General features: G+C 69.1%; 53 protein-coding genes (1 of these 53 running past the window's edge). 19 read left to right on the forward strand and 34 right to left on the reverse strand.

Going from position 1 to position 55670, the window contains the following annotated elements:
- Positions 1-619: 619 nt before the first annotated feature.
- Both I7S92_RS09505 and ubiG read right to left on the reverse strand, forming a co-directional pair.
- The gene (locus I7S92_RS09505; protein ID WP_197643323.1) at positions 620-1738 is read right to left on the reverse strand and encodes an AfsR/SARP family transcriptional regulator; all 1119 of its coding nucleotides are present in this window, start codon (positions 1736-1738) and stop codon (positions 620-622) included.
- Between the two features lie 206 nt (positions 1739-1944).
- The gene (ubiG, locus tag I7S92_RS09510; protein ID WP_197643325.1) at positions 1945-2691 is read right to left on the reverse strand and encodes a bifunctional 2-polyprenyl-6-hydroxyphenol methylase/3-demethylubiquinol 3-O-methyltransferase UbiG; all 747 of its coding nucleotides are present in this window, start codon (positions 2689-2691) and stop codon (positions 1945-1947) included.
- Positions 2692-2748: 57 nt separating this feature from the next.
- Here ubiG and pip point away from each other — a divergent pair, with 57 nt between their 5' ends.
- Positions 2749-3720: a prolyl aminopeptidase gene (pip, locus tag I7S92_RS09515; protein WP_197643327.1), complete on the forward strand. Its 972-nt coding sequence runs from the start codon at positions 2749-2751 to the stop codon at positions 3718-3720.
- A 3-nt stretch (positions 3721-3723) separates the two neighbouring features.
- On the opposite strand, the gene I7S92_RS09520 is transcribed toward pip, so the two are convergent.
- Positions 3724-4074 carry a hypothetical protein gene (locus tag I7S92_RS09520; protein WP_197643329.1) on the reverse strand — a complete coding sequence of 117 codons (351 nt, stop codon included), beginning with the start codon at positions 4072-4074 and terminating at the stop codon, positions 3724-3726.
- 79 nt (positions 4075-4153) lie between these two features.
- Here I7S92_RS09520 and I7S92_RS09525 point away from each other — a divergent pair, with 79 nt between their 5' ends.
- Entirely contained in the window at positions 4154-4885 is a 732-nt protein-coding gene (locus I7S92_RS09525) for a Crp/Fnr family transcriptional regulator (protein WP_197643331.1), read from the forward strand.
- A 12-nt stretch (positions 4886-4897) separates the two neighbouring features.
- On the opposite strand, the gene dxs is transcribed toward I7S92_RS09525, so the two are convergent.
- The 6 genes from dxs to I7S92_RS09555 all read right to left on the reverse strand — a co-directional run bounded on the left by dxs (position 4898) and on the right by I7S92_RS09555 (position 10107).
- The gene (gene dxs / locus I7S92_RS09530) at positions 4898-6811 is read right to left on the reverse strand and encodes a 1-deoxy-D-xylulose-5-phosphate synthase (protein ID WP_197643332.1); all 1914 of its coding nucleotides are present in this window, start codon (positions 6809-6811) and stop codon (positions 4898-4900) included.
- 20 nt (positions 6812-6831) lie between these two features.
- The gene (locus I7S92_RS09535; RefSeq protein WP_197643668.1) at positions 6832-7698 is read right to left on the reverse strand and encodes a polyprenyl synthetase family protein; all 867 of its coding nucleotides are present in this window, start codon (positions 7696-7698) and stop codon (positions 6832-6834) included.
- Positions 7698-7937: an exodeoxyribonuclease VII small subunit gene (locus tag I7S92_RS09540; protein WP_197643333.1), complete on the reverse strand. Its 240-nt coding sequence runs from the start codon at positions 7935-7937 to the stop codon at positions 7698-7700. The genes I7S92_RS09535 and I7S92_RS09540 overlap by 1 nt, the downstream gene beginning before the upstream one ends.
- Complete coding sequence (locus I7S92_RS09545) at positions 7934-8848, reverse strand: histone deacetylase family protein (protein WP_197643334.1); 915 nt, start codon at positions 8846-8848, stop codon at positions 7934-7936. The genes I7S92_RS09540 and I7S92_RS09545 overlap by 4 nt, the downstream gene beginning before the upstream one ends.
- A gap of 66 nt (positions 8849-8914) precedes the next feature.
- Complete coding sequence (locus tag I7S92_RS09550; protein WP_197643335.1) at positions 8915-9613, reverse strand: response regulator; 699 nt, start codon at positions 9611-9613, stop codon at positions 8915-8917.
- Complete coding sequence (locus I7S92_RS09555) at positions 9613-10107, reverse strand: MarR family winged helix-turn-helix transcriptional regulator (protein WP_197643336.1); 495 nt, start codon at positions 10105-10107, stop codon at positions 9613-9615. The genes I7S92_RS09550 and I7S92_RS09555 overlap by 1 nt, the downstream gene beginning before the upstream one ends.
- A 141-nt stretch (positions 10108-10248) precedes the next feature.
- Here I7S92_RS09555 and I7S92_RS09560 point away from each other — a divergent pair, with 141 nt between their 5' ends.
- Positions 10249-11115, forward strand: a complete 867-nt coding sequence (locus tag I7S92_RS09560) for a branched-chain amino acid aminotransferase (protein WP_197643337.1) — start codon at positions 10249-10251, stop codon at positions 11113-11115.
- A 71-nt stretch (positions 11116-11186) separates the two neighbouring features.
- On the opposite strand, the gene hisC is transcribed toward I7S92_RS09560, so the two are convergent.
- From hisC to I7S92_RS09575, 3 genes are all read right to left on the reverse strand, one after another.
- Positions 11187-12299: a histidinol-phosphate transaminase gene (hisC, locus tag I7S92_RS09565; RefSeq protein ID WP_197643338.1), complete on the reverse strand. Its 1113-nt coding sequence runs from the start codon at positions 12297-12299 to the stop codon at positions 11187-11189.
- Between the two features lie 16 nt (positions 12300-12315).
- The gene (locus tag I7S92_RS09570) at positions 12316-13710 is read right to left on the reverse strand and encodes an FAD-binding oxidoreductase (protein ID WP_197643340.1); all 1395 of its coding nucleotides are present in this window, start codon (positions 13708-13710) and stop codon (positions 12316-12318) included.
- 62 nt (positions 13711-13772) lie between these two features.
- Positions 13773-15329, reverse strand: a complete 1557-nt coding sequence (locus tag I7S92_RS09575; RefSeq protein ID WP_197643342.1) for an ABC transporter substrate-binding protein — start codon at positions 15327-15329, stop codon at positions 13773-13775.
- A 158-nt stretch (positions 15330-15487) separates the two neighbouring features.
- Between I7S92_RS09575 and I7S92_RS09580 the strand changes: the two genes are divergently transcribed.
- The 3 genes from I7S92_RS09580 to I7S92_RS09590 all read left to right on the forward strand — a co-directional run bounded on the left by I7S92_RS09580 (position 15488) and on the right by I7S92_RS09590 (position 18710).
- Positions 15488-16411: a LysR substrate-binding domain-containing protein gene (locus I7S92_RS09580; protein ID WP_197643345.1), complete on the forward strand. Its 924-nt coding sequence runs from the start codon at positions 15488-15490 to the stop codon at positions 16409-16411.
- Between the two features lie 91 nt (positions 16412-16502).
- A complete protein-coding gene (locus I7S92_RS09585; RefSeq protein WP_197643347.1) occupies positions 16503-17543 on the forward strand; it encodes an aromatic ring-hydroxylating dioxygenase subunit alpha in 1041 nt (346 codons plus the stop codon).
- Positions 17544-17546: 3 nt separating this feature from the next.
- Positions 17547-18710: a 2Fe-2S iron-sulfur cluster-binding protein gene (locus I7S92_RS09590; RefSeq protein ID WP_197643349.1), complete on the forward strand. Its 1164-nt coding sequence runs from the start codon at positions 17547-17549 to the stop codon at positions 18708-18710.
- A gap of 3 nt (positions 18711-18713) precedes the next feature.
- Here I7S92_RS09590 and I7S92_RS09595 read toward each other — a convergent pair whose 3' ends face one another.
- The 4 genes from I7S92_RS09595 to I7S92_RS09610 are packed head-to-tail and all read right to left on the reverse strand — an operon-like array spanning position 18714 to position 23219.
- Positions 18714-19769 (reverse strand): succinylglutamate desuccinylase/aspartoacylase family protein, encoded by a 1056-nt coding sequence (locus I7S92_RS09595; RefSeq protein ID WP_197643351.1) that lies wholly within the window; start codon positions 19767-19769, stop codon positions 18714-18716.
- Positions 19769-21400: an ABC transporter ATP-binding protein gene (locus I7S92_RS09600; protein WP_197643353.1), complete on the reverse strand. Its 1632-nt coding sequence runs from the start codon at positions 21398-21400 to the stop codon at positions 19769-19771. The genes I7S92_RS09595 and I7S92_RS09600 overlap by 1 nt, the downstream gene beginning before the upstream one ends.
- A gap of 3 nt (positions 21401-21403) precedes the next feature.
- Positions 21404-22258, reverse strand: a complete 855-nt coding sequence (locus I7S92_RS09605) for an ABC transporter permease (RefSeq protein WP_197643355.1) — start codon at positions 22256-22258, stop codon at positions 21404-21406.
- A gap of 4 nt (positions 22259-22262) precedes the next feature.
- Complete coding sequence (locus I7S92_RS09610) at positions 22263-23219, reverse strand: ABC transporter permease (protein WP_197643357.1); 957 nt, start codon at positions 23217-23219, stop codon at positions 22263-22265.
- A gap of 156 nt (positions 23220-23375) precedes the next feature.
- Here I7S92_RS09610 and hutC point away from each other — a divergent pair, with 156 nt between their 5' ends.
- Entirely contained in the window at positions 23376-24065 is a 690-nt protein-coding gene (gene hutC / locus I7S92_RS09615; RefSeq protein WP_354001319.1) for a histidine utilization transcriptional repressor HutC, read from the forward strand.
- A 3-nt stretch (positions 24066-24068) separates the two neighbouring features.
- Here the strand turns inward: hutC and I7S92_RS09620 are convergent, their stop codons facing one another.
- The 5 genes from I7S92_RS09620 to I7S92_RS09640 all read right to left on the reverse strand — a co-directional run bounded on the left by I7S92_RS09620 (position 24069) and on the right by I7S92_RS09640 (position 31415).
- Complete coding sequence (locus I7S92_RS09620) at positions 24069-26501, reverse strand: GcvT family protein (protein WP_197643361.1); 2433 nt, start codon at positions 26499-26501, stop codon at positions 24069-24071.
- Positions 26498-27379 carry a choline/ethanolamine kinase family protein gene (locus I7S92_RS09625; RefSeq protein WP_197643363.1) on the reverse strand — a complete coding sequence of 294 codons (882 nt, stop codon included), beginning with the start codon at positions 27377-27379 and terminating at the stop codon, positions 26498-26500. Before I7S92_RS09625 ends, I7S92_RS09620 begins: the two co-directional genes overlap by 4 nt.
- The gene (locus I7S92_RS09630) at positions 27376-29358 is read right to left on the reverse strand and encodes an ABC transporter permease (RefSeq protein ID WP_197643365.1); all 1983 of its coding nucleotides are present in this window, start codon (positions 29356-29358) and stop codon (positions 27376-27378) included. Before I7S92_RS09630 ends, I7S92_RS09625 begins: the two co-directional genes overlap by 4 nt.
- The gene (locus I7S92_RS09635; protein WP_197643367.1) at positions 29355-30374 is read right to left on the reverse strand and encodes a quaternary amine ABC transporter ATP-binding protein; all 1020 of its coding nucleotides are present in this window, start codon (positions 30372-30374) and stop codon (positions 29355-29357) included. Before I7S92_RS09635 ends, I7S92_RS09630 begins: the two co-directional genes overlap by 4 nt.
- A gap of 72 nt (positions 30375-30446) precedes the next feature.
- Positions 30447-31415, reverse strand: a complete 969-nt coding sequence (locus I7S92_RS09640; protein WP_197643369.1) for an ABC transporter substrate-binding protein — start codon at positions 31413-31415, stop codon at positions 30447-30449.
- 163 nt (positions 31416-31578) lie between these two features.
- On the opposite strand from I7S92_RS09640, the gene I7S92_RS09645 reads away from it, so the two are divergent.
- The 10 genes from I7S92_RS09645 (at position 31579) to I7S92_RS09690 (ending at position 41973) form a co-directional block, all read left to right on the forward strand.
- Positions 31579-32334: a DeoR/GlpR family DNA-binding transcription regulator gene (locus I7S92_RS09645; protein ID WP_197643371.1), complete on the forward strand. Its 756-nt coding sequence runs from the start codon at positions 31579-31581 to the stop codon at positions 32332-32334.
- A gap of 140 nt (positions 32335-32474) precedes the next feature.
- Positions 32475-33356 carry an FAD binding domain-containing protein gene (locus I7S92_RS09650; protein ID WP_197643373.1) on the forward strand — a complete coding sequence of 294 codons (882 nt, stop codon included), beginning with the start codon at positions 32475-32477 and terminating at the stop codon, positions 33354-33356.
- Complete coding sequence (locus I7S92_RS09655) at positions 33346-36087, forward strand: molybdopterin-dependent oxidoreductase (RefSeq protein WP_197643375.1); 2742 nt, start codon at positions 33346-33348, stop codon at positions 36085-36087. Before I7S92_RS09650 ends, I7S92_RS09655 begins: the two co-directional genes overlap by 11 nt.
- Position 36088: 1 nt before the next feature.
- On the forward strand, positions 36089-37597 hold the full coding sequence (locus tag I7S92_RS09660) for a 6-hydroxynicotinate reductase (protein ID WP_197643377.1): 1509 nt from the start codon (positions 36089-36091) through the stop codon (positions 37595-37597).
- Positions 37594-38490, forward strand: a complete 897-nt coding sequence (locus I7S92_RS09665) for a UPF0280 family protein (RefSeq protein WP_197643379.1) — start codon at positions 37594-37596, stop codon at positions 38488-38490. The genes I7S92_RS09660 and I7S92_RS09665 overlap by 4 nt, the downstream gene beginning before the upstream one ends.
- Positions 38450-39031 carry an amino acid synthesis family protein gene (locus I7S92_RS09670; RefSeq protein WP_197643381.1) on the forward strand — a complete coding sequence of 194 codons (582 nt, stop codon included), beginning with the start codon at positions 38450-38452 and terminating at the stop codon, positions 39029-39031. The genes I7S92_RS09665 and I7S92_RS09670 overlap by 41 nt, the downstream gene beginning before the upstream one ends.
- Positions 39028-39612 (forward strand): amino acid synthesis family protein, encoded by a 585-nt coding sequence (locus tag I7S92_RS09675; RefSeq protein WP_197643383.1) that lies wholly within the window; start codon positions 39028-39030, stop codon positions 39610-39612. Before I7S92_RS09670 ends, I7S92_RS09675 begins: the two co-directional genes overlap by 4 nt.
- A gap of 160 nt (positions 39613-39772) precedes the next feature.
- Complete coding sequence (gene fdxA, locus I7S92_RS09680; RefSeq protein ID WP_197643385.1) at positions 39773-40108, forward strand: ferredoxin FdxA; 336 nt, start codon at positions 39773-39775, stop codon at positions 40106-40108.
- A complete protein-coding gene (locus tag I7S92_RS09685; protein WP_386003756.1) occupies positions 40105-40938 on the forward strand; it encodes a ferredoxin--NADP reductase in 834 nt (277 codons plus the stop codon). Before fdxA ends, I7S92_RS09685 begins: the two co-directional genes overlap by 4 nt.
- A gap of 12 nt (positions 40939-40950) precedes the next feature.
- Entirely contained in the window at positions 40951-41973 is a 1023-nt protein-coding gene (locus I7S92_RS09690; RefSeq protein WP_197643387.1) for a GlxA family transcriptional regulator, read from the forward strand.
- A 4-nt stretch (positions 41974-41977) separates the two neighbouring features.
- On the opposite strand, the gene I7S92_RS09695 is transcribed toward I7S92_RS09690, so the two are convergent.
- From I7S92_RS09695 to I7S92_RS09715, 5 genes are all read right to left on the reverse strand, one after another.
- Positions 41978-43042: an ABC transporter ATP-binding protein gene (locus tag I7S92_RS09695; protein ID WP_197643390.1), complete on the reverse strand. Its 1065-nt coding sequence runs from the start codon at positions 43040-43042 to the stop codon at positions 41978-41980.
- Positions 43039-43839 carry an ABC transporter permease gene (locus I7S92_RS09700; protein WP_197643392.1) on the reverse strand — a complete coding sequence of 267 codons (801 nt, stop codon included), beginning with the start codon at positions 43837-43839 and terminating at the stop codon, positions 43039-43041. The genes I7S92_RS09695 and I7S92_RS09700 overlap by 4 nt, the downstream gene beginning before the upstream one ends.
- A gap of 1 nt (position 43840) precedes the next feature.
- Positions 43841-44677: an ABC transporter permease gene (locus I7S92_RS09705; RefSeq protein ID WP_197643394.1), complete on the reverse strand. Its 837-nt coding sequence runs from the start codon at positions 44675-44677 to the stop codon at positions 43841-43843.
- Positions 44678-44740: 63 nt separating this feature from the next.
- A complete protein-coding gene (locus tag I7S92_RS09710; protein ID WP_197643396.1) occupies positions 44741-45748 on the reverse strand; it encodes an ABC transporter substrate-binding protein in 1008 nt (335 codons plus the stop codon).
- Positions 45749-45899: 151 nt separating this feature from the next.
- Positions 45900-47072: an amidohydrolase family protein gene (locus I7S92_RS09715; RefSeq protein WP_197643398.1), complete on the reverse strand. Its 1173-nt coding sequence runs from the start codon at positions 47070-47072 to the stop codon at positions 45900-45902.
- 167 nt (positions 47073-47239) lie between these two features.
- Here I7S92_RS09715 and I7S92_RS09720 point away from each other — a divergent pair, with 167 nt between their 5' ends.
- Entirely contained in the window at positions 47240-47698 is a 459-nt protein-coding gene (locus I7S92_RS09720; RefSeq protein ID WP_197643400.1) for a MarR family winged helix-turn-helix transcriptional regulator, read from the forward strand.
- 30 nt (positions 47699-47728) lie between these two features.
- Here I7S92_RS09720 and I7S92_RS09725 read toward each other — a convergent pair whose 3' ends face one another.
- The 3 genes from I7S92_RS09725 to I7S92_RS09735 all read right to left on the reverse strand — a co-directional run bounded on the left by I7S92_RS09725 (position 47729) and on the right by I7S92_RS09735 (position 51339).
- Positions 47729-49285, reverse strand: coding sequence for a trimethylamine methyltransferase family protein (locus I7S92_RS09725; RefSeq protein WP_197643402.1), 1557 nt, complete (start codon positions 49283-49285; stop codon positions 47729-47731).
- Between the two features lie 147 nt (positions 49286-49432).
- Complete coding sequence (locus I7S92_RS09730; protein WP_197643404.1) at positions 49433-49834, reverse strand: response regulator; 402 nt, start codon at positions 49832-49834, stop codon at positions 49433-49435.
- Positions 49834-51339: a sensor histidine kinase gene (locus I7S92_RS09735; RefSeq protein ID WP_197643406.1), complete on the reverse strand. Its 1506-nt coding sequence runs from the start codon at positions 51337-51339 to the stop codon at positions 49834-49836. Before I7S92_RS09735 ends, I7S92_RS09730 begins: the two co-directional genes overlap by 1 nt.
- 166 nt (positions 51340-51505) lie before the next feature.
- Between I7S92_RS09735 and I7S92_RS09740 the strand changes: the two genes are divergently transcribed.
- Positions 51506-51937, forward strand: a complete 432-nt coding sequence (locus I7S92_RS09740) for a MarR family winged helix-turn-helix transcriptional regulator (protein ID WP_197643408.1) — start codon at positions 51506-51508, stop codon at positions 51935-51937.
- Positions 51938-52008: 71 nt separating this feature from the next.
- Here the strand turns inward: I7S92_RS09740 and I7S92_RS09745 are convergent, their stop codons facing one another.
- From I7S92_RS09745 to gltB, 5 genes are all read right to left on the reverse strand, one after another.
- Entirely contained in the window at positions 52009-52176 is a 168-nt protein-coding gene (locus I7S92_RS09745; RefSeq protein ID WP_197643410.1) for a hypothetical protein, read from the reverse strand.
- A gap of 29 nt (positions 52177-52205) precedes the next feature.
- Positions 52206-53288, reverse strand: coding sequence for a tRNA epoxyqueuosine(34) reductase QueG (queG, locus tag I7S92_RS09750; RefSeq protein WP_197643412.1), 1083 nt, complete (start codon positions 53286-53288; stop codon positions 52206-52208).
- A gap of 48 nt (positions 53289-53336) precedes the next feature.
- Positions 53337-54014 carry an FtsZ-binding protein FzlA gene (fzlA, locus tag I7S92_RS09755; protein ID WP_197643414.1) on the reverse strand — a complete coding sequence of 226 codons (678 nt, stop codon included), beginning with the start codon at positions 54012-54014 and terminating at the stop codon, positions 53337-53339.
- Positions 54015-54077: 63 nt separating this feature from the next.
- Positions 54078-54836, reverse strand: a complete 759-nt coding sequence (mtgA, locus tag I7S92_RS09760; protein WP_197643416.1) for a monofunctional biosynthetic peptidoglycan transglycosylase — start codon at positions 54834-54836, stop codon at positions 54078-54080.
- A gap of 51 nt (positions 54837-54887) precedes the next feature.
- Positions 54888-55670 carry the 3' portion of a glutamate synthase large subunit gene (gene gltB / locus I7S92_RS09765; protein WP_197643418.1) on the reverse strand. 3756 nt of this gene lie beyond the right edge of the window, so 783 of the gene's 4539 nt are visible here — the last part of the coding sequence; its start codon lies off the right edge, out of view; the stop codon is at positions 54888-54890.

The raw sequence follows: 55670 nt of genomic DNA on the forward strand, positions 1-55670 counted from the left end.
TGCTCTCGACTGTAGACGGTAAGGCGGGCACCTTGGTGCGGGTTGTTCATCCTGCGGGGTCCTCGGCTGGAGTTTGGCGATTGCAGCCTAACCCCGCCTCGGGTGAACAACCTCCTGAGAATTCACATCTAGAGGTCGGCCAGGTCCGGCCCGAACTCCTCCAGCAGCCCGCTGTGCCGCAGGGTCGCGGCGGGATAGGCGGGCTCAAGGCGGATGCGGTCCAGGGTGAAATCCGGCTCGGCGCGCAAGAGGTCGCGATAGACCCGCGCCGCCTTCTCGCGTTCGCCCACCGCAAGATAGAGGAACAGCAGATGCCGCATCGCCGCGCGGAAGCCGGGGGCGCGGTAATGCGCCGCCTCGTAATGCGCGATGGCGGCCCGGTAGTGCCGGCCGCGCAGCGCCACCAGGCCCGCGACCGCTTCCCACCAATGGACATGCACGGTCCGCGCCGCGATCTCGGCCCCGCGCCGGGCGGCCTCGAGCGCGCCATGGTCGTCGCCCTGCCGGCTCAGCGCCACCGCCTGCGCCAGACGGGAATAGGCGTTGTAGGGGCTCAGCGCCAGCGCGTCCCGCGCCAGGCTGCCGCCCGCGCCGGGCTTGTCGTCGATCATCAGCCGGGTCAGCCCGACCAGCGCCAGAACCAGCGGATTGCCCTTCGACCGCTCCAGCGCCTTGCGGGCAAGGCCGTCGATCTCGGCCAGAAGCCGGGCCGGTTCGGGCTCGGTCCGCTCGACCAGCATGTCTGCCGCAAGAGCATCCGCCAGGCATGGACCCGCGCCGAGACGGCAATGCCCTCGGCCTCGACCAGCAGGCGGTCGGCCTCGCGCAGGCGGGCGCGGTCATAGCTGAACATCTCGCCCACCGCCCTGGCGATCAGCGCATTCGCCCGGCGCGGGCCGTTCTGGCACTCGGGCAGCTGCGGGAAATGCGCCAGGGCCGCGTCGGCTGCCTGGAACACCAGCGGCGGCAGGTCGCCCGCGCCGGTGAAATCCGCCTCGGCCGCCGGCAGCGCCGCGCGCTGGTTCCAGATGATCCGGCCCGAGGCGATGGACGACAGGCTGACCAGCACATGCACCCGGTCCTGGATCTGCACCCCCTCGACATGCAGCGCCATCCCCTCGCGCGGCAGGTCCGCGGGAACCGGCGTCCCGCCCGCGCCATAGACGCTGACATGCGCGAATTCCGACAGCAGGGAGCCCACCGCATCGCCCAGCGCGCGGCCCGCGAAAGAGCCCACGCCGTCGGACAAACCGCCCAGCCGGATCACGAAGGGCAGCCGCGCCGTCGCCGAGACCTGGTCGGGACGGCGGATCCCGAGCTGCGCCTCGACCCGCGCGCGCTCGTCGCGCAGCCAGTCCTCGAAGGCCGGGTCGAGAATGTCGATGCCTTCCAGGAACTCGCGCCCCGAGGCCAGCGCCTGCGCCGCTGCCGCCCGGTCCCGCTCGAGATCCGTCTCCACCCCGGTCAGCCGCACCATGTCGCGGTCGCTTTCCAGCCGGAAGGAGGTGGCGCCAAGCGCCTTGCGGATCTCCCTCAGCGCCTGGCGCAGGCTGCCCGAGGCCTGCTCCGCCCCCCGGTCCGACCAGAGCCGCGCCTCAAGCCAGCGGCGTGCCCGGCGGCGGTCGGGAGCCTGGCAGAGCATCGCCAGGATGGCCCGCGCCTTGGCCCCGCGCGGCGTGCAGAGGCTGCCTTCGTCATCACGCACTTCGAGGACGCCAACCAGGCGAATGAACATCATGTACCCCGAACAATTGCCGCAAGGCTAAGCGGTCGCTCAACTGCGTGCAATGCACCGTGCATTCTGCCTGGAACCGGCAGTTGCAAGCCTTTGCGGCCTTTGCCCGGAAAGGTTTAGGGCGCAGCGTTGCGGAATTGTTGCAGAAACCGCCGGTTGCCGCGGGGCGCGCGCCCGGAAATCGAAGATTTCCGCCCCGGAATTCTTCTTCAGAATTCCGGCCGCTTCACCGAGGCGGTGACATAGTTGCAGCTCAGGTCGCGCTCCGACAGGCTCCAGCGCCAGGCCACCGGGTTGAACACCATCCCCTTGCGGTCCACCGGCCGCAGCCCGGCCTTGCCGATCAGTGCATAAAGCTCATCCGGCGTGATGAACTTCGCCCAGTCATGCGTCCCCTTCGGCAGCCAGCGCATCACCCATTCCGCGCCCAGGATCGCCATGGCGAAGCTCTTCGCCGTCCGGTTCAGCGTCGAGCAGACCATCAGCCCGCCGGGCTTCAGCAATTCCTGGCAGGCCACGAGATAGGCCTGCGGGTCGGCAACATGCTCGACCACCTCCATGTTCAGCACCACGTCGAACCGCTCGCCCGCCGCGGCCAGATCCTCGGCCGTGGTGTGGCGATAGTCGATCGCCAGCCCCGACTGCCGGGCATGGGCCTGGGCCACCGGGATGTTGCGCGCCGCCGCATCGGCGCCGGTCACCTCCGCCCCCAGCCGCGCCATCGGTTCCGAGAGAAGCCCGCCGCCGCAGCCGATGTCCAGGATACGCAGCCCTTCGAACGGCGCCGGACCCGCCAGGTCGCGCCCGAACTCCGCCGCCACCTGGGCGCAGATATAGTCCAGCCGGCAGGGGTTCAGCATGTGCAAGGGCTTGAACTTGCCGTTCGGGTCCCACCACTCGGCCGCCATCGCCTCGAACTTGGCCACTTCCGCCGGATCGACCGTATCCACCGCCATCGCCGCCTCCTCTTTGCCCTTCGACTCCGGGTCTGCCCGGCGCTATATAGGTCAATGATGGATCAGAGATCAGGTCAAAAGCGCGCAGTCGAATACCTTTACCCGCCGATCGAGCCTTTCGATCAGCGGATGATCGACATGGGCGACGGCCACCGCATCTATGTCGAGCAATGCGGCCATCCCCAAGGCCGCCCGGTCGTCGTCTTCCACGGCGGGCCCGGCGGCGGCTGTTCGCCCGCCATGCGGCGCTATTTCGATCCCGGCTTCTACCGCATCGTGCTGTTCGACCAGCGCGGCTGCGGCCGCTCGCGGCCCCATGCCAGCGTCATCGCCAATACCACCTGGCACCTGGTCGAGGATGTCGAGACCATCCGCAAGGCGCTGGGGATCGACCGCTTCATCGGCTTCGGCGGCAGCTGGGGCGCGACGCTCGCGCTCATCTACGCCCTCACCCACCCGGCGCGGGTGACCAGCCTGGTCCTGCGCGGCGTCTTCCTGATGACAAGGGCCGAGCTGCAGTGGTTCTACGGCGGCGGCGCCGGGGCCTTCTTTCCCGACCTCTGGGCCCGCTTCGCCGAGGCCATCCCCGAGGCCGAGCGCGGCGACCTCATCGCCGCCTACCATCGCCGCCTGTTCTCGGGCAACCTGATCGAGGAAACCCGCTTCGGCCGGATCTGGGCCAATTGGGAGAACGCGCTCGCCTCGATCCAGAACGACGGTCTCATGGGCGAAAGCCCCTCGGACTATGCCCGCGCCTTCGCCCGGCTGGAGAACCACTATTTCCAGAACGCCGGCTTCCTAGACGGCGACGGCTGGATCCTGCGTGAGCGCAGGCGGATCGAGCATATCCCGGCCAGCATCATCCAGGGCCGATACGACATGATCTGCCCGCCCCTGGCCGCCTGGCGGCTTGCCGATGGCTGGGACCGATGCCGGCTGGACATGGTGCCCCTCGCCGGTCACGCCCTGTCCGAACCGGGGATCAGCGAGGCGCTGGTCCGGGTGATGGACAATCTCCGCCGCGGCTGAACCTCAGGCCCTTGCGCGCCGGGCCCGCTCCAGCTCGGCCGCCACCGCCTCCTCCGCGAAGGGCAGTTCCAGGAAACGCTGCGCCTCGGCGCGGGCCTCGGCCTCATAGCCCAGGAAGACCACGGGCACCTGCGCGCCCTCCAGCACCTTGCCCAGCAGGGATGCGCGCAACCGGGCCGGGGGCAGGTCGGCGAAGGCGATGCCGATCCGCACCGGATCGCCCAGTGCCGCCAGGGCCTCCTCGGGCGAGGCCGCCAGGATCACGCGGGCATCCGGGGCGATGTCTCCGATCAGGGCGGCAAGATCCTCGGCGATCAGGCCGACCGGCTCGAGGACAAGGCAGACGAATCCCATTGGCACCTCCTGACCACCCCGGATGCAACCATTCCGCGGTCGCCCGCATTAACCTGCATCAAGTTCGGAGGAGGTCCGCATGCAATTCACCGACTGCGCCGCCTGCCCGCTTCGTCCCCGGCCGATGTTCCTGCCCTTCACCCCGGAGGAGCTTGCCTTCATGCGCGGCTTCAAGACCGGCGAGCGGCTGGTTCCGCGCGGCGGTATCGTGCTGGCGCAGGGCGAGACCTCGCCGCATCTCTATACCGCGCTCGACGGCTTCGGCACCCGCTCGATCCTGCTCGAGGACGGGCGCAGGCAGGTGATCAACTTCGTCTTTCCGGGCGATTTCATCGGCTTGCAGGCCGGACTCATGGGCGAGATGCGCCATACGATCCAGGCCAGCACGCCGATGCGCCTGTGCACCTTCCGGCGCGAAGAGCTGTGGACCCTGTTCCGAGACCGCCCGGACCGGGCCTATGACCTGACCTGGATCGCGGCGGTCGAGGAGCATTTCCTGGGCGAGACCATCACCACCCTCGGGCAGCGCGACGCGACGGAGAAGGTGGCCTGGGCCCTGGCGCGGATCTGGCAAAGGCTGGTGGCCCTGGGGCTTGGCGACGGCAGCGCCGTGCCCCTGCCCTTCCGCCAGCACGAGCTTGCCGACGCCCTCGGCCTGTCGCCGGTCCACACCAACCGCACGGTCACGGTGCTGCGGGGGCTGGGCATCCTCCGATGGACGCGGGGCAGGCTGGAGATCCTCGCCCCCGCCCGGCTCTTCGCCCTCGCCGGCCTGCCGCAGGCCCACGAGGAGCGACGCCCCCTCATGTAGCGCGGGCGTAGGTCACGCCCGCTTGCCCACCACCGCGACGCCCAGCGCCTCCAGCACACGTTCCTCGATATGGGCCGCGTCCAGCCCGGCGACGCGGTACATCGCCTCGGGCGAGGCCTGGTCGATGAAGATGTCGGGCAGGACCAGCGAGCGGAACTTCAGCCCCCGGTCGAACACCCCCTCCTCGGCCAGCAGCTGCGCGACATGGCTGCCGAAGCCGCCGACCGCGCCTTCCTCGACCGTCACCAGCGCCTCGTGCCCGCGCGCCAGGCCCAGGATCAGCGCGCGGTCCAGGGGCTTGGCGAAACGCGCGTCCGCGACCGTCACCGGGACGCCGCGCGCCGCCAGCGCCTCGGCCGCCTTCAGGCTTTCCGCCAGCCGGGTGCCGAAGGACAGGATCGCGACCCGAGATCCCTCGCGCACGATCCGGCCGCGCCCGATCTCCAGCGGAACCCCTTGCGCCGGCATCTCCACCCCGACGCCCTCGCCGCGCGGATAGCGGAAGGCGATCGGCCCCGCGTCATGCGCCGCCGCCGTCGCCACCATATGCACCAGCTCGGCCTCGTCCGCCGCGGCCATCACTACCATCCCCGGCAGGTTCGCGAGGAAGGCGATGTCGAAGGCCCCGGCATGGGTCGCGCCATCGGCCCCGACCAGCCCGGCCCGGTCGATGGCAAAGCGCACCGGCAGGCACTGGATCGCCACATCGTGCACGACCTGATCGTACCCGCGCTGCAAAAAGGTCGAATAAATCGCGCAGAACGGCTTCAGACCCCCCGCCGCCAGCCCCGCGCTGAACGTCACCGCATGCTGTTCCGCGATCCCCACGTCGAAGCAGCGTTTCGGGAAGCGTCCGGCAAAGAGGTCAAGCCCGGTCCCGTCCGGCATCGCCGCCGTCACCGCGACGATACCCGCGTCCCGCTCCGCCTCGGCGATCAGGCTTTGCGCGAAGACCTTGGTATAGGACGGCGCATTCGACGCCGCCTTCACCTGCACCCCGGTCAGCACGTCGAACTTGCCCGTGGCATGGCCCTTGTCGCGCGCCGCCTCGGCCGGGGCATAGCCCTTGCCCTTCTTGGTCAGCACATGGATCAGCACCGGCCCCGTCGCCCGCGCCTTCACCGTCCGCAGCACCGGCAGGAGCTGGTCCAGGTCATGCCCGTCGATGGGGCCGACATATTCGAACCCCAGCGATTCAAACAGCGTCCCGCCCACGGCCATGCCCTTCAGCATGTCCTTGGCCCGCTTCGCCCCGTCCTGCAGCGGCTGCGGCAGGAGGCCGACGATCCCCTTCGCCACCTGCTTCAGGTCCTGGATCGGCGCTTCGGCATAAAGCCGCGACAGATAGGAGGACAGCGCGCCGACAGGCGGGGCGATCGACATCTCGTTGTCGTTCAGCACCACGAACAGCCGCTTCTTCAGGTGGCCCGCGTTGTTCATCGCCTCGAAGGCCATGCCGGCGCTCATCGCCCCGTCGCCGATCACCGCGATGGCATCGCCGGGGTCGCCGCCCAGCTCCGCCGCCATCGCAAAGCCCAGCGCCGCCGAGATCGAGGTCGAGCTGTGCGCCGCGCCGAACGGGTCATAGGGGGATTCGGACCGCTTGGTGAAACCCGACAGCCCGCCCTCCATCCGCAAGCTGCGGATCCGGTCGCGCCGCCCGGTCAGGATCTTGTGCGGATAGCACTGGTGGCCGACATCCCAGATCAGCTTGTCGCGCGGCATGTCGAAGACCGCATGCAGCGCCACGGTCAGTTCCACCACGCCGAGGCCGGCGCCGAGATGCCCGCCCGTCACCGAGACGGCCGAGATCGTCTCGGCCCGCAGTTCTCCGGCAAGCTGGTGCAGCTCGCGGTCGGAGAGTGCCTTCAGGTCCGAAGGCAGCTTCACCCGGTCGAGCAGCGGGGTCTGGGGTCGGTCGGTCATGCCTTGCCCTCCCGGGCCGTTCAGTTGTCGCGCGCAATAACGAAGCGCGCCGCGGCGATCAAGTTCCCCGCCCGCGCAGCATAACCCGCCAGCGCCGTCTCGGCCTCGCCGATCAGCGCGTCGGCCCGCGCCCGCGCGCCCTCCAGCCCCAGCAGCGAGACGAAGGTCGCCTTCCCCGCCCCGGCATCCTTGCCGACACGCTTGCCGGTCCGGGCCTCGTCCCCGGTCACGTCCAGGATATCGTCGGCGATCTGGAAGGCCAGCCCCAGCGCCGCCGCATAGCGCCGCAAGGGCGCAGGGTCCGCCCCGGCGATCACCGCCCCGGCCTCGGCCGCGAAGCCGATCAGCGCCCCGGTCTTGCCCGCCTGCAGCGCCGTGATCTCCTCCAGCGTCAGGCTCCGCCCCGCCGTCTCGGCCGCGATGTCCAGCGCCTGCCCCAGCACCATCCCGTTGATGCCCGAGGCCCGCGCGAGACCTGCGACCAGCTCCATCCGCACCTCGGCAGACCCCAGCGCCGGGTCGCACAAAAGCTCGAAGGCCAGCGTCTGCAAGGCGTCCCCCGCCAGCACCGCCGTGGCCTCGTCCCATTTGCGATGCACCGTCGGCTGGCCGCGCCGCAGGTCGTCGTCGTCCATGCAGGGGAGGTCATCGTGAACGAGGCTATAGGCGTGCAACGCCTCGACCGCCGCCGCCGCGCCGAGCGCCCGGTCCTCGGCCAGGCCATGCATCCGCGCGCCCTCCAGCACCAGAAAGCCGCGCAGCCGCTTGCCGCCCCTCACGGCATAGCGCATCGCCTGCGTCACCGGCTGGTCCGCGCGGCCCTCCAGCGCGGCAAGCAACCGCGCCTCGACCAGCGCCGCATCCGCCGCCAACCGCTCCTGAAAGATCACATCCCCTCCGCCGGAGTCGTGCCCACCGCCCGGCCTTCCTGCGCCCGGATCAGTTCCACCTTCTCCTCGGCCTCGGCCAGCTTCCTGGCGCAATGCGCCTTCAGCGTGGCCCCGCGCTCATAAAGCGCGATCGACTGCTCCAGCGGCACCTCGCCACGTTCCAGCGCATCCACCACCTGCTCCAGCGCGGCCATCGCCTCCTCGAAGCTCATCGTCTCCACCGGCTTGTCCGTCATCGGCCCCGCTCCTCCAGCACTGCGACATGCGCCGCGACCGAGGCCGCCAGCGCCTCCAGATCATAGCCACCCTCCAGCGAGGACACCACCCGCCCCCCGGCGAAATCGCAGAGGCGGCCGGTCAGCCAGCGGTAGTCCTCCGCCTGCCACTCCAGCCCGGCCAGGGGATCGTCGGCATGGGCGTCGAACCCGGCCGAGACCAGCAGGAGCTCGGGCTTCCATTCCGCCAGCGCCGGGAACACCAGCCGCTCATAGGCCTCGCGCAACGCCCTGCCGCCAGAGCCCGAGCGCAAGGGCACGTTCACCACCTGCCCATGCGCGCCCCGCTCCTCCACCCGCCCGGTGCCGGGATAGAGCGGCATCTGGTGGCTGGAGACGAACAGGCAGCGCCCCTCGTCCCACATCAGATCCTGCGTCCCGTTGCCGTGATGCACGTCGAAATCCACAATGGCGACGCGGCCCAGCCCATGATGATCCAGCGCCCGCTTCGCCCCGATGGCCACCGTCCCGAAGAGACAGAACCCCATCGCCGTCTCGCGCTCGGCATGGTGCCCCGGCGGCCGCCCGGCCACGAACGCCGTCTTCGCCTCCCCCGCCACCACCGCGTCCACCGCCGCGCAGATGCCGCCGACCGCGCGCATCGCCGCCTCGAACGACCCCGGCGCGAGATAGGTATCCCCGTCCAGCTGCGCCCAGCCCTCGCGCGGCACCGACGCCTTCACCCGCGCCAGATAGCCCGAAGGATGGCAGCGCAGCACCTCCGCCTCCTCCCCCGGCGGGCACTCCCGCCGCTCAACGGGGATCCCGGCAAGCCCCTGCTCCACCGCCGCCAGCCGTTCCACCCGCTCGGGATGGCCCGGCGGCGTCACATGGCCGCGAAACGCCTCATGCGTGAAAACCAGCACCTGCATCTTCCTCTTGGCGAAAATACTCCGGGGGTCCGGGGGCTGGCCCCCGGTCCGCCGCCGGCCGCAAGCTCAATCCGGCTGCAGCATATAGCCCTCGCCCCGCACCGTCTGCAGGTAGCGCGGGCTTTTCGGGTCGTCCTCGATCTTCCGGCGCAGGCGGGTGATCTGCACATCCACCGCCCGCTCCTGCGCCGCATCCGCGCCGCCCGCCTCGCCCGCCAGCCGGTCGCGGCTGATCGGCACGCCCGGCTGCGCCGCAAAGACCCGCATCAGCTGCGCCTCGGTCGCGGTCAGGCGGACGGGGGCCTCGCCGCGCCACATCTCGCCCCGGTCCAGGTCATAGCGCACCGGCCCGAGATGGATCACCTGCCGCACCGGCTCGGCCGGGCGGACCGCGGGCACCCGGCGCAGGATGGCGTTGATCCGCAGAAGCAGCTCCTTCGGCTCGAAGGGCTTGACCAGATAGTCGTCCGCCCCGGCCTCCAGACCCTCGATCCGGTTCGCCGTCTCGCCCCGCGCGGTCAGAAGCAGGATCGGAGTCGCCAGCCGCTTGTTGCGCAGATCGCGGGTCAGGCTGACCCCGTCCTCGCCCGGCATCATCACGTCCATGACGATCAGGTCGAACTCCAGCCCGGCCAGCACCCGCCTGGCCTGCGCCGCATCCTTCGCGACGGACACAAGGAAACCGTTTCGGATCAGGAACTTCTGCAGAAGCCCCCGGATGCGCTCGTCATCGTCGACGATCAGAAGATGCGTGTCGGGACCCATCAGCCGCCCTCCCTCAGCCGGTTGTACTGCCGCCGCATCTCGGGGTCCATCATCGCCTCCAGCACCTGCCGGAACCCGGCCACCGCCGCCGGCCCCGCCGCCCGGTAGGCCGCCCGCATCCGCGCCCGCTGCGCATCCGAAAGCTCGCGCTCCAGCACCAGGCCCTTTTCGGTCAGGTGCAGGTGCCGCTCGCGCGCGTCGGCCTTGCCCTTCTCGCTGCGCACCAGACCATCCTCGATCAGGGTCCGCAGCACCCGGTTCAGCGACTGCTTGGTCACCCCCAGGATCGACAGGAGGTTCGAGACCGTCGTCCCCGGTGCGCGATGGATGAAATGCAGCGCCCGATGATGCGCGCGGCCATAGTCCATCCCCTCCAGGATCCGGTCGGGATCGGCCGTGAAACCGCGATAGGCGAAGAACATCGCCTCGATCCCCTTGCGCAACTGCTCGTCCGTCAGGAAAAGCAGGCTTTCGCCACCCGGTCTTTCCACCATGCGCGCCTCCATCTCGCGCCGAATTTACGTCAGCCTTGTTGACTTTCCAAGTCCGAACCCGTAATTCCAAGGCGATTTCGCGCAAGAATCTGTCCGATGCGGACCTTTCAGGCGCAACATTCGCAAAAGCTGGAGGCGAGGATGGCAGGCTACGACGATCGCGACGGGTTCATCTGGATGGATGGCAAGCTGGTGGAATGGCGGCAGGCGAACGTCCACATCCTGACCCATGCCCTGCACTACGCCTCCTCGGTCTTCGAGGGCGAGCGTTGCTACAACGGCAAGATCTTCAAGGGCCACGAACATTCGCTGCGCCTCCTCGAATCCGGTCGTCTGCTCGACATGCCGATCCCCTATACCGCCGAGGAAATCGACGCCGCCAAGGAAGCGGTGCTGAAAGCCAACGGGTTGACCGACGCCTATGTCCGCGCCGTCGCCTTCCGTGGCGCGGGCGACGAGATGGGGGTCGCCTCGCTCGGCAACCCGGTGCGGCTGGCCATCGCCTGCTGGAGCTGGGGCGCCTATTACGGCGACGCCAAGATGAAGGGCGCCAAGCTCGACATCGCCAAGTGGAAGCGCCCCTCGCCGGAAACCATCCCCACCGCCGCCAAGGCCGCCGGGCTCTACATGATCTGCACCATGTCCAAGCATGCCGCGATGGAGAAGGGCTGCTCCGACGCGCTCTTCTACGACTACCGCGGCTATGTGGCCGAGGCGACCGGGGCCAACATCTTCTTCGTCAAGGACGGCGAGGTCCACACCCCGAACCCCGACTGCATCCTGAACGGCATCACCCGGCAGACCGTGATCGGGATGCTGAAGGACATGCAGATCAAGGTGCACGAACGCCATATCAAGCCCGAGGAACTGGCGGATTTCGAGCAATGCTGGCTGACCGGCACCGCCGCCGAAGTGACGCCGGTGGGCCAGATCGGCGACTGGACCTTCGAGGTCGGCGACCTGACCCGCCGCGTCGCCACCGCCTACGAGCAGCTGGTCCGTTCCTGATCGGGCCGGGCTGACGCCTTCAGCCGGCGCGGCGCGGAAGCGCGCCGCGCCGCACGTCATCGGCGGAGAGGCTACCGGCTTTCGCGGATCTGCCGCAGGGCGCCGAGGAACAGGTCGTTTTCTTCCGCTGTGCCCATGGTCACCCTTGCATGGGTCCCGAAGGGCGGCTCCATCCAGGCCTTGACCAGGATGCCGTGCTGGCGGAGCATTTCCGCCGTTCCGGTCGCCGTGTCGCCGCAGTCGAAGAACAGGAAGTTGGTCTGGCTCGGGGCGCAGGCGACGCCGAGCGCCGCAAGCACCGCCGACACGCGCCGCCGTTCCGACCGGGCCAGCGCGAGGCCCCGGGCAAGATGCCCGTCATCGCCCAGCGCCGCCAGCGCCGCCGCCTCGGCCACCGCATTGACGGCAAAGGGATTGCGCGCCTTCGCCATGGCCGCCACCAGCCCGGCGTCATGGGCGATGCCATAGCCCACCCGCGCCCCGGCCAGGCCATAGGCCTTGGAGAAGGTGCGCAGGGAAATCCAGGCATGACCCGAGGATTCGAGCATCGCCAGCGCATCGAAGCGCGCCTCGGGATCCAGGTATTCGACATAGGCCTCGTCGAAGACGATCAGCGTATCCGGCGGCGTGCCGGCGATCAGGCGGGCGAAATCCGCCGCGGTGATCGCGGGGCCTGCGGGGTTGCTGGGCGACGAGAAGATCAGCACGCGCGCACCCTTCTCCAGCGCCGCCAGCAGCCCCGCGACCGGAAAGCGCCAATCGGCCGGGAACGGAACCTTGGTCACCCCGGCACCGCAGGCCTGGGCGGCGAATTCGTGCAGCCCGAAGGAGGGGCACAGGGTCACCACATGGTCGCCGGGGCGCAGGACGGTGCGGTAGATGACGCCGATCAGATCCTCGGAGCCATTGCCCAGGATGATCCGGTCGGGGCTGGCGCCAAGGCGGTCCGCCAGCGCGGTGCGCAGCGCGGTGCCGGAGGCGTCGGGATAGCGCCCCAGCCCCTGCGCGGCGGCAAGGGCGGCGGCGATCGCGGCGGGCGACGGGCCGAGGGGATTTTCGTTGCTGTCCAGCTTGGCCCGCAGCGGCACCCCATAGGTGGCCTGGAACCGCGCGGCGGCCAGTCCGGCGTTATAGGTCGGCAGGCCCTCGATCTCGGGGCGGATGAGGCTGCTGTGAAGGGTCATCTGTCGCCTTTCCGGGTCAGACATCGAAGATCTTCGACGGGTTCATGATGCCGCGCGGGTCGATGGCCTGCTTGATCTGGCGCATCAGGTCCAGCGCGGGGCCGTGTTCGTCGGCCATATAGGCCTTCTTGCCCAAGCCCACCCCATGTTCGCCGGTCGAAGTGCCGCCCAGTTCCAGCGCGATCTCGACCAGCCGGGCATTGATCCGGCGGGCATCGCCGGTTTCCTTCGGGTCGGCGGGGTCGAACAGGAGGACGAGGTGGAAGTTGCCGTCTCCGGCATGGCCCACCAGCGGCGCGGGGATGGCAGTCTCGGCCACCACGGCAAGGATGCGGTCGATACATTCGGGCAGGGCCGAGATCGGCACGCAGACATCGGTCGAGATGCCCTTCAGCCCCGGCCGCAGCGCGCGCGAGGCGTAGAGCGCCGAATGGCGCAGCCGCCAGAGCGCATTGGCCTGGTCCGCGCTTTCGGCGATGTCCTGCCGCAGCGCGCCGGCATCCGCCGCGAGACCCTGGAACACGCCGAGGTCATGCGCCACGGCGGGGGGCGAGCCCACCAGCTCGACCCAGAGCGCGGGCGCATCCGGCAGGTCCGAGCCGGCGTGGCGGTTGATCGCCTGCATCTGCAGCCGGTCGGCCAGCTCGATCCGGTTCAGGCCCAGCCCGCAGTGCAGGGCGGCGACCACGGTGGCGGTGGCGGCGGCGATGTCGGGGAAACTGCACAAGAGGGTCTGGCGCGCCTCGGGCTGGCCGAAGAGGCGCAGGGTCAGTTCGGTGATAACCCCCAGGGTCCCCTCGGCGCCGACGAAGAGATGGGTCAGGTCATAGCCCGCCGCGGATTTGCGCGCCCGCCCGCCGGTGCGCAGGATCCGGCCGTCGGGCAACACCACGGTCAGGCCCAGCACCAGCTCGCGCATCGAGCCGTAGCGCACCGTCGTCGTGCCCGAGGCGCGGGTCGAGGCCATGCCGCCCAGCGTCGCCTCGGCCCCCGGATCGACCGGAAAGAACAGGCCGGTGGCGCGCAGTTCCTCGTTCAGGCGCTGGCGGGTGACGCCGCATTGCACGGTGCAGTCCATGTCCTCGGCGCCGATCCGCAGGATCCGGGCCATGCCCGACAGGTCCAGCGACAGCCCGCCCAGGGGCGCGTGGATCTGGCCCTCGATCGAGGATCCGGCGCCGAAGGGGATCACGGGCAGCCCGAGGTCGTTGCAGGTGGCGAGGATCCGGGACACCTCCCCGGTCGTTTCGGCCATCGCGACCAGATCCGGCGGGGCGGCGGGCAGCCAGCTTTCGCCCGCCCCATGCAGGGCGCGGAGCGACGGGCCGGCCGAGATCCGGTCGCCCATGAGCGGGCGTAGCGCCGCCAGCGCCGCGGGCGCGGCGGGATGCTTGAAGGCGGGGTCTGTCATTGCCTCTCCATCGGCGGGAACCGGGGCACACGGGCGCGCCCCGGAATGGGTCTTGCTGCGCCTCAGGCGGCGAACCACCAGCGTTCGGCCGCGCGCGCGCCGTCCAGCTCCCAGTCCGAGGCGAGGTCGCCATGGCGGACATTGGCCGCGGTGGCATCCAGGAAATCCGCCCAGACCGGGGCAACCAGCCCGCAGTCGTCATGGATCAGGCGCTGGCATTCCCAGTAGAGCTCGCGCCGCTTCGCCTCGTCCTTCTCGCCGCGGGCGGCAAGCAGGGTGGTGTTGAAGGCCTCGTTGTCCCAGCCGGTCTCGTTCCAGCTGCCGATGCTTTCGCGGGAATAGGCCAGCGAGAGCATGGCGTCCTCGTTCACCCGGCCCGACCATTTCGTCGCGAAGAAGGGCTTCTTGCCCCAGACGTTCGACCAGTAGCCGTCATCCGGCTCGCGCACCACATCCAGCTCGATCCCGGCGGCGGCGGCGTGTTCGCGGTAAAGCTGGGCCGCGTCCACCGCGCCGGTGAAGGGCGTGTCGGCCACATGCAGCGGGATCTTCGCGCCCTCGACGCCGGCCTTCTTGAACAGCGCGCGGGCCTGCTCGGGATCGTAGACGGTCTGCGGCAGGTTCGGGTTGTGGTCGGGATAGGCGGTCGAGATCGGCTGGTCGTTGGCGACCGAGCCGAAGCCCGACAGGATCTTAGCGACGATATCCTCGCGGTCGATCGCCATCTTCATCGCCCGGCGCACGTCGGGGTCGCTGAACGGCCCGTCCGCCACGCGCATCGAGAAGCCATAGTGCATCTTCCCCTGGGTCTGGATCAGCTGCACGTTCGGCATCGCCTTCAGGAGGTTGGCCGTCGTGGCATCAACATAGTTCATCGCGTCGATCTGGCCGGTCTGCAGCGCCGTCATCCGGGCATTGACGTCGCGGATCGCCTTGAACTCCACCGCGTCGAAATGGGCGCGGCCCTCCTTCCAGTAGTTCGGATTGCGCACCACACGCGCGCTGACGCCGGGCTCGAAGCTTTCCAGCGTATAGCCCCCGGTGCCGATCCCGGCGGCAAAGTCGGTGTTCTCGGCCGGGACGATCAGCAGGTTCGTCATCGACATCAGCGAGGCGAAGCCGGCATTCGGAGCGGCCAGCGTGATCGTGACCTCGTCGGGCGCGCTGGCCTGCACCTCGGTGATCGCGGCCATCAGCGACTTGGCCTCGGACACCGTATCGGGGCCGCGGTGCAGGTTGACCGACCAGACCACGTCATCGGCCGTCATCGTCTTGCCGTTGTGGAAGGTCACCCCGTCGCGCAGCTTGAAGGTCCAGACGGTCGAATCGGCGTTCGAGCCCCATTCCGTCGCCAGTTCCGGTTGCAGCACGCCGCCGGGGCCGACCTCGATCAGGTTGTTGCGCAGGGAATAGTGCAGGTTCATCATGAACCGCGTCTCGTTCAATTGCGGATCGAGCGTGTCTCCGGTATCGAAATCGGCGATGGCCAGACGGAAGACCCCGCCCTGGCGCGGGCCGTCCTGCGCCAGGGCGCGTTTCGGAGAAAGACCGATCAGGCCGGCACCGGCGGCGGCGCCCGCAGACAGAAGCAGTGAACGGCGGGTAATCAAGGCAGACATGGCTTCTTCCCTGTTCTGAAGGTGGACCGGGGGCCCGGGTTGCGTATTATGTCTATTTTTAATACCGTAATGCCTGCACACATTTTCCGACAAATCAGAACCGCTGCCTTATTTTAGAGTTTTTCTAAACCTGACCCGGACAACCACAGGAGTCGCGCATGGCCGGACAGCTTCCCCCGCTTCGCTCGCTGCAAGCCTTCGAGGCTGTGGGGCGGCTGGGGTCCGTCAACAGCGCCGCGCAGGAACTGGGGGTCACGCCGGGGGCGGTGAGTCAGCAGATCCGGCTGCTGGAAGAGCATGTCGCGCTGACGCTGGTGGTCCGGGACGGGCGCGGCCTGTCGCTGACGCCGCAGGCCCGGGTCTATCTGGATCTGGTCTCGCAGGGGTTCGACCGGCTGCGCCTTGCCCGCGACTATATCGAGGCGCAGAAGACCGGGGCCGAGATCACCATTTCAGGCCTGCCGACGCTGATGCTGAAATGGCTTGGCCCCCGCCTGCACCGCTTTCAGGCCGAGACGCCGGAAATCTCGGTCCGGCTGGAGGCGACCCACCGCGAGCCCGATTCGAAGATGCTGGACCAGATGTTCCGGCTGACCTACGGACAGGCCGCGAACCGCTATGCCCATTCGCGGGTCCTGTTCACCGACACCTGCTTTCCCGTCTGCTCGCCCGATTTCCTTGCCCGCCAGCCCGAGGCCCTCGATCCCGCCTCGCTGTCGCAACTGCCGCTGGTCGATGTCGACTGGGGGGCGGGCTATGCCAACGTGCCGCGCTGGAAGGACTGGTTCGCCCATGTCGGACTGGCGCCGGGCCTGGCCCCGCGCCCGATCGGGGTCTATTCGCTGTCTAGCCTGGCACTGGAAGCGGCGGCGAGCGGGCAGGGAATCGCGCTGGCGCAGGCCGCCTTCGCCGAGGCGGACCTGAAGATGGGCCGTCTGGTGCGGCTCTCGGACCAGGCGCTTGCCCTGCCCGAGGCCTATTACATCTGCTGGGGCCCGCAGACGCTTGGCCATCAGGTCGCGCGGGATTTCTTGAACTGGCTGGTGCAGGCTGCGCGTGGCAACCGCACGCCCAACGATTGAGCGGACCTAAACTGTTGCGAAGCTGATTTCGTCGCCGATCCGGTTAATTTGACTATACATAATAGTCATAACCCTAACCGGAGATACCCCCATGTTTCTGAAGAATGCGTGGTACGTTGCCGCCTGGAGCAAGGAAATCACCCGTGAGTTGCGGCAGATCGTCGTTCTGGGCGAAAAGATCTGCGTCTTTCGCACCGAAGCCGGCGAGGTGATCGCGCTGGAGGACGCCTGCCCGCACCGCAAGCTGCCGCTGTCGAAGGGCCGCATCAAGGGCGACACGGTGGAATGCGGCTATCACGGCCTGACCTTCGATTGCGCCGGGCAATGCGTCTGGGCGCCGGGCGGCGGGCGGATCCCCTCGGCCGCCAAGGTGCGCCCCTATCCGGTGCACGAGAAATACGGCCTGGTCTGGATCTGGATGGGCAACGCCGCCATCGCCGACACCTCCGACATCATCGACATCCCGAATTTCGACAGCCCCGACTGGGGGATGAACTCGGGCGACGCGATGGAGCTGAAGTGCAACTATCTGCTGATGTGCGACAACCTGCTGGATCCGACCCATGTCGCCTGGGTGCATGAAACCTCCTTCGCGCAGGCCGCGACCAAGGACACGCCGCTTCGGGTGACGCGCACCGACGACGGAGTGATCGTGCATCGCTGGATGATGAACGTCGAACCGGCGCCCTTCTACAAGAAGATCATCGAATTCGACGGCGCCTGCGACCGGCTGCAGCATTACGAGGTGCGCTATCCCAGCCACGCCCTGATCCGCGCCGTGTTCACCCCCGCGGGCACCGGCGGGCCCGAGGGCAGCCTGCACGACAGGACCTTCGTCATGGACAGCTACAACTTCATGACCCCGGTCAGCGAGAGCGAGACGCGCTATTACTGGTTCCAGCTGCGCAATGTCCGCCCGCAGGACGAGGAACTGTCGAAGATGATGGCGCATGACGTCCGCAAGGCCTTCGAGGAGGACCGCGCCGTCCTGACCGAGGTCCAGCGCGGCATGACGCAGAAGACCTCGCCGCATATCGACCTGTCGATCGACGCGGGCCCCCTGCGCTTTCGCCGCCAGCTCGAGGCGATGATCGCCGAAGAGGCGCTGGTCGACGAAAAGATGCGGGGCTAGGGCATGGCCGATCCGTTCCGCCCCTTCACCGTGGCCCGCAAGGTCCGCGAAAGCGAGGTCATCACCTCGTTCCATCTGGTGCCGCAGGACGGCGCGGCGCTTTGGCCCGCGCTGCCCGGCCAGTATCTGACGCTGCGCCTGCCCGCGCCCGGCGGGCCGCTTCGCACCTATTCCATCTCCTCCGACGTGGCCGACGGCACGGGCTACCGCATCTCGGTCAAGCGCGAGGCGGCGCCCGGCCTGCCGGAGGGGCTTGGGTCCTGCTGGCTGCACGACCGGGTAGCCGAGGGCGATACGGTCGAGATCGCCGCGCCGCGCGGCAGCTTCGTGCTGGACGAGGCGAGCGACCGCCCGGTGCTCCTGCTGGCGGGCGGCGTCGGCGTCACCCCGCTCTTGTCGATGCTGCACCGCCTGGCGCGGGGAAAGCGGCGGGTCTATTTCGTACAGGCCTGCGAGAACGGCGCGGTCCATGCCCTGCGGGAGGAAGTGGCCGCGCTCGCCGCCGCCTCGGACGGGCGGATCGTGGCCCGAACCCTCTACCGCGCGCCCTCTGCCGCGGATCGCGCGGCGGGGGCATATGACGCCGAGGGGCTGGTTGACGCGGCCTTCCTGCAGGGCTTGCTGCCGCTGGACCGCTATGAGGCCTATCTCTGCGGCCCGACGCCCTTCATGGTGGCGATGTGGCGCTTGCTGACCGGCCTTGGCCTGCGGGAAGACGACATCCGCTATGAATTCTTCGGCAAGCAGACCTCCCTGCCGCGCCTGGCCGCCGAAGGCGCGCGGGCCGCGCTGCGGGCGCATGTCCCGGCAGGCGCCCCGGCGGCGATCGCGAGGCTGGCCTACCTCACCAACCCCGCCGCGCGCGGGATCGAGGAAAGCAGCCCGGTTCCGCCTGTCGCGGCCCCGGCCGATGGCCCCAGCGTGGTCTTCGCCCGCTCGGGGCGCGAGGTGGCCTGGACGGACAGCGCCGCGAACCTGCTGGAACTGGCGGAAGCGGCGGGGCTGGAACCCGAGTTCAGCTGCCGCGCGGGCCTGTGCAACACCTGCCGCACCGGCCTGAGCGAGGGCCGCGTGACCTATCTGGAACCGCCGCTGACCGACCCTCCGGCCGGCACGGTCCTTTTGTGCTGCAGCCGGCCCGAGGGGCGGGTGGTGCTGGATCTGTAGGGCTCAGGCTGCGCGCGGGTCCGCCGCGCGCAGCAGCTGATCCGCCGTCATCTCGGGCCCGATCAGGAACAGGTGATCCCCCGGCGCCACCAACGCATTGCGCCTGCGCACCAGCACCAGCCCTTCCGAGACGGCGGCGATCTCGCGCGCGGGGGTCGCCAGGTCGAAGGGATCGCGCAGCAGCGCCAGCGCCTGCCCGGCTGCCACCTGCTCGCCCAGGGCAACCAACGGCTCGGCGATTCCGTGGTGCATCACCGTGGCATGGGTCGCGCCGGCGCCAAGATCGGCGAACCGGGTCGGGCCTGCGGGCCCCTCGCCCAGCCGCGCCGCCGCCTGCGGATGCAGCGCGCCCGCCCCCCGCAAAAGCCGCAGCACCCCGGCCCATCCCTGCGCCAGCGCCTTTTGCGACACCCGTCCGCTTCCGCCGAGTTCGCAGGAGATCACCGCGCATCCGGCAGCCTGCGCGGCGGAATCCAGGTCTCCGGCCGTGTGCGACGGCGGGGCCACCACCGTCCAGGGCAGCGCGAAATCCCGGCACAGGTCCAGCGCCCGGGCGTTCTGGCCAGCGTCGGCGGACAGGCACAGGTAGCTCGACGTGATGAAATCGACATCCGTCCCGCCGGAATGCAGGTCGATCGCCAGCGCCGCGCGCGGGAAGAGATGCGTCGTGACGAACCCCGCCAGCGCGGCGGTCGGCCCCCGGTCCGGCGCGCCGGGAAAGCTGCGGTTCATGTTGCCGCCATCCAGCGGCGAGACCCGCCGCCCGGCCAGCACCGCCGGCAGGTTCAGCGCCGGCAGCAGGATCACCGCGCCGGCAAGGTCCGCGGGCGTGAGCCGCTCGAACAGGCGGCGGGCGATGAGCTGGCCCTCGTATTCGTCGCCATGATTGCCGCCCGTCACCAGCACCACCGGCCCCGGCCCGCCGCGCACCACGCCGATCGGCACCGGGATCGTGCTGAAATCGTGCCGGTTGTCGGAATGGCCGAGATCGAGCCAGCCGCTGCGCTTGCCGGGGCTGTCCAGGTCGATCCGGCAGGATACAGTGCCATAATCCAGCATCAGGACGCCCTCTTTTCGTGTCGTGCAGCACGCTCGGCAAGACGCCGGGTCAGCCAGTCGGCATCCATCTCGGGCACCGACGAGAGCAGAAGCTCGGTATAGGGGTCGTGCGGCGGCCGGAAGATCCGCGAGGTCGGGCCGGAGTCCACCACATGGCCGCCCTGCATCACCACCACCTCGTCGGCGATGGCGCGGACGGTGGCCAGGTCGTGGGTGATGAACATGTAGGTCAGTCCCCTTTCCCGTTGCAGCCGGTCCAGGAGCCGCAGGATGCCCTCGGCCACCAGCTGGTCCAGCGCCGAGGTCACCTCGTCGCAGATGATGAAATCCGGCTCGGCCGCCAATGCCCTGGCAATGCAGATCCGCTGTTTCTGCCCGCCCGAAAGCTCGGACGGCAGGCGGTCGAGGAACTGGTCTGGCTCCAGCTCGATCTCCGACAGAAGCTCGCGCAGGCGGGCTTCCCTGGCCACGCCCTTCAGGCCGCGGAAGAACTCCAGCGGGCGGCCCAGGATGTCGCGGATCCGGTGGCGCGGGTTCAGCGCGGTATCGGCCATCTGGTGGATCATCTGGATGCGCCGCTGAAGGTCGCGGCCCCGGTCGCGGCCGCGCGGCGGCAGCGGCTTGCCGTCGAACAGCACCTTTCCGCCAGCCGGCGGCACCAGCCCCATGATCGCCCGCGCCGTAGTCGACTTGCCCGAGCCGCTTTCCCCGACCACCGCCACGGTGCGCCCCTTCGGGATGGTCAGGCTGACCCTGTCCAGCACCTTCAGCGGTCCGTAGGCGACGGTCAGGCCCTGCACCTCCAGCAGCAGAGCCTGCGGGCCGGCGGGGGCGACGGGTTCGCGGCGGAACTCGCGCACGGCCCAGAGCGAGCGGGTATAGGCCTCGCGCGGGGCGGAAAGCATCTCGCGCGTCGGGGCCTCCTCGACCTCGGTGCCACGCAGCAGCACCTTCACCCGGTCGGCCATCTGCGCCACCACCGCAAGGTCGTGGGTGATGTAGATGGCGGCGGTGTGATGGTCACGCACGATGGCGCGGATCGCGGCCAGGACCTCGATCTGGGTGGTCACGTCCAGCGCGGTCGTGGGCTCGTCGAAGATGATCAGGTCGGGGCGGCAGGCCATAGCCATGGCCGTCATCGCCCGTTGCAATTGTCCGCCCGAGACCTGGTGCGGATAGCGCAGGCCGATCCGCTCCGGGTCGGGCAGGCGGATCTCGCGGTAAAGCTGCACCGCCTCGGCCTCGGCCTCGCGCCGGGACTTGACGCCGTGCTGGACCGGGCCTTCGCAATGCTGGTCGATCAGCCGCCAGGCCGGGTTGAAGGCCGCCGCCGCCGATTGCGCGACATAGGCGATGCGCCGCCCCCGCAGCGCGCGCAGCGCCGGGGCCGGGGCACCCACCAGTTCCTGCCCGTCAAAGCGGATCGAGCCCCCCGCAATCCGGCAGCCCGGCTTGACATAGCCCATCGCCGCAAGGCCCAGCGTCGATTTCCCGGCCCCGCTTTCGCCGATCAGCCCCAGGATCTCGCCCCGGTTCAGGTCAAGGTCCACGCCCTTGACGATCTCGCTCCAGCCCTGGGCCGAGCGCCCCTCGATCCGCAGGCCCCGGATGGTCAGCAACTCATTGCCCATGCTTCACTCCTTCAGCCCGCTCGACAGGCGCAGCACCCAGTCGACCACCAGATTGACCGCCACCGTCAACAGCGCGATGGCCCCGGCCGGCAGCAGCGGCGCAAGGCCGAAGGTCGCCGTCTGCCAGGTCGAGAAATTGGCGAAGGCGATCAGCTTGGCGCTTTCGCGCACCATCGACCCCCAGTCGGCGGTGGGCGGCTGCAGGCCAAGCCCCAGGAAGGACAGGGCCGAGATGAACAGGAAGACGAAGCAGAAGCGCAGGCCGAATTCCGCGATCAGCGGCGCGGCGGCATTGGGCAGCACCTCGCGCCGGATCAGCCAGAACAGCCCCTCGCCACGCATCCGGGCCACCTCGATGTAATCCATCGTCAGGATCCCCTGCGCCACCGCCCGCGACAGGCGGAACACCCGCGTGCTGTCCAGCACCGCGATCACCAGCACCAGCGCCACCACCGAGGTCCCGGTGATCGTCAGGATCAGCAGCGCGAAGATCAGCGAGGGCACCGCCATCAGCACATCCGCCAGGCGCGAGGCCAGCGTGTCGGCCAGCCCGCCGACGGTCGCCGCCATCAGCCCGGCCGTCGTGCCCAGCAGGAAGGCCAGCACCGTGGTCACCAGCGCGATGCCGACGGTATTGCGCGCGCCCCAGATCATCCGCGACAGCACGTCGCGGCCCAGCATGTCGGTGCCCAGGTAATGCGGTGCCGCCCAGGGGGCATATTGCGCCCCGGCCGCGTCGGCCTCGGGGTAAGGGGCCAGCCAGGGGGCGAACAGCGCCACCAGCGCATAGGCCAGGACAAGCGCCAGCCCGATCAGGGCCGAGGGCGGGGCGGATCGCAGGTGGGTCAGCCAGGGCATCGGGTCATCTCGGGTGCAGCAGGCGCGGGTTCGACAGGATGGCGATCAGGTCGGCCGCGAGGTTCAGCAGGATATAGGTGGCGGCAAAGATCAGGCAGGCCGCCTGCACCACCGGAAAGTCGCGCTTGGCCACGCTGTCCACCAGAAGCTGCCCCAGGCCGGGATAGACGAAGACCACCTCGACCAGCACCACGCCGACGATCAGATAGGCCAGGTTCAGCGCGATGACGTTGACGATCGGGGCCAGCGCATTGGGCAGCGCGTGCACCGCGATCACCCGCCAGCGCCGCATCCCCTTCAGCTGCGCCATCTCGACATAGGGCAGCGCCAGCAGGTTGACGATCGCGGCCCGCGTCATCCGCATCATGTGCGCGGTCACGATCAGCGTCATCGTCAGCGCCGGCAGGAAGGTGGCGTGCAGCCGGTCGGCCAGCGCCATCCCCGGCTCGACGCTGGCAAGGCTGGGGAACCAGCCCAGCTGGACCGCAAAGAGCAGGATCAGGATATAGGCGACGAAATATTCCGGGAAGGAGATCGCCGCCAGCGTGCTGGTGGAGATCAGCCTGTCCAGCAGCGTCTCGCGGTAAAGCGCGGCCACCAGCCCGAGGAACAGCGACAGCGGCACGGCGATCAGCGCGGCATGGCCGGCAAGGAAGAAGGTGTTGAAGGCGCGGTCCGCGATCAGCGCGCCGATCGGGCGCTGGTTGGCCAGCGACATGCCGAAATCGCCGGTCAGCGCCCCCGTCACCCAGTCGAGGTAGCGCACCACGGCGGGCTGGTCGAGTCCCAGCTTCTCGCGCAGGGCGGCCAGCGTTTCCTCGGTCGCGGACTGGCCCAGGATTTCCGTGGCGATGTCGCCGGGCAGCATCTCGACCGCAAGGAAGATGATCGCCGAAACGATCAGCAGCGTCAGCGCCCCCAGCGCCAGACGCCGCAACAGGACCTTCAGTATGGGACTCATGCCCTGCCTTTTTGTCTGGACTTGAAAATCATTATGTCTGATATAATCAGGGACAGAACGGCCTTGTCTACGCAAAACGATTTAGCCGGGATGGCCGATGTTTTAGTTTTTCTGACGGGCTCGACTTCGGCCCGGCCAGGCGGGCAGGATGCTATCGTGACGGCGACCTATCGTGACATCAAGTCGGACATTCTGGGCAAGATCACCCGGGGCGAATGGACGCCGGGCAGCCTGATCCCCGGCGAGCTGGAGCTGGCCGAAACCTACGGCTCGGCCCGCGCCACGGTGAACCGGGCGATGCGCGAACTGGCCGAGGAAGGCATCATCGAGCGCAAGCGCAAGTCCGGCTCGCGCGTGCGGCTGACGCCGCTCCGGCAGGCGCGCTTCGACATCCCCGTGATCCGGCGCGAGATCGAGGAACAGGGCCGCGCCTACCGCTATGCGCTGGTCCGGTCCGAGGTGGTCGAGGCCCCCGAATGGCTGCGCGCGCGGCTGGCGCTTCAGCCCGGCAGCCAGGTGCGGCACCTGGTCTGCCTGCATCTCGCCGACGGCACCCCCTGGCAGCACGAGGACCGCTGGATCAACCTTGCCCTTCTGCCCCAGGCGCTTGCCGCCGATTTCTCGGCCAGCGGCCCGACCGAATGGCTGATGTCGCAGATCCCCTTCTCGGCGGTCGAGATCAGCATCTCCGCCACGGCGGCGGATGCGGCGCTGGCCGCCCATCTGGATTGCGCCGCGGGCGAGCCGCTGCTGATGACGGAACGGTCGACGCGCTGGAACGACCAGATGGTGACCTATGTCCGCCTGGTCCACCGGCCCGGCCACCGGATGACCACCCGCTACTGACCGTCAGGCCCGGATGCGGCTGCCTTCGGGATCATAAAGCGGCTTCAGGACCAGGCTCGCGGGCAGGGTCTCGCCCGCGACGACAAGGGCGTAGCTGCCCGAGGCGAGCCAGTCGTCCGTCACGCCCGCCGGATTGCGCAGATAGCCGTAGCCGATGCTCTGCCCGACGCTATAGCCATATCCGCCCGAGGTGAGATAGCCCACGGGTTCGCCATTCCGCAGGATCGTCTCGCGCCCCACGAGGACGGCCTCGGGATCGCTGGTGAAACCGGCGAGGCGTTTGGCCAGCGGCCTGTCCTGCACGGCCTCCAGCGCGGCGCGGCCCAGGAATGGGGTGCCGGACTTCAGCTTGACGGCCCAGCCCAGCCCGGCCTCGAACGGCGTGTCGTTCGGCGTGATATCGGCGGACCAGGCGCGATAGCCCTTTTCCAGCCGCAGCGATTCCAGCGCGCGATAGCCGACCGGGCGGATATCGGCCCCGCCCGCCGCCATGAGGGCGTCGAAGACGGCGGCGGTATGGGCAAGCGGAGTGTGCAGCTCCCAGCCCAGCTCGCCGACATAGGTCACCCGCAGGGCGCGGACATCGGCCCCGGCGATGGTGATCTCGCGCATATGGCCGAAGGGGAAGGCGGCGTTCGAGACGTCGGCGGCGGTCACCTTCTCCAGCACGCGCCGCGCCATCGGGCCCATGAGCGAAAGCGTGCCCCAATCCTCGGTCACGTCGGTCAGGTTGCAGCCGGTCGCGGGCAGGTGGTCGGCGATCCAGGCCAGGTCATGGGTGCGGAAGCCGGTGCCGGTGACGATGTAGAAACGGTCCTGCGACAGGCGCGCCACGGTCAGGTCCGCCTCGATCCCGCCGCGGGAGTTGAGGAGCTGGCTATAGGTCAGCCGCCCCGGCGCGCGCGCGACGCGGTTGGCGCAGATCCATTCCAGCGCCTCGGCCGCGCCGGGGCCGGAAATCTCGTATTTGGCAAAGGAGGACTGGTCGAAGATCCCGACCTTGTCGCGGACATGGGCGTGCTCCTGCCCCACGGGCCCGAACCAGTTCTGCCGGCCCATCGAATAGACATCCCGCGGCTCCATCCCCTCGGGCGCGAACCAGTTCGGCCGCTCCCAGCCGAGTTTCGAGCCGAAGACCGCCCGATGCTCCTTCAGCCGCTGATAGAGCGGCGAGGTGATGCGGGGACGGCCGCTTTCGTATTCCTCATGCGGGAAGCCGATGGTGTAATGCTTGCCATAGGCCTCCATCGTACGGTCGAAGACCCATTGCCGGTCGCGGTGCAGGCCCGAGAAGCGGCGGATGTCGACGACCCAGAGATCGAGCGGCGCCTCGTCGCGCATGACCCATTCGGCCAGCACCCAGCCCGCCCCCCCGCCCGAGGCGATGCCAAAGGCGTTGAACCCCGCGCCCACATACATGTTGGCGCATTCCGGCGCGGGGCCGAGGATGAAGTTGCCGTCGGGGGTAAAGCTTTCCGCGCCGTTGATCATCTGCTTGACGCCGGTCTTCTCCAGCGCCGGGACGCGGGCGATGGCCTGTTCCAGATGCTGGGCGAAATGGTCGTAATCGTCGTCGAACAGCCGGAACTCCCAGTCCTTCGGAATCTCGCCCTGCACCCAGCCCTGCGGGTTCGGCTCATAGCCTCCCATGACAAGGCCGCCGACCTCCTCCTTGAAATAGGTGCGCCGGTCGGGGTCGCGCAGGGTGGGGGCGTCGGGGGAAAGGCCCTCGATCCTCTCGGTGACGATATACTGGTGCTTCACGGGTTGCAGCGGCACGTTGATCCCCGCCAACGCGCCGATCTCGCGCGCCCACATGCCGCCGCAGTTCACGACCTTCTCGCAGGCGATCGTGCCCCGGTCGGTGTGGACGGCGGTGATGCGACGGCCGTCCATGGCAAAGCCGGCGACGGTGACGCCCTCGTGCAGTTGCGCCCCGTGCATCCGCGCGCCCTTCGCAAGGGAATGGGTGATGTCCGAGGGGCTGGCCTGCCCGTCCGTCGGCAGCCAGCTTGCGCCGACAAGGTCGGAGGTGTCCATCAGCGGCCACATCCGCTTCACCTCCTCGGGCGAGATCAGGTGCATCTCCATCCCGAAGCTGCGGGCGGTGGTGGCAAGGCGGCGGTATTCGGTCCAGCGGTCGGCATTGGTGGCCAGGCGCAGGCAGCCGGTCATCTTCCAGCCGGTATCCAGCCCGGTCTCGGCGGCGAGGCCCTTGTAGAGTTCCACGGAATACTTGAGCACCCGCGTGATCGAGGCCGAGGCGCGCAGCTGGCCGACCAGCCCCGCCGCGTGCCAGGTGGAGCCGGAGGTGATCCTGCCCTGTTCCAGCAGCACCACCTCGGCCTTGTGGTCGCGGGCCAGGTGATAGGCGGTGGAGCAGCCGATGATGCCGCCGCCGATGACGACGATCCGGGCATGGGTGGGAAGGGTCATGTCTGCGTTCCGTGCTGGCTGCGGTAATGGGAAAGCGCCGCCTGAAGGCGGGTCAGGTTCTCGCGGGCATAGGCGTCGTAATCGGCCCCCGGCGCCGAGAGGTGCAGGGCCGAGGTCATGGCCCACATCGCCTCGCGCAGAAGGCTGGCGCATTGCATGGCGTCGAAGGCGCGGCGCAGGGGGCGGTCGGGGGCTGCGCCGAAATAGGTGGCGAGCAGGCGGTCGGTCTCCTCCGGCGTCATCCCCGCGTTCGAGGCGGCCCCGGCAAGGTCGAAGAGGGCGGTGCCGAAGCCCGCATATTCGTAGTCGATCAGCCAGAGCCTTTTGCCATCGTCCAGGAAGTTCGCGGGCAGAAGGTCGTGGTGGCCGAAGACGATCGGCAGCGGGATCTGGGCCTGTTCCAGCTCGGCCGCCAGGGCCAGCAGGGCGGGCAGTTCGGGGGTGAAGGGGCTCTCGCCGGCACGCAGGGTGCGGGCATAGTCGCGGATGACGTGGAAGGGCCAGAACAGGAAGGCCGCGCCTTCGACATGGGCCGGCATCTCGGCATGGAACCGGCGCAGAAGGTCGGCCACGCGCTCGGGGTTGGCGCGCAGGTCCTCGGGCCCCCAGGTGCGGGCGTCCAGGAAGGCAAAGACGCTGACCCCCGGCTCGGCATGCTCGACGGCGGGGCCGAAACCCGCGGCATGGGCGGCGCGGGCGGTCATCACCTCGCGCGCGCGGTCAACATGATGGAAGGGGAAGTCGCGGCCGAAGCGGACGACATGGCTGCCGCGCGCATCGGTGACCTTCCAGCTTTCGTTCGACAACCCGCCGAGCAGGGGTTCGGCGCTGATCCCGCCCGCAAAAGGCAGGCGGCGGAGGCGTTCGGGAAGGGTCATCCGCCGCCCTCCAGCCCAAGCTTCTCGCGCTGCGCCATGGCCGCGGCATGGATCAGCCGGTCGGCGATGATGGCGATGAAGGCGATGGCAAGGCCCGCCACCAGCCCGTTGCCGGGATTGGCCTTGGTCAGCGCGATATAGACCTCCTGCCCCAGGTCGCGGGTGCCGACCAGCGCGGTGATCACCAGCATCGACAGGGCGAACATGATGGTCTGGTTCACGCCCAGCAGGATCTCGGGCAGGGCCAGGCGCAGGCGGATGCGGGTCAGGATCTGCCAGTCGGTGCAGCCCATGGCGCGGCCGGCCTCGATCAGCCTCGGGTCGACGCCCTGCAGGCCGAGGACGGTATAGCGGATGGCGGCGACGACGGCATAGGCCACGACGGCGATCATCGCGGTGAAGTCCCCGACGCGGAACAGCATGACCACGGGCATCAGGTAGACGAAGGAGGGCAGGGTCTGCAGCGTGTCGATCAACGCCCGCGTGACCGTCCAGGCGCGGTCGCGGTTGGCGACGGCGATGGCGACGGGAATCCCGATCAGAAGGGCGAACAGGGTGGAAAGCCCGCAGAGATAGACGGTGATCATCGCCTTCTCCCATTGCCCCGTCGCCGCGATGAGGAAGGCGAGGCCCGCGGTCAGCGCAGCCAGCCGCCACCCGCCCAGCCGCCAGCCGGCAAGGCCGAGCAACGCCACGACGCCCAGCCAGGGCAGCGAGAGGAGGAAGCGTTTCACCGGGACGAGGAGCGTGGTCAGGATCGCGTTCTTCAGCGCCTCCAGCATGTCGAAGAAGGTCACGTTGATCCATTCCACGGCAGCGGCCCAGAACGGGCTGGTGCTCAGCCGGGCGGCCTCGGGATAGGTCTGCACCGCCGGCAGGATCAGGCCCAGCGCCCATGCCACAGCGACCAGGGCCAGGGCGGCGGCCAGATAGGGATGCCGCGCCCCCTGCCGGGGCGGGGCAGAGGCGCGGCGGGCCAGCGCCTGCGACAGCCGGTCCAGCGCGATGGCCAGCGCGACGATGGCCAGCCCCGCCTCCAGCCCCGCGCCGAAGTCCAGGCGGCGCAGCGCGTTCAGCACGTCGAAGCCAAGGCCCCCCGCCCCGATCATCGAGGCGATGATCACCATGTTGAGCGAGAGCATGATGACCTGGTTGACCCCCACCATCAGCGGCTCGCGCGAGGCGGGCACCAGCACGCGCCAGGTCATCTGGCGCGGGGTGCAGCCCACCATGCGGCCAAGGTCGTGGATCTCGGCCGGCACGCGGCGCAGGGCGAGCGTGGTGAGGCGCGTCATCGGCGGCATGGCGTAGATCAGCGTCGCCACGACGGCGGCGGTGGGGCCGAAGCCGAACAGGATCAGGATCGGGACCAGATAGGCAAAGACCGGCATGGTCTGCATGAGGTCGAGAACCGGCTTCAGCGCGCGGTCAAGCCAGGGCAACCGCCAGGCCGCTATCCCGGCCAGAAGCCCCCCCGCCACCCCGATCGGCACCGCGACCACGATCGACGACAGCGTGACCATCGCGCTTTGCCACTGGCCGAAGACCGCGACGAAAGCCATGCAGGCGGTCACGGTCAGGGCCAGCGGCAGGCCCCCCGCGTAAAGGCCGAGCAGCGCGAACAGGCCGACGGCCGCGACCCAGGACAAGGGCGGCCAGAGCTGCACCGCGCTGGAGCCTTCGCCGGAGAGAAGCCCGCTGGACAGCAGCGACAGCACCACGCGGTAGGGCGCGTCGATCAGGGCGGCGATGAACCGGGTGACGTCCGAAAAGGCCAGGGGGCCGATGGCGGCCTCCTTCATCAGCCAGTTGATCGCATTGCCGATCCAGCGGGCGGCGGGGATCTGCCAGGCCTTAGGGTAGTCGAAGGCGAAGGGGGCCAGCCTCTGCCCCCAAAGCCAGAGGATCGCCGTCAGCACCACCGCCACCAGCCACAACGCGCGGGCATGGGACAGGCGGGGGGCGGGCAGCGCGGTCATGCGGTGCCTGCCAGTAGAAGGCGGATCACGTCCTCGCGGTGCAGCGTGCCGACGGGGCGGCCCGTTGCATCGGTGACGGCGAGGGCCCCGGCACCCGAGGCAAGCGCGCCGCCCGCCTCGGCCACGGTGGCGCGGGCCGGAATCGCGGGGGCGCCTTCGGGCGGCGGCGACGCGGACATCAGCGAGGCGACGCGGACCGCCTTGGCCTTGGGCACCGCGCGGGTGAATTCGCGGACGTAATCGGTCGCGGGATGCAGGACCAGTTCCTCGGGCGTGCCGATCTGCTCGATGCGGCCGTCCTTCATGATCGCGATGCGGTCGGCAAGCCGGATCGCCTCGTCGAAATCATGGGTGATGAAGACGATGGTCTTTTGCAGCCGGGATTGCAGGCGGATGAACTCGTCCTGCAACTCGCGCCGGATCAGCGGATCGAGGGCCGAGAAGGGTTCGTCCAGGAACCAGAGCTCCGGCTCGACCGCCAGCGAGCGGGCGATGCCCACCCGCTGCTGCTGGCCGCCGGAAAGCTGGCGCGGGAAACTGGCCTCGCGCCCGGCAAGGCCGACCAGCGCCACCATCTCGCGCGCGCGGGCGTCGCGGGTGGCGCGCGGGACGCCCTGCACCTCCAGCGGGAAGGCCACGTTCTCCAGCACGGTCAGGTGCGGCAGCAGCGCGAAATGCTGGAACACCATGCCCATCTTGTGGCGGCGGATGGCGATCATCTCCGCCTCGGTCGCGGCCAGCAGGTTCCGGCCGTTGAACAGGATCTCGCCCGACGTGGGTTCCACCAGCCGCGACAGGCAGCGGACCAGTGTCGACTTGCCCGAGCCGGACAGGCCCATGATCACGAAGATCTCCCCGGCGCGGACCGCCAGGTTCACGTCGCGGACCGCCGGGATCAGGCCCGCGGCGAGGAGCTTGCCGGCGTCGGGGCCGATGCGTGCAAGGCTGTCCTCGGCGCGCGCGCCGAAGACCTTCCAGACGTTGCGGCAGACAAGTTTGGGGGCTGCGTCGGTCATGCGGCGTCCGGTCGGGGCGCTGGAGGATCGGGGGCGACAGCGCCGCCCCCCATGGCGGATCAGGGGGGCGGCTTACCTGGCGATCCAGCCGCTCCACCGGGCCTCGTTCGCGGCCATCCAGTCGGCGACGACGGCCTCGACGGTCTTGCCGTTCAGGTCCACCTCGGTGATCATCTGGCCCATCTCGGCATTGTCGATGGTGAAGGCCTGGATCGCCTTGTGCGCCCCCGGCCACTTGTCCTTGAGCCCGGCCCAGCCGACCTTCCAGATGTCGCCGAAGGGCTTGCCGCAGTCATAGGCCATGTCGGGATTCACGCCCGCCGCCGGATCGGTATAACATTCCGCCGAATAGGTCGGGAACTCGACCCATTCGCCCTCGTATTTCGCGGGGGCCCAGTGCGGGGCGTAGATCCACAGAAGTACCGGCGCCTTGCGCTGATAGGCGCTTTCCAGCTCGGCAAAGAGGGCGGCGTCGGTCCCGGCGTGGATCACCTCGAAGGGAAGGTCCAGCGCCTCGACCCGCTCCTCGTCGAAGCCGCCCCAGGTCACCGGGCCGCCAAGGTAACGCCCCTTGGGCGCGGTTTCGGCGGTCGAGAAGGCCTCGGCGCAGGCCGGGTCCTTCAGGGCCTCCCAGTTCGGCAGGCCGGGGCAAAGCTCCTTCATGTAGGCGGGATACCACCATTCCTCCTTGGCCTGCAGCCCGTTCGGGCCCAGGTTCTCGACATTGCCGGTGGCGAGCGAGGCATCCATCGCGTCGCGCCCGGTGGTTTCCCAGATCTCCATCGCAAGGTGGAGATCGCCCGACTCGAGGCCGGTGAACTGCGCAAGATAGTCGGCCTGCACATATTCGACGCTGTAGCCCGCCTTCTTCAGCACCTCCCCCATGAGCTGGGTGGTGATGAGCTGGCCGGTCCAGTCATGCAGGGTCAGCCGGATCGGATCCGACGATTCCTGCGCGGCGGCGCCGAGGGTGGTGGAGCAGGCGATCAGGGCGGAAAGGGCAAGCGGGCGAAGACCGGAAAGGAACAGGCGGCGTGGCATGGGAAACCTCCGGGTCTGGGATGGCTGATGGGGAAAGGGTGGAAGCCGGGAGGAGGGCCTGTCAAATGGAATCTGGGTGGTCGTGGAATTTTCCTGACCGTATATCTGGATCTCGGCATTGAAACGGGCAATATCCGGTAAGGATACGGTCAAGGGGGCGCGGATGGCATCGCGGCGGCAGGCAGAGATCCTGGCATTGCTGGATGGGCGCGGCGTGCTTCCCGTGGCCGAGCTGGCGGCGCATCTGGCCGTGTCGCCCGAGACGGCGCGGCGCGAGATCCGGGCGCTGGTCGATGCCGGCGCGGTGGTGCGCAGCCACGGGGCGGTGGGGCTGGCCGGACAGACCGGCGAGGCGCCGTTCGAACGGCGGATGCGCGAGAATGCGGCGGCCAAGCGGGTGATCGCCCGGGCGGTGGCCGCAGGGATCGCCGACGGCGCCTCGGTGATGCTGGATACCGGCACGACGACCAGCTTCCTTGCGCGCGAGTTGCTGAAGCATCGCCGGCTGACGGTGGTGACCAATTCCTCGGACATCGCGCGGACCCTGGCCACGGTGAACGGCAACCGGGTGTTCATGGCGGGGGGCGAATTGCGCGGCGATTCCGGGGCGGCGCTGGGGGCCTCGGCGCTGGAATTCGTGGCGCGGTTCTCGGTCGAACATGCGGTGATCTCGGCCGGCGCGGTGGATGCCGAGGGGATCATGGACTTCGACCTGCAAGAGGCCGAGTTCGCCCGCGTGGTGCTGGGCTGCGGCGCGCGGCGGGTCGTGGTGACGGATGCGACGAAGTTCGGCCGCCGGGGCGTCATCCGGGTCGCCCCGCTGTCCCGGGTCGATCTCCTCGTTACGGATGCGCCGCCGCCCCCGGCCCTGGCGCGGGCGCTGGCGGCGGCGGGGGCACGGGTCGAGGTGATCCGGTAGCCCGGCCCGGCCTCCGGCAACAGCGGACCCCGAGGCTGGACGCCCGAACTGATCGAGATGCGACTTTCGACCCGGCACGCGCTTCGACTGCGATTCCGGTGATTGACTTGGCCGGATTTCGCAATATCATTCGTATACAAATGACAAGCGCCGCATGGGAGGGGCTCTTGGCGTATCTCGTTCCCGACTCGCTTCCGGAGGCCCTGACCCTGCTGCGCGACCGGCGGCCCGAGGTCGTGGCTGGCTGCACCGATGTGCTTCCCGCGCGGCGGCAGGGCCAGCGCAGCGGCGACATCCTCGACGTGACCCGCCTGCCCGCCCTGCGCGGGATCGCGCGCGAGCCGCGGGGCTGGCGCATCGGGGCCGCGACCACCTGGGCCGAGATCGCTGCGGCCCCCCTGCCCCCGGCCTTCGCCGCGCTGCAAGAGGCGGCGGTCGAGGTCGGCGCGGTCCAGATCCAGAACGCGGGCACCGTCGCCGGCAATATCTGCAACGCCTCGCCCGCCGCCGACGGGGTGCCGCCGCTCCTGGCTCTGCGGGCCGAGGTCGAGCTCGCCTCGCACGCCGGGACCCGGCGCCTCCCGCTGGAAGAGTTCATCACCGGCGTCCGCCGCACCGCCCGCGCCGCGGACGAGCTGGTCACCGCCCTGCACCTGCCCCACCCGGCCCCGGGCGAAGGCGGGGCCTTCGTCAAACTGGGCACGCGCTCATCGCTGGTGATCTCGATTGCCATGGTCGCGGCGGTGGTTCACATCGACCAAGACCGCATCGCCGAGGCGCGCGTGGCCGTCGGGGCCTGTTCGCCGGTGGCACGGCGCCTGCCCGCGTGGGAATCCGCGCTTCAGGGCCGCAGGCTGGACGAACTGGCCGGGCTGAAACCCGACCCCTTCCATCTGTCGGTGCTCTCGCCGATCGACGACATTCGCGCGACGGCGGCCTACCGGATCGAGGCGGTGCGCGAACTCTGCCAGCGCGCACTGGTGCGGGCGGCAAATGCAGCAGGAGGCGCGGATGGACGGTGAGCATGGCCTGGGGGCGACCCGGTTCATCCTGAACGGCGCGGCGGTCGCGGTCAGCGCCCCCGCCGGCGAGCGCCTGTCGGACACGCTGCGCGAGCGGCTGGGGGCGCGCGACGTCAAGATCGGCTGCAACGCGGGCGATTGCGGGGCCTGCTCGGTCCTGATCGACGGGCAGGTGGTCTGCTCCTGCCTGACGCCCACGCACAAGGCCGAAGGCCGCCGGATCGAGACGGTCGGCGGGCTGGTGGCCTCTGACCCGGTGGCGCAGGCGCTGGCCGGGCGCTTCCAGGACCACGGCGCGGCGCAATGCGGCTTCTGCACGCCGGGCATGGTCACCGCCTCGGTCGCGCTGTTGCGCGAGGAGCCGCAGCCGGACGAGGCGGCGATCACCCGCGCGCTCGGCGGCGTCCTCTGCCGTTGCACCGGCTATCGCAAGATCATCGACGCGGTGGCCTCGGTTCCCGCCGCGCTGGCCGAAGCGGATGCGCCGGGCCATGCGGGCGCGGCGATCCGGCGGCTGGACGGGGCGCAGAAACTGGCCGGGACCGAGGCCTTCGGCGACGACGTGGCCCCGCCCGGCACGCTGGAGATCCTGGTCATCCGCTCGCCCTTCCCGCGCGCGGCCTTCGCCTTCGGCGACCTCGAGGCCTGGCGCGCCGGGCAGGACGGCATCGCGGCGGTGCTGACGGCCGCCGATGTGCCGGGACGCAACGTCTTCGGCGTGATCCCGGCCTTTGCCGACCAGCCCGCCTTTGCCGAGGGCACCGCCCGCTTCCGCGGCGAGGCGGTGGCGGCCGTCGTCGGCACCCAGGCCACGATCCGCGCCTTCGATCCGGCCGGCTTCCCGGTCACCTGGACAGAACTGCCCGCGGTCGAGGTCCCCGCAACAGCCGAGGCACCGGGCGCCCCCCTCCTGCACGAGGGCCGAGCAGGCAACCTGATGTGCAAGGGCTTCGTCGCCTGCGGCGATGCCGGGGCGGCGCTGGCAGCGGCCGATGTGACGGTCGAGGGACGCTTCGCCAGCGGTTTCGTCGAGCACGCCTATATCGAGCCCGAGGCAGGCTTCGCCCAGGTCGTCGACGGCAGGGTGGAAATCCACGCCTGCACCCAGGCCCCGGTCATGGACCTCGAGTCGATGGAGATCCTCCTCGGCATGGACCGCTCGCGCATCCGCATCGTCCCGACGGCGGTGGGCGGCGGGTTCGGCTCCAAGCTCGACATCTCGCTCCAGCCCTATCTGGCGCTCGGGGCGCTCAAGACCGGGCGGCCGGTGCGGATGGCCTACAGCCGCACGGAATCGATGCAGTCGACGACCAAGCGCCACCCCTCCGACATCCGGCTGCGGCTGGGGGCGACGCGGGACGGCATCCTCAAAGGCTGCGACTTCCGGGGCACCTTCAACACCGGCGCCTATGCCTCATGGGGCCCGACGGTGGCGAACCGGGTGCCGGTCCATGCCTCCGGCCCCTACCGGATCGCCGATTACCGGGCCGAGGCGCGGGCGATCCACACCAACTGCCCGCCCTCCGGGGCCTTTCGCGGCTTCGGCGTGCCGCAGGCCGCCATCGCGCTGGAGTCGCTGCTGGACGAACTGGCCGCGAAACTGGGGATCGACCCGTTGGAGCTGCGGCTGAAGAACGCGCTGACGAACGGCGCGCCCACCGTCTGCGGCCAGGTCTTCCCGCAGGGCGTCGGCATCCGCGCCTGCCTGGAGGCGCTGCGCCCGGCCTGGGAAACCGAACGCGCGGCGGCGGCGGCGTTCAACCGCGACACGGACGGGCCCCTGCGCCGGGGCGTCGGCCTCGCCTCGGGCTGGTATGGCTGCGGCAATACCTCGCTGCCGAACCCCTCGACGATCAAGGCCGGGATCCGGGCCGACGGGACCATCGTCCTGCATCAGGGCGCGATGGACATCGGCCAGGGCGCGAATACGGTGATCACCCAGCTTTTCGCCACGGCGCTGGGGGTTCCGGTCGCCTCCGTCACGCTGATCGGCCCCGATACCGACCTGACGCCCGATGCCGGCAAGACCTCCGCCTCGCGCCAGACCTTCGTCTCGGGCAATGCCGCCCGGCTTTGCGGCGAGGCGCTCCGGGCCGAAGTACTGCGCGCGGCCAACGTCTCCGGGGCGGCGGCGCTGTCGGTCACGGCGGGCGCGATCACCGTGGACGACGGCGCCAGCCGCCACCGCCTCGCGCTGGACCAGCTTGCCGCCGATGGCGACGGCTTCGTCCTTGCCGCCAGCGGCCATTACGACCCGCCGACCAAACCGCTCGACGCCAATGGCCAGGGCGAACCCTATGCCCAGTTCGGCTATGCCGCGCAGCTGGTGGTGGCCGAGGTGGACACCTCCCTCGGCACCGTCTGCCTCAAGCGCATCGTCGCCGCGCATGACGTCGGCCTCGCGGTCAACCCGATGCTGGTCGAGGGCCAGATCCAGGGCGGCGTCGCCCAGGGCATCGGCATGGCCCTGATGGAGGAATACATCCCCGGCCGCACCGAGAACCTGCACGACTACCTGATCCCGACCATCGGGGACGTTCCGCCCATCGAACCGATCATCATCGAGGAAGCCGACGCCCACGGCCCCTTCGGCGCCAAGGGGCTGGGCGAGCACGTCCTGATCCCGACCGCGCCCGCGATCCTGAACGCCATCTCCCACGCTGCCGGGGTGCGCATGACCAGCGTTCCGGTGACCCCCGCGAAACTCGCCGCCGCATTGGCAGGAGACTGACATGACCGACAAAGCCGACCGCCCCGCCGACCGGACAGCCGACAAGATCCGCTGCGACGCCTGCCCGGTGCTGTGCTACATCGCCGAGGGCCGGGCCGGGGCCTGCGACCGCTACGCCAACCACGGCGGCACGCTGGTCCGGCTGGATCCGCTGACCATCATCGAAAGCGCCGCCAGCCACGGCGTGAAGGCGGTGCCCTTCCTCAAGGGCAGCCAGGGCACCGACTGGGACGGCGATCTGGTGCAGGGCGGACGGCCCTTCATCACCGCGGTCGGCGCGGGCACCACCTATCCCGACTACAAGCCCGCCCCCTTCATCGTCAGCCAGAATGTCGAGGGCGTGGACATGGTCACCGTGGTGACCGAAGGCATCTTCAGCTACTGCGGCGTCAAGGTGAAGATCGACACCGACCGTTTCATCGGCCACGAGCGCGCCGTGGTTCGGGTCGATGGCGAACCCATCGGCCATGTGATGACCTCGGAATACGGCTCGAAGATGCTGTCGCTGGGCGGGGTCGAGCATCTGACCGGCGGCGGCAAGAAGGAAGGCCGCGTCACCTGCGACGCGCTGCTGCGGCTGTGCAACCGCGAAGCCGTCGAGATGACGGTGGACGAGGGCGCCACCGTCATCGTGCAGGCCGGCCGGGCGCCGGTGATCAACGGCGCCGAGGAAAAGCTGATGCGGGTCGGCTGCGGCTCGGCCACCATCGGCATGTTCGCCAAGCAATGGGCGCAGCATGTCGACGAGGTGGTGGTGGTGGACGACCACATCACCGGCGTCCTGTCCGAACACCAGGCCGGCAAGCTTCTGAACGTGCCGCCCAGCGGCATCCGCGTGAAGGGCCGCCGCTCGACGCCGGGGCGCTATTTCCAGGTCGCCGAACCCGGCACCGGCTGGGGCGGCACCGATATCGAGGACCCGCTCACCATCCTGAAGGAGCCCGACCCCGAGACCGCCTGGGAGGGCCTGCGCCTTCTCATGGTCTCGACCACCGGCGAACAATCCGCCTATTACGAGCTGGACGCCGCGCTGAACCCGGTCCCGAAGCCTCTCCCGCCCGACCTGCGCAGCTCGGTCGACCTGATCGCCGAGAATTGCGAGCCTTCGCTCTGCTCGGTGCTGTTCATGGCCGGCGCGGGCGGCTCGCTACGCGCGGGCGTGACGCAGAACCCGGTGCGGCTGACGCGCTCGGTCAAGGATTCGCTCACCTATGTCTCCTGCGGCGGGGCCGGGGCCTATGTCTGGCCCGGCGGCGGGATCACGGTGATGGTGGACGTGACCGAAATGCCCAGCAATTCCTTCGGCTATGTCCCCACCCCCGCGCTGGTGGCGCCGATCGAATTCACCATGCGCCTTTCGGATTACATCGCGCTTGGCGGCCATGCCGATCAGGTGCGCCCCATCGAAGGCGTCGTCAGCGACAAGGTGCGCCGGGTCGGGCCGGGCGGGGCGCAGGACGATCCGATGGCGCGGCACCACTTCCGCTGGCCGGCGGACAGCCAGGCATGACGGGGCCGGCGGCCGCGCTGCTTCCGGGCGACCGGCTGCACCTGCAGCACGGGCCCATCGACCTGATCATCGGGGCCGATGGCCTGGCGCGGGCGCAGGCCTTCGCCGCCGCCGCCGCCCGCTTCGACGGGCTGCTTCAGGAACTGGTGGCCGAACTGCCGCTCCTGCGCGCCGGGGTGACCGCCGGCCTGCCCGCCCCGCAAGGCCCGGTCGCGCGCCGGATGCATCGCGCCGTGCGCCCCCATGCCGATGTCTTCATCACCTGCATGGCCGCCGTGGCCGGCGCCGTCGCCGACGAGATCCTGTCCGCGATGACCGCTGCCGCGCCGCTTTCCCGCGCCTATGTGAACAACGGCGGCGACATCGCCCTCCACCTTGCCGCAGGGAGCAGCTTCACCAGCGCGATGGCCGGGTTGGACGGGCGCGACCTCGGCCGCATCCTGGTTTCCGCCGGGGCCGGGATCGGCGGCATCGCCACCAGCGGCGCGGGTGGGCGCAGCTTCTCGCTGGGCATCGCCGACAGCGTCACCGTCCTCGCGCGCTCGGCGGCCGAGGCCGACGCGGCGGCGACGATGATCGCCAATGCCGTCGACCTGCCCCGCCATCCCGGCATCCGCCGCACCCGCGCCTGCGACCTGCAGCCCGACAGCGACCTCGGCACGCGCCCGGTGGTGACCGGGGTGCCGCCGCTTTCGCCCGATGACGTCGCACGGGCGCTGGACGCGGGGGCGGCCCGCGCGCAAGACTTGCTGACACGGGGCCTGATCGCGGGGGTGGCGCTGTTCCTGCAGGGCCAGACCCGGCTGGCCGGGACGGGTTTCACGGGATTGATCCAGAAGGACGAGGTGGCACATGCCCAAGGTCGAGGTGCGCAAGCGGCTGCTTGTGCTTGAGGAAATCTTTCACGAGGGCGGCCCGCCCCGCAGCGATCCGCACCGGCGCGGCGCCGTGCTCGCCGTGATCCGCAACCCCTTCGCCGGGCGCTACGAGCCCGAGATCCAGGGCTTCATGGACGACCTCCGCCCCCTCGGGCTGGAGATGGCGCAGCAGCTTGCGGCGGCGCTCGGCGGCGCGGACAGGATCGAGGGCTACGGCAAGGCCTCGCTCGTCGGCGCGGCGGGAGAGCTGGAACACGGCGCGCTCTGGCATGCCCCCGGCGGCTATGCCATGCGCGAGGTGCTGAACGGGGCCAAGGCCATCGTGCCCTCGGCCAAGAAGGTCGGCGGCGCGGGCGCGCGGATCGACGTGCCGATCACCCATGTCAACGCCTCCTACGTCCGCAGCCATTTCGATTCGATCGAGGTCGGCCTGAACGACGCCCCGCGCGCCGACGAGATGGTGGTGATCCTGGCGATGACCACCGGCCCCCGCGTCCATTCCCGCTCCGGCGGGCTGGAGGCCTCGCAGATCAAGGGAGAGGACGGTCTGAGATGAAGGCAAGGATTCGCAAGCTGGGCGTCTGGGTCGAGGAAACGCATGAGGAAGCCGGACGCGCCATTGATCCCCCCACCCGCAAGGCCGTCGCGGCGGCGGTGATCGAGAACCCCTTCGCCGGGCGCTATGTCGAGGATCTGACCGACCTGATGGATATCGGCGAGGAGCTGGGCGCGCTTCTGGGCGAGAAATGCGTGGCGGCGCTGGGGATCCGGCCCGATCGGGCGGAAAGCTACGGCAAGGCGGCGCTGGTCGGCGAAAACGGCGAGCTGGAACATGCCGCCGCCCTCCTGCACCCGAAACTGGGCGCCCCCCTGCGCAAGGCGGTGGAGAAGGGCGCGGCCCTGGTCCCCTCGTCGAAAAAGCGCGGCGGCATGGGACAGGACCTGGGCATTCCGCTGGGCCACAAGGACGCGGCCTTCGTGCGCTCGCATTTCGACGGCGTCGAGATCCGCTTCAACGACGCCCCCCGCGCCAACGAGATCGTCGTCGCCGTCGCCGTGACCGACAGCGGCCGCCCGTTGCCGAGGGTGGGCGGGCTGAAGGTCGGGGAAATCACCGGCAAGGACGGATTGCGCTAGACCGGACCGCCAGGCGATAGCACCTCGCCCCCTCGGGCGGGGTGCGTTCCGCTGCGCAGGTCCGGCCGCGCATGTGGTGGAATTTTCAGAACTATTTCTTTGATGTTGACAAGGCCCGCCGCACCCTATTATCGTTCGTATACAAATGAATGAGGGCGCCATGACCTATGTCGTCACCGAAGGCTGCATCGCCTGCAAATACACCGATTGCGTCGAGGTCTGTCCGGTGGATTGCTTCTACGCGGGCGAGAACATGCTGGTGATCCACCCCGACGAATGTATCGACTGCGGCGTGTGCGAGCCGGAATGTCCGGTGGACGCCATCCTTCCCGACACGGCGCCCGGGGTCGCGCCCTGGCTCACGCTCAACGCCGAGCTGGCGGAGGTCTGGCCCAACATCCGCGAAAGGATCGCGCCGCTGCCGGACCACGAAGCCTGGGCCGGGCAGCAGGGCAAGCTCGCTTCCCTGTCGCGCAACCCCGCCGCCCCGCAATGAGACCGGAGACCATGATGCAGGATCAGGCCACCCTTCAAGCAGCTGCCGGGACGCATATCCCCGCCGGCGTCTATGCCGAAACCGTGACCGAGGTGCAGCACTACACCGACCGGCTGTTCCGCTTCCGCATCACCCGTCCCGGCGCCTTCCGCTTCCGCTCGGGCGAGTTCGTGATGATCGGCCTGCCCAACGCCGAGCGCCCGGTCTACCGCGCCTATTCCATCGCCAGCCCCTCCTGGGACGAAGAGATCGAATTCTACTCGATCAAGGTCCCCGACGGCCCGCTCACCGAGCACCTGCAGAAGATCCGGCCCGGCGACACCCTGCTGATGCGCAAGAAGCCCACCGGCACGCTGGTGCTGGACGCGCTTCTGCCGGGCAAACGGGTCTACATGTTCTCGACCGGCACCGGGATCGCCCCCTTCGCCTCGCTGATCCGCGACCCCGAGACCTATGAGAAATTCGACGAGGTGATTTTGACCCACACCTGCCGCGAGATCGCCGAACTGGCCTATGGGCAGGAACTGGTGAAGAACCTCATGGAGGATCCGCTGGTCGGCGACCTGGCGCGGGGCCGGCTGCGCCACTATCCCACGGTCACCCGCGACCCCTTCCCAGTCATGGGCCGGATCACCGACCTCATGGCATCGGGCCGATTGTTCGCCGATCTGGGCGTGCCGCCGATCGCGCCCGGCGAGGACCGCGGCATGATCTGCGGCTCGATGGCGATGCTGCGCGACACCAGGGACATGCTGGAAGGCTACGGCCTGGTCGAAGGGTCGAACGCGCAGCCCGGCAGTTTCGTGGTGGAACGCGCCTTCGTCGACTGATCGGTCCGCGCCATGGCCCCCTTTGACCAGCCGGACCGCAGGGACCATGCCGCCGCCGGGAAGCGGCCGGCCTCCCCGCGCGCCAGCCACCGCACGGCCGAGATCGTCTTCCTCCTGGTCGACAACTTCTCGCATCTGGCCTTTTCCTGCGCCATCGAACCCCTGCGGATCGCCAACCGGGTCTCGGGGCAGACGCTGTTCCGCTGGTCGCTGGCCAGCGCCGACGGGGTTTCGGCGGTCTGCTCCAACCGTTCGGTCACGCTGGTCGACCGGGGGCTGGAGCCCCTGCGCCATGTCGACCGCCTGCTGGTCATCTCGGGCGACGAGGTGCAGGACCGCGCCACGCCCGAAATCCTGGCCTATCTCCGCCGGGAACGGGCTGCCGGCACGCCGATCGGGGCGATCTGCTCCGGGGCCTATCTCCTGGCCAGCGCCGGCTTCCTGAAGGATCAGGCGGCGGCGATCCACTGGGAATACCACGATGTCGTCGCCGAGCTCTTTCCCGACGTCCGGCTGGTGCGCGGGGTCTTCGTGGCCGACCAGAAGTTCATCACCGCCGCAGGAGGGACGGCGGCGGCGGATCTGATGCTGCACCTGATCGCCGCCGAGCACGGCCCCGCGCTTGCCACCGCCGTCGCCGACCGGATGGTCTACAACGCCGTCCGCGAAGCCACGGCCGAGCAGCGGGTTTCCCTGCAGGCGCGCCACGGGATGCGCAACGAATCCCTGATGCGCGCGGTGGAACTGGCGCAGGAAAACCTCGAGGATCCGGTCTCCCCGCGCGAGATCGCGCGGGCCCTCGGCCTCTCGACCCGCCAGATCGAGCGGCTGTTCCAGCGCCATCTCGGAACCTCGCCGAAACGCTTCATCATGCAGACGCGGCTGACCCGGGCCAGGAACCTCCTGGTGCAGACCGACCTGTCGATAACCGAGGTCGCGGTCGCCTGCGGTTTCAAGACCCCCTCGACCTTCTCCAAGGTCTACCGCGCGCATTTCCAGGTCTCGCCCGGCGCGCAGCGCACGACGCTGCGCTAGCAGATCACAGGAACAGGTGGCTTTCGCCCGGCGCCCAGCCCAGCTGCGCGCTCGCACCGGGGGAAAGCCCGGCGATCTCCTCGGCCCCGGCCCGCATCCAGATCTCCTGCCCCCAATCGGTGCGGAACTGCACCGTTGAGGTATCGCCCAGGAAGGTCACGTCCAGCACCCGCACCGGAAGCCCCGTCGCCGCCAGCCGCAGCGACTGCGGGCGAACCATGACCTGCGCCGCCGTGGCCCCGCCGCCGGGGGCCGAGCGGTGCACCGGCAGGTCGGCCATCGCCGTGCCATCGGGAAACACGACCCGGCCGCGATCGCCGGAAACCGCCACTTCGGCGGTGTCGAGGAAATTGGAATCGCCGATGAACCCGGCGACGAAGCGGGTGGCCGGATTGTGATACAGGTCGCGCCCGCTGCCGACCTGCTCGATCCTTCCCCGGTTGAACACCGCGATGCGGTCCGACAGGCGCAGCGCCTCCTCCTGGTCATGGGTCACATAGAGGATCGTCACCCCGGTCTCGCGGTGGATGCGGCGGATCTCGATCTGGATCTCCTCGCGCAGCTTCTTGTCCAGCGCGGACAAGGGCTCGTCCATCAGCAGCACCGGCGGATCATAGGCCAGGGCGCGCGCCAGCGCGACGCGCTGTTGCTGGCCGCCGGACAGGTTGCCCGGCATCCGGTCGGCGAAGGCCTCCAGCTGCACCAGCGCCAGCATCTGGCTCACCCGCGCCGCGATCTCCGGCTCGGCCTGCCCGCGCACCCGCAGCGGGAAGGCGACGTTCTCGCGCACGTTCAGATGCGGGAACAGCGTATACCTCTGGAACACCATCCCGATATTGCGCCTGTGCGAGGGCGTCGCCAGGATCGAGGCACCCTTCAGCAGGATATCGCCCGAGGTCGGCTCGTTGAACCCCGCCAAGGCGTAAAGCGTGGTCGACTTGCCCGATCCCGACGGGCCGAGGAAGGTCAGGAACTCCCCCTCGGGGATCTCCAGCGAGACATCGTCGACCGCGACGAAGCTGCCATAGGTCTGCCGCAGGCCGCGGATGGAAAGGAAGGCCGGGGTCATCTGGAAATCCGTCTCCTCAGAAGGGCTGCCGCGGCCATCACCAGCAGGGTGAAGGCGACAAGGATGGTGGAGGCCGCCGCGATCACCGGCGACAGGTCCTGCCGCAGCGCACCCCAGATGCGCACCGGCAGGGTCTGCAGGTCGGGGCTGGCCATGAAGATCGCCACCACCACCTCGTCCCAGGAAATCAGGAAGGCGAAGACGGCGGCCGAGAACAGGCCGATCCGGATCGCCGGAAGCGTGATCTTCAGCTTGGCCTGCAGGGGCGAGGCCCCGCACAGGACCGCCGCATCCTCGATCGACTTGTCGAACCCCTCCAGCGAGTTGACGATCGGGATCACCGCGAAGGGAAAGGCCAGCACCGTATGCGCCAGCACGAAGCCGACAAGGGTGCCGTTCAGGCCCACGCGCAGGAACAGCGCATAGATCGCCACCGCGAAGACGATCACCGGCAGGACCATCGGCGTCAGGAACAGCGCCTTCAGCAGACCCCGCCCCCGGAACCGGCCGCGCACCAGCGCGAAACTCGCCATCAGCCCCAGAAGCACCGCCAGCGCCGCCGACAGGAGGCCCACCTTGGCACTGGTCAGCGCCGCCTCTAGCCAGCGCGGATCGGCCGCCAGTTCGCGGTACCAGCGCAGCGTCCAGGAGGGCGGCGGGAACACCAGCCATTGCGACGACCCGAAGGACAGCGCCGCGATGAAGACGATGGGCACCAGGAGGAACAGGCAGACCAGGATCGTGACCGCCCAGAGCGCCACGCCAAGCCCGCCCAGATGACGGTAGGTCAGCAGCATCTCAGCGCATCCCCCCGAAAAAGCGGATCTGCACCGCATACAGCGCCAGCGTCACCGTCAGCAGGATGAAGGCCGCCGCCGATCCCAGCCCCCAGTTCAACAGCGACTGCACCAGCTGCGCGATCATCTCGGCCAGCATCATCTGCGAGGCGCTGCCCAGAAGGGCGGGCGTGACGAAATAGCCCAGCGACATGACAAAGACCATCAATCCCCCCGCCGCCGCCCCCGGCGCCGACAGCGGCAGAAGCACCCGCCGGAACGCCTGCCAGCGCCCCGCGCCGCACAGCGCCGCCGCCTGCAAGGTGGTCGGGTCGATGGCGCGGATGCTGGCGTAGAGCGGCAGGATGATGAAGGGCAGCATGATATAGGTCATCCCGATGGTGACCCCGGTCAGGTTCTTGACCAGCGCCAGCGGCTCGGAGATCAGGCCAAGCTTCATCAGCGTGGTGTTGATCACCCCCGTCCGCTGCAACAGCACCATCCAGGCATAGGTGCGCGCCAGCAGGTTGGTCCACATCGACACCAGGATGATGGCCAGCACCAGGTTCGCATACCGCTGCGGCATGATCGCCAGCAGCCAGGCCACCGGATAGCCCAGCAGCAGCGAGACCGCCGTGACCACGAAGGCCACCAGGAACGTGTTGTACAGCACCCGCGCATAGGTCGAGGTCGCGAACAGCTCGGCATAGTTCTGCAGCCCCGGCTCCGGCTCCAGGATCGAGCGCAGCAGCAGGCTGACCACCGGGATCACGAAGAACAGCGCCAGAAGCACGAGGGCAGGGACAGCCGGGCCGAAGCCCCGCCACTGCCGCCTTGGAACAGATGCGTTTGCGGCCATGCGACTCACCGTAAGGGGGTGAAGGTGCCGGCGCGCCCCTGCGGCCCGCCGGCAGGATGCGGCTTACTGGGCCTGCCAGTCGTACCAGCGTTTCGCGATCTCGTCGCGGTGCTCGGCCCAATAGGCCATGTCCAGGTCGATCTGGCTGTCGACATGGGCGTCCGGCAGCTCGGCCACCACGGCCGGGTCCATCTCGGCCTTCGAATTCACGTTGATCGGCGCATAGCCGGTGGCCGTGGCCAGGCTGGCCTGCCCCGAGGCAGAGGTCGCCTCGGCCAGGAACTTCATCGCCGCTTCCTTGTTCTTCGCGCCCTTCGGCACCACGAGGACATCGGCGGCGGTCAGGTTCTGCGCCCAGGACACGCCGACATTGCCGCCTTCCTGCTGGATGGCAAAGACGCGGCCATTCCAGAAACTGCCGATCGGCGCCTCGCCCGAGGCGAGCAGCTGCTGCGATTCCGCGCCGCCGCCCCACCAGATGATCTCGGACTTGATCGTGTCCAGCTTGGCGAAGGCCCGGTCGAGGTCCAGCGGATACAGCGCATCCGCCGCCACGCCATCGGCCAGAAGCGCTGCCTCCAGCACGCCGGGCGCGGACCACTTGTAGAAGCTGCGCTTGCCCGGAAACTTCGCGGTATCGAACACGTCGGCCCAGCTTGCCGGCTCGCCCGAAAGCGCGTCCTTGTTGTAGCCGATCACGAAGGAATAATAGAAGCTGCCCACCGCGTGGTCGGTGACGAAACGCGGGTCGATCGCGGCGCGGTCCACCACGCCGAAGTCGATCGGCTCCAGCAGGCCCATCTGCGCGGCGGCGATGGCGAAGTCGTATTCGACATCCACCACGTCCCAGTCGACATTGCCGCTGTCGACCATCGCCTTCAGCTTGCCATAGTCGGTCGGCCCGTCCTGCCGCACGTTGATGCCGGTCTTCTCGGTGAAGGGCGCCGCCCAGGACGCGGCCTGCGCGTCCTGCGTGGTGCCGCCCCAGCTGGTGAACACCATGTCCTGCGCCGAGGCCGTCAGGGCCATGCCGCCGACAAGGGCCGTTGCTGTCGCAAGTGTCTTGAACATCGTTTTCCTCCCCTATTGTTTCGGTCCGGGACCGTTCCTGTCATCCGCCGCCGGGGTCCCGCCCCCGTCCCCGGCCTGTCCTCCATCGCGCCAAATTCGTTTGCTTACGAATGATTATTCATTTCCGCCCGCCTGTCAACGCGCCGCTGTCTCAGCGCCGCGCGACAAGCTCGGGCAGGCGCATCGCGGGCGGGGTGTTGCGGCTGCGCTCGCTGCGCACCACCCCGTCGATGATCGTCATGCCCACACCCGGCAGGTTGCCCAGCTGCACGGATTCAAGGATGTTCCGGCCCGGCGCGTGCTGGGCCTGGTCCATCAGCACGAAATCGGCGGCGAAGCCGGGCTCCAGCAGGCCCGCGTCCAGTTCGCGCTGCCGCGCCGTGTTGCCGGTGGCAAAGCAGAAGGCCACCTCGGCCGGCACGTTGCCCAGGCTGGACAGCATCGCCACCATGCGCAGGATGCCCAGGGGCTGCACGCCGGATCCCGCCGGCCCGTCGGTCCCCAGGATCACCTGGTCCAGCTTGCCCAGCTCGCGCGCGGTGTTGATCGTCAACAGCGCCGCGCGTTCGTTGCCGTTGTGGACGATCTCCAGCCCCTTGGTGCAGTTCTCGCACAGGCAGACGATCTGGTCGTCCGGCAGCGCCGAATGGCCGCCGTTGATATGGCCCACCACATCCGCCCCGGTCTCCAGCACCATGTCGGCGTCGATCAGGCCCGAGCCGGGGATCGACGGCCCGCCGGTGTGGATCGTGCTCTGGATGCCGTATTTGCGCGCCCAGTCCACCATCTGCCGCGCGGTCTTGCCATCCTTGACCGAACCAAGGCCCACCTCGCCCAGAAGCCGCACCCCCGCCGCGGCAAGCTCGCGGAAGTCGTCCTCGACCATGCCATGCTCGATCACCGGCGCGCCGCCATGGACCTTGACTCCCGAGGGGCGGAAATTCTCGTACCAGCGCTGCGCCGCGATCGCCATCGCCTTCAGCCCGACGATGTCCTTCGGCCGCCCCGGCATATGCACCTCGCCGGCCGAGATCATCGTGGTGACGCCGCCGTGCAGCGAGCTGTCGATCCAGTTCAGCTGCTGCTGGCGCGGCGTGTAGTCGCCGACGACCGGGTGGACATGGCTGTCGATCAGGCCGGGAACCAGCGTCGCCCCCTTCGCATCGACCACCGTGGTCGCGCCCTCGGTGTCCAGGTCCTTTTCGCGGCCCCAGGCGGCAATCTTGCCGCCGACGGCCACCACGCAATCGCCCTCGGCAATCGGCGATTCGATCTTGCCCGTCAGCAAAAGACCGATATTCCGGATGACGAGCTTGTCGGGCATGGGAGATACAGACATCTGCATGGTACCTTTCTTGCGGCTCTTTTCATTTGTATGCTAATGGAAGTTCCTGCAAAAGCAAGTTCGGCCTCGGTCGGCCTGCAAGAAAAACGGGATCAAGTGCCGGGCCGGGCTGGCGCCGGAAGAACAGTGGCGAAAGGCCGGATGGAATGACGAAAGCCGATGATCAGGTTGCGGCCGTGGATGACGCGCCCGCGGATCCCTATGTCCTCGATGCGCAGATCGGTTACCTCCTGCGCCTTGCCAACCAGCGCCATGCGCTGATCTTCCAGGAACATGCCATCCTTGACCTGACGCCCACGCAGTTCTCGGCGATGGTCCGGCTTCTGGACGAAGGCGAATGTTCGCAGAACGAGCTGGGGCGGCGGACGGCGATGGACGTGGCCACGATCAAGGGCGTCGTGGACCGGCTGCGCGCCAAGGGGCTGGTCAACCTGAAGCCCGACCCGAAGGACAAGCGCCGGACGACCATCTCGCCGGCCGGACCCGAAGCGGAGCTGCGCGACAGGCTGCACGGGATGGGCCGCACCATCACCGAACAGACCCTCGCCCCCCTGACCCGGAGCGAGCGCGCGACCCTGCTGCGGCTCCTGTCCCGCCTGACCTGACCGGCGCCCGGTCAGGCCAGGCACTCGCGGTCAGATGACCGAGACGGCCCCGGTATAGGCGGCGACGATATGCTCGTCGGCGCGGGCGGTCAGCGCGGCGATCTCGCGCTCCTGCTCCTCGCTCAGAAGCCCCTGCTCCGGCGCCGCGGCGATGGCGGCCAGCGCGGCATCGCGCGCCTCGTCAAAGGCGGTGCGGCGGCCCGATTTCTCGTAATCGTCGCGGCCCTGGCGGCGGAACACCCTGGGCGCAAGCTGGTCGCGGCAGGTGGCGATGGTATGCGCGCTGTCCAGGAAATGCCCGCCGGTGCGGATCTGCATCAGCTCGTCCCAGTTCAGCGCCTCCTTGTCCAGGCTCGGCTTGCGGACAAAGCGGCGCATCATCGCGCCCACCTCGTTGTCCAGCACCGCCTGCACCGGGCTGAAGACGGTGGCGCATTCCAGCTGCCCCACCCCGCCCAGGATATCGGCCCCCGCCAGCGCCACGGTCTGCGTCAGCATCGCGCGCTCGGCCATCGACTGATGGTCCGCGTCCGGCGTGTCCGAGCCCGAGCCGTAGGTATGCGCAACCTGCCCCCAGCCCCGCTTCATCAGCTGGACCGACATGTTGGCCGCCTGCAGCGATTCGACGCAGCTTTGCAGCGCGCTGCCCGTGCGCATGTCCAGCGTGAACATCAGCGGCGTGGCGATGACCGGAATCCCCGGCGACAGGATATGCGCCATCACCGTCATGCCGACGATCTCGGCCGCCGACATGATCGCCATCGACGGCACCGACAGCGGCGCCGTCCCGCCCGAGGACGGCAGGCTGCAGGCATGCAGCGGGATGCCGTATTCCCCCGCCTTGATGATCACATGCGTGTCCATGTACTTGAATTCCAGCGGCGTGAACGAGCAGGTGATGCAGCTGGTGATCGGATTGGCGCGCAACTCCGCCTCGCCCCCGGCCGCGATGGCGGCGATCCGCATCAGGTAATCCACGTTCTCCCACTGGTAGGGCTGCATCCAGATATGCTTCGGCGTGCGCCCGATCAGCCGGCCGTAGCTGTGGATGTCCGAGGTCACCTCCGGCACGCCATGCACGAAGGGATGGGCGATGAACCCCACCTCGTCCAGCGTGTTGGCGACCGCCGCGATCTCCGAGACCGCCGTCAGGTCCATCTTGCGATAGCTGGCGTCGCGCGGATTGACATAGCCATGCGCGCCGGTGCCGGTGCGCATGATGAACCCGCCATCGGCGCGCGGCAGGTCCATGTCGAACCGCGCCTCCTTGCCCCCCAGCCGCACCGCCTTGGGCGTGGCGGCCATCGCCTCGCGGATCAGCTCGCGCGGCATCCGGATGCGGTTCGCGTCGCTGCCGGGCTTCGCGCCCGCCGCAAGGAAGCGCTTGTAGGCCTCGGGGTGCAGGATCGCCACGCCGTAATCGGCCAGCACATCCTCGACCCGCTCCCTCATCCAGGCCACCTCGTCGTCCGAGAGAAAACCGAAGGTCGCGCGCTGGAAGCCCGGGGGTTCCTGCCGGAAGGCGTTCGCCGGATGGCTGACCCGGACCGTCCGGGCGCGTTTGGGGGTGTTCCTGCTGGCTTCCATGACTGCCTCCCTGCAAAAAGGATTGCCCATGGCACACACCGATTAGGCTGACTGCCTGCCGACTTCAGCTCGCAATAACGCTAGCATACGAATGAGTTTCGTCAACAGGATCTTTTGCCCGGCCCCACCCGCCGGGCCAGGACCGCGTCACCGATCCGCCGCCTCTTCGTCAAGGGGCTTCTGCCGCGCGGCGTCCGAGATCGCCTGCCCCAGCTCCCTTTCAAGGGCCTCCCAGGTATAGGGTTTCGCCACCGTCCTGGCGCCGAACCGCTGGCTTCTTTCCGTCACCCCGTAGCCGGTGGTGAACACGAACGGGATGCCGCGCCGCCCCAGGGTTTCGGCCACCGGATCGCTCCACTGGCCGCTCAGGTTCATGTCCAGGATCGCCGCGTCCATCTCGGCGACCTTCGCCAGCTGCAAGGCCTCGTCCAGCGTCGTCGCCGGGCCGACGACGGTCGCCGAGGCGTCGGCGATCATGTCGCACAGCATGGCCAGGATCAGGAATTCGTCCTCCACAAGCAGGACGCGCCGGTTGGCAAGAATGCTCATCACTGAACCCTTTCGCAGGTGGCCCTGATCTTGCAGACCAGCCCCTCGGGCCGGAAATCGATATGGGCGGAGCCGTTCAGGTCGGCCGCCAGGGCCTGCTCGATCATCAGCGTTCCAAAGCCCCGCCGCTTCGGCGGCTTCACCTTCGGCCCGCCGCTCTCTTGCCAGACGATATCCAGCCCATGCTCCGGAGCAAGGTTCCAGTGCAGCGAAACCGATCCCCGCTCGACGGAAAGCGCCCCGTATTTCAAGGCGTTGGTCTGCAGCTCGTGCAGCGCCAGCGCGATCGCCAGCGCCTGCTTCGGCGCCAGAAGCAGCGCCGGCCCCTCCATCTGCACGTTTCGCCGGTTGGCCGGATCGCGGGTCAGCACTTCCCGCACCAGCTCCGGCATCGGCGTGCTTTCCCAGTTGTCCCTGGACAGGATGTCATGCGCCGCCGCCAGAACCCCCAGGCGGCCGATGAAGGTCGCCACCGACGGGATCGATCTCTCGGACCTGAAGGTCTGGTGCGCGATCGCCTGCACCACCGCCAGCGTGTTCTTCACCCGGTGGTTCAGCTCGGCCAGCATCAGCTCGCGCTGGCGGGCGATGCCGTCCTGCTCGGTGATGTCGACATTGACGCCGATCATGCCCAGAAAGCGCCCGTCGCAGGCATGCCTCGGCCGCGCCTCCGTCTGCAGCACCCGCCACTCGCCCGAGGTGCTTGCATACCGTCCCCGCAGCAGCACGGCCTCGTTCGACGCCATTGCCTGCCCCATCCGGGCCAGCACGTTCCCGACATCCTCGGGGTGGATCGTCGTGCTCCAGTCGAAGACGCCGATCCGCTCCTCCTCCACCCCCCAGAAGTCGCGCGCCGCCTTGTTGAGATGTTCGCAATGCCCCTCCGCATTGCTCATCCAGATCATGATCGGGGCCTGGTCGGTCATGTGCCGGAAATGCGCCTCGGACATCCGCAGTTCGGCGAGGGCGGCCTCGCGCGCCGCTTCGGCCCGCGCGCGCCCGATGCTGAAGCCCAGATGCCGGGCGATGGTGACGGCCAGCGCCTGCGCGTGCTCGTCGAACCGGCGCCGGGTGCCGTGATAGGTCATGAACTTCCCGATGACCCGGCCTTCCAGCGTCAGGGGCACGAAGCCCAGGCTGACGATGCCTTCGGCCCGGATCGCCTGCTTGATCCAGTCGGCTTCCCCGGTCTGGCCGATATCCTCGACGAAGATCGGCGGCGGATCCGCCTCTCCCGGCCGCCAGGGCGAATGGCCGGCAAGCTGCGCGCGATATCGCTCCGACAGGCCGCGCCATGCGACGAACTGCATCCTGCCGGCGGCGTCGAACAGCAGGATCGACGCCCTGTCGCATCCCAGCGTCTTGGTGATGACGTCCAGCGCCGAGGCATAGACATCTTCCATCGAATGGGCGTGGTAGATCGCGTCGGTGAATTCGTAGAGGGCGCGAAACTCCTCGCCACTTCGAATCGACCATGGCCTGGCTGAGTCATCTGGTGTGGCCATCGCATCCCCCGAGCCCCGCAAAACTTCGGCTTGCCGGCAATCGGCGAACAACGCCCCGGCGCGCGCATGGGTTCCCAACCGGCCGGGGTCGGCTGCGCGGTCCGATCTGCCACCCGGCCAGAGAAAGACGCTTGCGCTTCCATCGCCCGCGATGTATGGCAGGTGCATGACCCTCGCACCCTCGGACATGCTCTGCTTCGCGCTGCATTCCACCGCCCATGCGGTCCATGCCGCCTATGCGCCGCTCCTGCAGCCGCTGGGGCTGACCTATCCGCAATATCTGGTGCTCTCCGCCCTCGCGGCCCGCGACGGGCAAAGCGTGTCCGAGATCGGCGCCGACCTGCGGCTGGAATCGAACACCCTGACCCCGCTGCTCAAGCGGATGGAAAGCGCGGGCTGGGTGACGCGGCGGCGCGACAGCCGGGATGAACGCCAGGTCCGCGTCTCGCTGACCGAGGACGGGCACAACCTCGCCGACCGGACCGCCGGCATCCCGCGCGCCTTCGCCGAACGGACCGGACTCACGCTGGATCAGGTGATCGACCTGCGCGACGTCCTGGCCGTGCTGCGCGACCGGCTGAAGCCGGCAAAGCCTTGACAATCGGTAAACGGCGACAGCCAACCCGTTGATATTGCGGGGACTTGGCCCATGCCCGCGCGTGGCCAGACTCAGGCCGTCTTCCCCCGCTCGATCCGCAGGAACTGCACCAGCCGCCCCCCGGCCGAGCCCGGACGCGCCACCTTCCAGGTCTCCCTCGGCGTCCTTGCCAGCCGCAGGAAATGCTTCACCCTGCCGCCCTTGCTGGATTTCCGATGATCCGCCAGATGCCGTGCCATGGTCCGCTCTCCTCCAGATTGCCGCCAGCCTAGCACGATTCGCCCGGCGTCCCCACCCCGCTGTCCTGCACCTGCGAAAGCCTGCCCAGCGCCCAGGCCGCCGCCTCGGCCACCACCGGGTCCTCGTCGGAAAGCCGCGCCCGCGCCACCGGGACCAGCGCCGCCAGACCCGAATTTCCCACCGCATACAGCACGTTGCGCACGAACCGCCCCCGCCCGATCCGCTTGACCGGAGAGCCCGAGAACCGCTCGCGAAACCCCGCATCGTCCAGCGCGGCCAGCTCCGCCAGCTCCGGCAGGCCGACCCGTGGCTGATACCCCATCTCCTTCGCCGCGACGGCGAACTTGTTCCAGGGGCAGACCGCCAGGCAATCGTCGCAACCATAGATCCGGTTGCCCATCAGCCCGCGCAGCTCGAGGTCCACCGGACCCTTGTGCTCGATCGTCAGATAGGAAATGCAGCGCCGCGCATCCAGCTGCCAGGGCGCGGGAAAGGCGCGGGTCGGGCACGCGTCCAGGCAGGCGGTGCAGCGCCCGCAATGGCCGACCTCGGGCGCGTCCGGGGCGAATTCCAGCGTGGTGAAGATCGCCCCCAGGAAGACCCAGCTGCCCAGGTCGCGGCCCAACAGGTTGGTGTGCTTGCCCTGCCAGCCCAGCCCCGCCGCCTGCGCCAGCGGCTTCTCCATCACCGGGGCCGTGTCGGTGAAGACCTTGATCTCGCAGTCCAGCGCAGATCGGGCGGCCCGCTCGATTATCCAGCGCCCCAGCCGCTTCAGCCGCCGCTTCAAGAGGTCGTGGTAGTCCTTCCCCTGCGCATAGACCGAGACCACCCCCCGGTCCTTCTGCGCCAGCCCCGCCATCGGATCGGCCTCCGGCGTATAGGCCTCGGCCAGCATGATCACCGTCCGCGCCTCCGGCCACAGCGCCGCGGCCGCGCCGCGCCAGGCCTCGCGCTCCTCCATCCAGCCCATCTGCCCGTGCCGCCCCGCCGCGAGATAGGCCCGCAGCCGCCCCGCCGCCTCGGGCACCGCATCCGGCCGGCAGAACCCGGCCTTCACGAACCCCTCCTCCAGGGCCCGCGCCACCAGCTCGTCTTTCGAAAGCCCTTTCATCTTTGCCCAAATATCCCGGGGTCCGGGGCAGCGCCCCGGGGGCCGGGATCAGAAATCCAGGTCGGCATAATGCGGCGCCGGCGGAAAGCCCGAGATCTGGTCGGCCAGAAGCGGCCGGAACGACGGCCGCGACTTGATCTTCGCATACCAGTCCTTCAGCACCGCGTGCCGGTTCCAGTCCACGTCGCTGATATAGTCCAGACAGCTCAGATGCGCGGCGGCGGTGAAGTCGGCCAAAGTCATCACGTCGCCGGCCAGCCAGCGGCGCTGGTCCAGAAGCCAGGCCATGTAGTCGAGGTGATACTTGATCCGGGTCGACCCCAGCTTGACGTTCTTCGAATCCGGATAGCCCTGGCCCGTGACCTTCTTGTTCACCCGCTCGTACAGCAGCTTCGAGGTCACCTCGTTGTGGAACTTGTCGTCGAACCAGGCGCAAAGCCGCCGCACCTCATAGCGCCCCTCCGCCCCCCTCGGCATCAGCGGCGGCTCGGGCGTCTGCTCCTCGATATATTCGCAGATCGCCTGGCTTTCGCTCATCACCCGGTTGCCCATCTTCAGGATCGGCACCTTCCCCGCCGGGTTGCGGCGCAGGAAGTCGGGCGAGGGTTCCCAGTAGCGTTCCTCGACCAGCTCGACCTCGATCTTCTTCTCGGCCAGCGTCAGCCGCACCTTGCGGCAGAAGGGCGAAAGCGGAACGTGATACAGGCGGTTGGTGGGGCGGTTCATCGGGGCCTCCGGTCTTGCAACTCATTGCCGCGCGGGGGCCGGGAATTCAATAGCCGGCGGGCCTCAACCCTCGAAACAGGCGGAACGGCCGTCCGCCGCGATCGTCTCGGCGCCCGAGATGATGGCGCGGGTGCGGCTGCGGACGAAACTGGTCGGCTCGCTGGCGCTGCGGCCCTTGGGATCGGGCAGGACGGCGGCCAGCCGCGCCGCCTGCAGCGCGCTCAGGTCCTTCGCATCCACGCCGAAATAATGCTGCGCCGCCGCCTGGACGCCGAACACGCCCTCGTCGAATTCGACGACGTTCAGATAGACCTCCAGGATCCGCTGCTTGGACCAGACCAGCTCCACCGCCGGGGTCAGCACCGCCTCCATCGCCTTGCGCAGCCAGCTCCGGCCGTGCCAGAGGAACACGTTCTTCGCCACCTGCTGCGTGATCGTGCTGGCGCCCCGGGTGCTGCCGTCCTCGATCGCCCGGCGGATGGCCGTCATGTCAAAGCCCCAGTGGCCGCAGAAGTTCGCATCCTCCGCCGCCACGGCCGAGCGGCCCATGACGGGCGCGATTTCCTCGTAGGCGACCCAATCCTTGTCGATCCCGCCCAGCCGCCAGATCTCGCCCAGCTGGTACAGGTTCACCGGCGGCGGGACGAAGCTGAACAGCAGGATCAGCAGCGCATAGAACGCCGCCACCCCGCCGAAACCGCGCAGCAGCCAGGTCGCCGCCACCCGCCCGAGGCGCGGCTTCGGCGGCGGCGGGGCCGCCTCGGCCTTCGGCTTGCGCCTGCGCGGCGAAGCGGCGGGTTTCTCTGCGCCCTTTTCGGTCATGCCGCCGGTTAGACGCAAGGAAGCCCCCAGCGTCAAGAGCGGTCGCCCCCGCTATTCCGCCGGAACCTTCGCAACCTCGTCCGACAGGGGATGCGGCAGCCGTTCCACCATCTCCTTCGGGCAGACCTGCACGAAGTTCCGCCGCTCCGCCTCCCAGTCGGACAGGATGCGCCCGGCGACACGGCTGCCGGTCTCGTCCAGATGGCGCTGGATCAGGCCCTTCAGCTGCATCTCCCAATGCGGGTGGCCGACGGCGCAAGTCAGGATCGATTCGAGGTTCATGAAATCCTCGGCCACGCCCTCCGGATCATGGACATAGGCCATCCCGCCCGTCATCCCCGCGCCGAAGTTCGCCCCGATCCGGCCCAGGATCACCGCGACCCCGCCCGTCATGTATTCGCAGCCGTTCGAGCCGCAGCCCTCGACGACCACCGAAGCGCCCGAGTTCCGCACCCCGAACCGCTCCCCGGCGCGGCCGGAGGCGAACAGGAAGCCGTCCGTCGCGCCGTACAGCACGGTATTGCCGATGATCGTATTCGCCTCGGCCTTCAGCGGCGATTCCATCAGCGGCCGCACGGTGATCATGCCGCCCGAGAGGCCCTTGCCGACATAGTCGTTGGCATCGCCCTGCACCTCCAGCTTCAGCCCGCGCACCGCGAAGGCGCCCAGCGACTGCCCGCACGAGCCCGCGAGTTTCACCGTCAGGTGGTCGGGCTGCAAGGCGTTGCGCATCCCGAACTTCTTCACGATATGGCTCGAGGCCCGCGTCCCGATGGTCCGCAGCGTGTTCCGCACGGCATAGGACAGCTGCATCTTCTCGCCATCCTCGAAGAA

Origin of the sequence: Tabrizicola soli, assembly GCF_015999335.1 — a bacterium.
Lineage (GTDB): Bacteria > Pseudomonadota > Alphaproteobacteria > Rhodobacterales > Rhodobacteraceae > Tabrizicola > Tabrizicola soli.

Excerpts from the sequence above, each read along its gene's own strand:
- pip (WP_197643327.1), top strand. The coding sequence starts at position 2,749 with ATGGATCAGAGATCAGGTCAAAAGCGCGCAGTCGAATACCTTTACCCG.
- I7S92_RS09520 (WP_197643329.1), bottom strand. The coding sequence starts at position 4,074 with ATGGGATTCGTCTGCCTTGTCCTCGAGCCGGTCGGCCTGATCGCCGAG.
- I7S92_RS09635 (WP_197643367.1), bottom strand. The coding sequence starts at position 30,374 with ATGACCGACGCAGCCCCCAAACTTGTCTGCCGCAACGTCTGGAAGGTC.
- I7S92_RS09600 (WP_197643353.1), bottom strand. The coding sequence starts at position 21,400 with ATGGGCAATGAGTTGCTGACCATCCGGGGCCTGCGGATCGAGGGGCGC.
- I7S92_RS09550 (WP_197643335.1), bottom strand. The coding sequence starts at position 9,613 with ATGGGTCCCGACACGCATCTTCTGATCGTCGACGATGACGAGCGCATC.
- I7S92_RS09620 (WP_197643361.1), bottom strand. The coding sequence starts at position 26,501 with ATGACCCTTCCCACCCATGCCCGGATCGTCGTCATCGGCGGCGGCATC.
- I7S92_RS09605 (WP_197643355.1), bottom strand. The coding sequence starts at position 22,258 with ATGCCCTGGCTGACCCACCTGCGATCCGCCCCGCCCTCGGCCCTGATC.
- I7S92_RS09655 (WP_197643375.1), top strand. The coding sequence starts at position 33,346 with ATGGACGGTGAGCATGGCCTGGGGGCGACCCGGTTCATCCTGAACGGC.
- I7S92_RS09645 (WP_197643371.1), top strand. The coding sequence starts at position 31,579 with ATGGCATCGCGGCGGCAGGCAGAGATCCTGGCATTGCTGGATGGGCGC.
- I7S92_RS09670 (WP_197643381.1), top strand. The coding sequence starts at position 38,450 with ATGCCCAAGGTCGAGGTGCGCAAGCGGCTGCTTGTGCTTGAGGAAATC.
- I7S92_RS09540 (WP_197643333.1), bottom strand. The coding sequence starts at position 7,937 with ATGACGGACAAGCCGGTGGAGACGATGAGCTTCGAGGAGGCGATGGCC.
- I7S92_RS09555 (WP_197643336.1), bottom strand. The coding sequence starts at position 10,107 with ATGGTGGAAAGACCGGGTGGCGAAAGCCTGCTTTTCCTGACGGACGAG.
- ubiG (WP_197643325.1), bottom strand. The coding sequence starts at position 2,691 with ATGGCGGTGGATACGGTCGATCCGGCGGAAGTGGCCAAGTTCGAGGCG.
- I7S92_RS09665 (WP_197643379.1), top strand. The coding sequence starts at position 37,594 with ATGACGGGGCCGGCGGCCGCGCTGCTTCCGGGCGACCGGCTGCACCTG.
- fdxA (WP_197643385.1), top strand. The coding sequence starts at position 39,773 with ATGACCTATGTCGTCACCGAAGGCTGCATCGCCTGCAAATACACCGAT.
- I7S92_RS09505 (WP_197643323.1), bottom strand. The coding sequence starts at position 1,738 with ATGATGTTCATTCGCCTGGTTGGCGTCCTCGAAGTGCGTGATGACGAA.
- I7S92_RS09580 (WP_197643345.1), top strand. The coding sequence starts at position 15,488 with ATGGCCGGACAGCTTCCCCCGCTTCGCTCGCTGCAAGCCTTCGAGGCT.
- I7S92_RS09695 (WP_197643390.1), bottom strand. The coding sequence starts at position 43,042 with ATGACCCCGGCCTTCCTTTCCATCCGCGGCCTGCGGCAGACCTATGGC.
- I7S92_RS09740 (WP_197643408.1), top strand. The coding sequence starts at position 51,506 with ATGACCCTCGCACCCTCGGACATGCTCTGCTTCGCGCTGCATTCCACC.
- I7S92_RS09690 (WP_197643387.1), top strand. The coding sequence starts at position 40,951 with ATGGCCCCCTTTGACCAGCCGGACCGCAGGGACCATGCCGCCGCCGGG.
- I7S92_RS09685 (WP_386003756.1), top strand. The coding sequence starts at position 40,105 with ATGAGACCGGAGACCATGATGCAGGATCAGGCCACCCTTCAAGCAGCT.
- I7S92_RS09715 (WP_197643398.1), bottom strand. The coding sequence starts at position 47,072 with ATGCCCGACAAGCTCGTCATCCGGAATATCGGTCTTTTGCTGACGGGC.
- I7S92_RS09625 (WP_197643363.1), bottom strand. The coding sequence starts at position 27,379 with ATGACCCTTCCCGAACGCCTCCGCCGCCTGCCTTTTGCGGGCGGGATC.
- I7S92_RS09675 (WP_197643383.1), top strand. The coding sequence starts at position 39,028 with ATGAAGGCAAGGATTCGCAAGCTGGGCGTCTGGGTCGAGGAAACGCAT.
- I7S92_RS09700 (WP_197643392.1), bottom strand. The coding sequence starts at position 43,839 with ATGCTGCTGACCTACCGTCATCTGGGCGGGCTTGGCGTGGCGCTCTGG.
- I7S92_RS09720 (WP_197643400.1), top strand. The coding sequence starts at position 47,240 with ATGACGAAAGCCGATGATCAGGTTGCGGCCGTGGATGACGCGCCCGCG.
- I7S92_RS09570 (WP_197643340.1), bottom strand. The coding sequence starts at position 13,710 with ATGACAGACCCCGCCTTCAAGCATCCCGCCGCGCCCGCGGCGCTGGCG.
- fzlA (WP_197643414.1), bottom strand. The coding sequence starts at position 54,014 with ATGAACCGCCCCACCAACCGCCTGTATCACGTTCCGCTTTCGCCCTTC.
- I7S92_RS09590 (WP_197643349.1), top strand. The coding sequence starts at position 17,547 with ATGGCCGATCCGTTCCGCCCCTTCACCGTGGCCCGCAAGGTCCGCGAA.
- I7S92_RS09735 (WP_197643406.1), bottom strand. The coding sequence starts at position 51,339 with ATGGCCACACCAGATGACTCAGCCAGGCCATGGTCGATTCGAAGTGGC.
- I7S92_RS09585 (WP_197643347.1), top strand. The coding sequence starts at position 16,503 with ATGTTTCTGAAGAATGCGTGGTACGTTGCCGCCTGGAGCAAGGAAATC.
- dxs (WP_197643332.1), bottom strand. The coding sequence starts at position 6,811 with ATGACCGACCGACCCCAGACCCCGCTGCTCGACCGGGTGAAGCTGCCT.
- I7S92_RS09560 (WP_197643337.1), top strand. The coding sequence starts at position 10,249 with ATGGCAGGCTACGACGATCGCGACGGGTTCATCTGGATGGATGGCAAG.
- I7S92_RS09705 (WP_197643394.1), bottom strand. The coding sequence starts at position 44,677 with ATGGCCGCAAACGCATCTGTTCCAAGGCGGCAGTGGCGGGGCTTCGGC.
- I7S92_RS09710 (WP_197643396.1), bottom strand. The coding sequence starts at position 45,748 with ATGTTCAAGACACTTGCGACAGCAACGGCCCTTGTCGGCGGCATGGCC.
- I7S92_RS09630 (WP_197643365.1), bottom strand. The coding sequence starts at position 29,358 with ATGACCGCGCTGCCCGCCCCCCGCCTGTCCCATGCCCGCGCGTTGTGG.
- I7S92_RS09725 (WP_197643402.1), bottom strand. The coding sequence starts at position 49,285 with ATGGAAGCCAGCAGGAACACCCCCAAACGCGCCCGGACGGTCCGGGTC.
- I7S92_RS09730 (WP_197643404.1), bottom strand. The coding sequence starts at position 49,834 with ATGAGCATTCTTGCCAACCGGCGCGTCCTGCTTGTGGAGGACGAATTC.
- I7S92_RS09575 (WP_197643342.1), bottom strand. The coding sequence starts at position 15,329 with ATGTCTGCCTTGATTACCCGCCGTTCACTGCTTCTGTCTGCGGGCGCC.
- I7S92_RS09745 (WP_197643410.1), bottom strand. The coding sequence starts at position 52,176 with ATGGCACGGCATCTGGCGGATCATCGGAAATCCAGCAAGGGCGGCAGG.
- hisC (WP_197643338.1), bottom strand. The coding sequence starts at position 12,299 with ATGACCCTTCACAGCAGCCTCATCCGCCCCGAGATCGAGGGCCTGCCG.
- I7S92_RS09640 (WP_197643369.1), bottom strand. The coding sequence starts at position 31,415 with ATGCCACGCCGCCTGTTCCTTTCCGGTCTTCGCCCGCTTGCCCTTTCC.
- I7S92_RS09650 (WP_197643373.1), top strand. The coding sequence starts at position 32,475 with ATGACAAGCGCCGCATGGGAGGGGCTCTTGGCGTATCTCGTTCCCGAC.
- I7S92_RS09595 (WP_197643351.1), bottom strand. The coding sequence starts at position 19,769 with ATGCTGGATTATGGCACTGTATCCTGCCGGATCGACCTGGACAGCCCC.
- queG (WP_197643412.1), bottom strand. The coding sequence starts at position 53,288 with ATGAAAGGGCTTTCGAAAGACGAGCTGGTGGCGCGGGCCCTGGAGGAG.
- I7S92_RS09660 (WP_197643377.1), top strand. The coding sequence starts at position 36,089 with ATGACCGACAAAGCCGACCGCCCCGCCGACCGGACAGCCGACAAGATC.
- mtgA (WP_197643416.1), bottom strand. The coding sequence starts at position 54,836 with ATGACCGAAAAGGGCGCAGAGAAACCCGCCGCTTCGCCGCGCAGGCGC.
- I7S92_RS09525 (WP_197643331.1), top strand. The coding sequence starts at position 4,154 with ATGCAATTCACCGACTGCGCCGCCTGCCCGCTTCGTCCCCGGCCGATG.
- I7S92_RS09610 (WP_197643357.1), bottom strand. The coding sequence starts at position 23,219 with ATGAGTCCCATACTGAAGGTCCTGTTGCGGCGTCTGGCGCTGGGGGCG.
- I7S92_RS09545 (WP_197643334.1), bottom strand. The coding sequence starts at position 8,848 with ATGCAGGTGCTGGTTTTCACGCATGAGGCGTTTCGCGGCCATGTGACG.